General features: G+C 67.9%; 47 protein-coding genes (1 of these 47 cut by a window edge). 28 read left to right on the top strand and 19 right to left on the bottom strand.

The genetic code is table 11. The annotated features are described in order from the left end of the window. The 6 genes from E5206_RS15475 to E5206_RS15450 all read left to right on the top strand — a co-directional run. Positions 1-855 carry the end of a bifunctional [glutamine synthetase] adenylyltransferase/[glutamine synthetase]-adenylyl-L-tyrosine phosphorylase gene (locus E5206_RS15475; RefSeq protein WP_136323261.1) on the top strand. The gene continues 2,157 nt to the left of window position 1, outside the view, so the window shows 855 of its 3,012 coding nt (coding positions 2,158-3,012); the start codon falls outside the window, past its left edge; it ends in the stop codon at positions 853-855. Between the two features lie 199 nt (positions 856-1,054). Beyond that, positions 1,055-2,500, top strand: a complete 1,446-nt coding sequence (locus E5206_RS15470) for an amino acid ABC transporter substrate-binding protein/permease (protein ID WP_136324169.1) — start codon at positions 1,055-1,057, stop codon at positions 2,498-2,500. Next, entirely contained in the window at positions 2,497-3,246 is a 750-nt protein-coding gene (locus E5206_RS15465; RefSeq protein WP_136323260.1) for an amino acid ABC transporter ATP-binding protein, read from the top strand. Before E5206_RS15470 ends, E5206_RS15465 begins: the two co-directional genes overlap by 4 nt. 75 nt (positions 3,247-3,321) lie before the next feature. Beyond that, on the top strand, positions 3,322-3,738 hold the full coding sequence (locus E5206_RS15460; protein WP_136323259.1) for a VOC family protein: 417 nt from the start codon (positions 3,322-3,324) through the stop codon (positions 3,736-3,738). 89 nt (positions 3,739-3,827) lie between these two features. Continuing rightward, positions 3,828-4,343: a GNAT family N-acetyltransferase gene (locus E5206_RS15455; protein WP_136323258.1), complete on the top strand. Its 516-nt coding sequence runs from the start codon at positions 3,828-3,830 to the stop codon at positions 4,341-4,343. A gap of 88 nt (positions 4,344-4,431) precedes the next feature. After that, entirely contained in the window at positions 4,432-4,632 is a 201-nt protein-coding gene (locus tag E5206_RS15450; RefSeq protein WP_136323257.1) for an AsnC family protein, read from the top strand. 122 nt (positions 4,633-4,754) lie between these two features. On the opposite strand, the gene glnA is transcribed toward E5206_RS15450, so the two are convergent. Further along, entirely contained in the window at positions 4,755-6,179 is a 1,425-nt protein-coding gene (gene glnA / locus E5206_RS15445; RefSeq protein WP_136323256.1) for a type I glutamate--ammonia ligase, read from the bottom strand. Between the two features lie 283 nt (positions 6,180-6,462). On the opposite strand from glnA, the gene E5206_RS15440 reads away from it, so the two are divergent. Then, positions 6,463-6,900 (top strand): RDD family protein, encoded by a 438-nt coding sequence (locus tag E5206_RS15440; RefSeq protein WP_136323255.1) that lies wholly within the window; start codon positions 6,463-6,465, stop codon positions 6,898-6,900. 112 nt (positions 6,901-7,012) lie between these two features. Here E5206_RS15440 and E5206_RS15435 read toward each other — a convergent pair whose 3' ends face one another. From E5206_RS15435 to lipB, 3 genes are all read right to left on the bottom strand, one after another. After that, the gene (locus E5206_RS15435; RefSeq protein ID WP_136323254.1) at positions 7,013-7,762 is read right to left on the bottom strand and encodes a DUF4191 domain-containing protein; all 750 of its coding nucleotides are present in this window, start codon (positions 7,760-7,762) and stop codon (positions 7,013-7,015) included. 89 nt (positions 7,763-7,851) lie between these two features. Continuing rightward, positions 7,852-8,859, bottom strand: coding sequence for a lipoyl synthase (gene lipA, locus E5206_RS15430; protein ID WP_136323253.1), 1,008 nt, complete (start codon positions 8,857-8,859; stop codon positions 7,852-7,854). Further along, entirely contained in the window at positions 8,856-9,524 is a 669-nt protein-coding gene (gene lipB, locus E5206_RS15425; RefSeq protein ID WP_136323252.1) for a lipoyl(octanoyl) transferase LipB, read from the bottom strand. The genes lipA and lipB overlap by 4 nt, the downstream gene beginning before the upstream one ends. Before the next feature lie 128 nt (positions 9,525-9,652). Between lipB and E5206_RS15420 the strand changes: the two genes are divergently transcribed. Beyond that, entirely contained in the window at positions 9,653-11,401 is a 1,749-nt protein-coding gene (locus E5206_RS15420; RefSeq protein ID WP_136323251.1) for a serine/threonine-protein kinase, read from the top strand. Positions 11,402-11,415: 14 nt separating this feature from the next. On the opposite strand, the gene E5206_RS15415 is transcribed toward E5206_RS15420, so the two are convergent. Next, a complete protein-coding gene (locus E5206_RS15415) occupies positions 11,416-12,312 on the bottom strand; it encodes a TIGR01777 family oxidoreductase (protein ID WP_136323250.1) in 897 nt (298 codons plus the stop codon). A gap of 74 nt (positions 12,313-12,386) precedes the next feature. Here E5206_RS15415 and E5206_RS15410 point away from each other — a divergent pair, with 74 nt between their 5' ends. Continuing rightward, positions 12,387-15,944: a S41 family peptidase gene (locus tag E5206_RS15410; RefSeq protein ID WP_136323249.1), complete on the top strand. Its 3,558-nt coding sequence runs from the start codon at positions 12,387-12,389 to the stop codon at positions 15,942-15,944. Positions 15,945-16,042: 98 nt separating this feature from the next. Here E5206_RS15410 and E5206_RS15405 read toward each other — a convergent pair whose 3' ends face one another. The 5 genes from E5206_RS15405 to E5206_RS15385 form a co-directional block, all read right to left on the bottom strand. Next, positions 16,043-16,471 carry an OsmC family protein gene (locus E5206_RS15405; RefSeq protein WP_136323248.1) on the bottom strand — a complete coding sequence of 143 codons (429 nt, stop codon included), beginning with the start codon at positions 16,469-16,471 and terminating at the stop codon, positions 16,043-16,045. 197 nt (positions 16,472-16,668) lie between these two features. Next, entirely contained in the window at positions 16,669-17,019 is a 351-nt protein-coding gene (locus E5206_RS15400; protein ID WP_136323247.1) for a hypothetical protein, read from the bottom strand. Positions 17,020-17,118: 99 nt separating this feature from the next. Then, positions 17,119-18,873, bottom strand: coding sequence for a 2-oxoglutarate dehydrogenase, E2 component, dihydrolipoamide succinyltransferase (gene sucB / locus E5206_RS15395; RefSeq protein ID WP_136323246.1), 1,755 nt, complete (start codon positions 18,871-18,873; stop codon positions 17,119-17,121). Between the two features lie 126 nt (positions 18,874-18,999). Further along, positions 19,000-20,385, bottom strand: a complete 1,386-nt coding sequence (gene lpdA / locus E5206_RS15390; protein ID WP_136323245.1) for a dihydrolipoyl dehydrogenase — start codon at positions 20,383-20,385, stop codon at positions 19,000-19,002. 252 nt (positions 20,386-20,637) lie between these two features. Next, positions 20,638-22,164 (bottom strand): leucyl aminopeptidase, encoded by a 1,527-nt coding sequence (locus tag E5206_RS15385; RefSeq protein WP_136323244.1) that lies wholly within the window; start codon positions 22,162-22,164, stop codon positions 20,638-20,640. Between the two features lie 292 nt (positions 22,165-22,456). On the opposite strand from E5206_RS15385, the gene E5206_RS15380 reads away from it, so the two are divergent. The 4 genes from E5206_RS15380 to E5206_RS15365 all read left to right on the top strand — a co-directional run bounded on the left by E5206_RS15380 (position 22,457) and on the right by E5206_RS15365 (position 27,721). Further along, positions 22,457-23,392, top strand: a complete 936-nt coding sequence (locus E5206_RS15380; RefSeq protein ID WP_136323243.1) for a PAC2 family protein — start codon at positions 22,457-22,459, stop codon at positions 23,390-23,392. Between the two features lie 37 nt (positions 23,393-23,429). Further along, the gene (locus E5206_RS15375) at positions 23,430-24,761 is read left to right on the top strand and encodes an MFS transporter (protein ID WP_136323242.1); all 1,332 of its coding nucleotides are present in this window, start codon (positions 23,430-23,432) and stop codon (positions 24,759-24,761) included. A gap of 77 nt (positions 24,762-24,838) precedes the next feature. Beyond that, positions 24,839-26,083 carry a DUF4192 family protein gene (locus E5206_RS15370; RefSeq protein ID WP_136323241.1) on the top strand — a complete coding sequence of 415 codons (1,245 nt, stop codon included), beginning with the start codon at positions 24,839-24,841 and terminating at the stop codon, positions 26,081-26,083. 300 nt (positions 26,084-26,383) lie between these two features. Then, positions 26,384-27,721, top strand: coding sequence for an RNA polymerase sigma factor (locus tag E5206_RS15365; RefSeq protein ID WP_136323240.1), 1,338 nt, complete (start codon positions 26,384-26,386; stop codon positions 27,719-27,721). Between the two features lie 190 nt (positions 27,722-27,911). Here the strand turns inward: E5206_RS15365 and E5206_RS19660 are convergent, their stop codons facing one another. Then, the gene (locus tag E5206_RS19660) at positions 27,912-28,133 is read right to left on the bottom strand and encodes a hypothetical protein (RefSeq protein ID WP_136323239.1); all 222 of its coding nucleotides are present in this window, start codon (positions 28,131-28,133) and stop codon (positions 27,912-27,914) included. A gap of 238 nt (positions 28,134-28,371) precedes the next feature. On the opposite strand from E5206_RS19660, the gene E5206_RS15355 reads away from it, so the two are divergent. Beyond that, on the top strand, positions 28,372-30,480 hold the full coding sequence (locus tag E5206_RS15355; protein WP_136323238.1) for a DNA topoisomerase IV subunit B: 2,109 nt from the start codon (positions 28,372-28,374) through the stop codon (positions 30,478-30,480). A 26-nt stretch (positions 30,481-30,506) separates the two neighbouring features. Here E5206_RS15355 and E5206_RS15350 read toward each other — a convergent pair whose 3' ends face one another. Both E5206_RS15350 and E5206_RS15345 read right to left on the bottom strand, forming a co-directional pair. Next, positions 30,507-31,496, bottom strand: coding sequence for a M56 family metallopeptidase (locus E5206_RS15350; protein WP_136323237.1), 990 nt, complete (start codon positions 31,494-31,496; stop codon positions 30,507-30,509). 6 nt (positions 31,497-31,502) lie between these two features. After that, on the bottom strand, positions 31,503-31,889 hold the full coding sequence (locus E5206_RS15345; RefSeq protein WP_136323236.1) for a BlaI/MecI/CopY family transcriptional regulator: 387 nt from the start codon (positions 31,887-31,889) through the stop codon (positions 31,503-31,505). Positions 31,890-32,221: 332 nt separating this feature from the next. On the opposite strand from E5206_RS15345, the gene E5206_RS15340 reads away from it, so the two are divergent. The 3 genes from E5206_RS15340 to cydD are packed head-to-tail and all read left to right on the top strand — an operon-like array spanning position 32,222 to position 38,398. Continuing rightward, positions 32,222-33,817: a cytochrome ubiquinol oxidase subunit I gene (locus tag E5206_RS15340; protein WP_136323235.1), complete on the top strand. Its 1,596-nt coding sequence runs from the start codon at positions 32,222-32,224 to the stop codon at positions 33,815-33,817. A gap of 36 nt (positions 33,818-33,853) precedes the next feature. Further along, the gene (cydB, locus tag E5206_RS15335) at positions 33,854-34,903 is read left to right on the top strand and encodes a cytochrome d ubiquinol oxidase subunit II (protein ID WP_136323234.1); all 1,050 of its coding nucleotides are present in this window, start codon (positions 33,854-33,856) and stop codon (positions 34,901-34,903) included. 6 nt (positions 34,904-34,909) lie between these two features. Beyond that, positions 34,910-38,398, top strand: a complete 3,489-nt coding sequence (gene cydD, locus E5206_RS15330; RefSeq protein WP_136323233.1) for a thiol reductant ABC exporter subunit CydD — start codon at positions 34,910-34,912, stop codon at positions 38,396-38,398. A 100-nt stretch (positions 38,399-38,498) separates the two neighbouring features. Here cydD and E5206_RS15325 read toward each other — a convergent pair whose 3' ends face one another. Then, positions 38,499-39,017 carry a DinB family protein gene (locus E5206_RS15325; RefSeq protein WP_136323232.1) on the bottom strand — a complete coding sequence of 173 codons (519 nt, stop codon included), beginning with the start codon at positions 39,015-39,017 and terminating at the stop codon, positions 38,499-38,501. Positions 39,018-39,266: 249 nt separating this feature from the next. After that, a complete protein-coding gene (locus E5206_RS15320) occupies positions 39,267-41,786 on the bottom strand; it encodes a DNA topoisomerase IV subunit A (RefSeq protein ID WP_136323231.1) in 2,520 nt (839 codons plus the stop codon). Positions 41,787-41,853: 67 nt separating this feature from the next. Between E5206_RS15320 and E5206_RS15315 the strand changes: the two genes are divergently transcribed. The 4 genes from E5206_RS15315 (at position 41,854) to E5206_RS15300 (ending at position 47,322) form a co-directional block, all read left to right on the top strand. Beyond that, positions 41,854-44,559 (top strand): GNAT family N-acetyltransferase, encoded by a 2,706-nt coding sequence (locus E5206_RS15315; RefSeq protein ID WP_136323230.1) that lies wholly within the window; start codon positions 41,854-41,856, stop codon positions 44,557-44,559. A 65-nt stretch (positions 44,560-44,624) separates the two neighbouring features. Then, positions 44,625-45,368, top strand: a complete 744-nt coding sequence (locus E5206_RS15310) for a DUF5998 family protein (RefSeq protein WP_136323229.1) — start codon at positions 44,625-44,627, stop codon at positions 45,366-45,368. 15 nt (positions 45,369-45,383) lie between these two features. Continuing rightward, positions 45,384-46,610 (top strand): nucleotide pyrophosphatase/phosphodiesterase family protein, encoded by a 1,227-nt coding sequence (locus E5206_RS15305; protein WP_240689774.1) that lies wholly within the window; start codon positions 45,384-45,386, stop codon positions 46,608-46,610. Then, positions 46,603-47,322, top strand: a complete 720-nt coding sequence (locus E5206_RS15300; RefSeq protein ID WP_136323227.1) for a thymidine kinase — start codon at positions 46,603-46,605, stop codon at positions 47,320-47,322. The genes E5206_RS15305 and E5206_RS15300 overlap by 8 nt, the downstream gene beginning before the upstream one ends. 24 nt (positions 47,323-47,346) lie before the next feature. Here E5206_RS15300 and sepH read toward each other — a convergent pair whose 3' ends face one another. Beyond that, positions 47,347-48,726 carry a septation protein SepH gene (gene sepH, locus E5206_RS15295; protein ID WP_136323226.1) on the bottom strand — a complete coding sequence of 460 codons (1,380 nt, stop codon included), beginning with the start codon at positions 48,724-48,726 and terminating at the stop codon, positions 47,347-47,349. Between the two features lie 337 nt (positions 48,727-49,063). Between sepH and E5206_RS15290 the strand changes: the two genes are divergently transcribed. After that, positions 49,064-49,363 carry a DUF4193 domain-containing protein gene (locus E5206_RS15290; RefSeq protein WP_136323225.1) on the top strand — a complete coding sequence of 100 codons (300 nt, stop codon included), beginning with the start codon at positions 49,064-49,066 and terminating at the stop codon, positions 49,361-49,363. Between the two features lie 28 nt (positions 49,364-49,391). Here E5206_RS15290 and E5206_RS15285 read toward each other — a convergent pair whose 3' ends face one another. Next, entirely contained in the window at positions 49,392-49,877 is a 486-nt protein-coding gene (locus tag E5206_RS15285; protein ID WP_136323224.1) for a DUF3093 domain-containing protein, read from the bottom strand. 171 nt (positions 49,878-50,048) lie between these two features. On the opposite strand from E5206_RS15285, the gene dut reads away from it, so the two are divergent. The 4 genes from dut (at position 50,049) to E5206_RS15265 (ending at position 52,478) form a co-directional block, all read left to right on the top strand. Further along, on the top strand, positions 50,049-50,477 hold the full coding sequence (gene dut, locus E5206_RS15280; RefSeq protein ID WP_240690198.1) for a dUTP diphosphatase: 429 nt from the start codon (positions 50,049-50,051) through the stop codon (positions 50,475-50,477). A 123-nt stretch (positions 50,478-50,600) separates the two neighbouring features. Further along, positions 50,601-51,332, top strand: coding sequence for a DUF3710 domain-containing protein (locus E5206_RS15275; protein ID WP_136323222.1), 732 nt, complete (start codon positions 50,601-50,603; stop codon positions 51,330-51,332). After that, the gene (locus tag E5206_RS15270; protein ID WP_136323221.1) at positions 51,325-51,756 is read left to right on the top strand and encodes a hypothetical protein; all 432 of its coding nucleotides are present in this window, start codon (positions 51,325-51,327) and stop codon (positions 51,754-51,756) included. The genes E5206_RS15275 and E5206_RS15270 overlap by 8 nt, the downstream gene beginning before the upstream one ends. Beyond that, on the top strand, positions 51,753-52,478 hold the full coding sequence (locus E5206_RS15265) for a DUF3159 domain-containing protein (RefSeq protein ID WP_136323220.1): 726 nt from the start codon (positions 51,753-51,755) through the stop codon (positions 52,476-52,478). The genes E5206_RS15270 and E5206_RS15265 overlap by 4 nt, the downstream gene beginning before the upstream one ends. Positions 52,479-52,559: 81 nt before the next feature. Here the strand turns inward: E5206_RS15265 and E5206_RS15260 are convergent, their stop codons facing one another. Continuing rightward, positions 52,560-53,303, bottom strand: coding sequence for an NAD-binding protein (locus tag E5206_RS15260; RefSeq protein ID WP_136323219.1), 744 nt, complete (start codon positions 53,301-53,303; stop codon positions 52,560-52,562). Further along, positions 53,304-53,975: a TrkA family potassium uptake protein gene (locus E5206_RS15255; protein ID WP_136323218.1), complete on the bottom strand. Its 672-nt coding sequence runs from the start codon at positions 53,973-53,975 to the stop codon at positions 53,304-53,306. 164 nt (positions 53,976-54,139) lie between these two features. Here E5206_RS15255 and E5206_RS15250 point away from each other — a divergent pair, with 164 nt between their 5' ends. Continuing rightward, positions 54,140-56,116 (top strand): APC family permease, encoded by a 1,977-nt coding sequence (locus tag E5206_RS15250; protein ID WP_240689772.1) that lies wholly within the window; start codon positions 54,140-54,142, stop codon positions 56,114-56,116. After that, positions 56,113-57,510 (top strand): TRAM domain-containing protein, encoded by a 1,398-nt coding sequence (locus tag E5206_RS15245; protein ID WP_136323217.1) that lies wholly within the window; start codon positions 56,113-56,115, stop codon positions 57,508-57,510. Before E5206_RS15250 ends, E5206_RS15245 begins: the two co-directional genes overlap by 4 nt. Positions 57,511-57,671 lie beyond the last annotated feature (161 nt).

Genomic DNA, 57,671 nt, shown 5'->3' with positions numbered 1-57,671 from the left:
GCCATGGGACGGCAGGGCGGGCGGGAAATCGGCTACGGCTCCGACGCCGACGTCATCTACGTGCACCGCGGGCTGCCCGGAGTTCCCGAGGAGGAGGCACAGAACCAGGCTGCGCAGATCGTCGGACGGCTCTCAAGCCTGCTGACCCAGCCGCTCAAGCCGGCCATCCTGGCCGAACGTGTGCTGTCGGTGGATGCAGACCTGCGCCCCGAGGGTAAAAGCGGTCCCATGGTGCGCTCCCTGGAGTCCTACGCCGAATATTACCGCCGCTGGTCGCTCGTCTGGGAGGCGCAGGCGCTGCTGCGGGCACGGCCGATGGCCGGCGACGATGACCTGGCCGCCGATTTTCTCGCGCTGATCGACCCGATCCGCTACCCCGAGTCCCTCTCGGAGCAGGACGTGCGGGAGGTCCGGCGGGTCAAGGCCAGGGTCGAGGCGGAGCGGCTGCCCCGCGGCGCGGATCCTGCCCGGCACCTCAAACTGGGCCGCGGCGGCCTGAGCGACGTCGAATGGCTGGCGCAGCTGGTCCAGCTCCAGCACGCCGGCAGGCACCCGGAGCTGCGGACCACCTCCACCGTCGAGGCGCTGCAGGCCGCGGCCCGAATGGGGCTGCTGGAAGCAGGGGACGTGGCCGTCCTGCTCAAGGCCTGGCGGCTCGCGAGCCGGATCCGCTCGGCCAACGTTATCTGGACCGGACGGGCCTCGGATGTGTTGCCGTCCTCGCGCCGGGACCTGGAAGCGGTGGCCCGCTGGTGCGGCTACGGCCAGGGCAATGCCACCGCGCTGGAGGAGGACTACCTGCGGCTGAGCCGCCGCGCCCGGAGCGTGTTCGAGCGGGTCTTCTACGGACAGTAAGGCTGCCCCAGGACTGTTCCCCGTCCCGCCGGAGAATGCGGGTAATCTCTAGAGATACTTCGCCGGTCTCCTGAGTCCGGCTTCCGCCTCTTATCCGCCCACTAACAAGGGGTTGTTACTCTTGCCCAGAATCCAGCAGACCGGGGCCGCCAGGCCGCGGACCACCACGGTGTTCGGAGCATTGCTGGCGCTTGCCGCAATGTTCTTCGGAGCCGCCGGCGCCGCTGCGGCACCCGCCGCAGGACCCGACGCCGCACCACCCGCCTCCGCAGCCCAGGCCGGCGCAGCGCCGTCGAGCCTGTCCGGAAAGACCTTCGTCATCGGCACGGACACCACTTTCGCGCCGTTTGAATTCCGCGACGCCGGCGGTGAGCTGACCGGCATCGACATGGACATCATCCGTGAGATCGCCAAAAACCAGGGATTCGCCGTCGAAATCAAGTCCCTCGGCTTTAACGCGGCGCTGCAGGCGCTCTCCTCCAACCAGGTGGACGGCGTCATCGCCGGTATGTCCATCACGGAACCCCGGAAGCAGATCTACGATTTCTCCGATCCCTATTTCGAGTCGGGCGTGCAGATGGCCGTGGCCAAGTCCAACACGGACATCAAGGGCTATGGTGACCTTAAGGGCAAGACCGTCACGGCCAAGACCGGCAGCGAGGGCGAAACGTTTGCCAAGTCCATCGCAGCTCAGTACGGCTTCACGGTCAAGTCGCTTGACCAGTCCGCCACGATGTATGAGCTGGTCAAGTCCGGCAACGCCGTCGCCGTCTTCGATGACTACCCCGTACTGGCTTATGGCATCAGCCAGAACAACGGGCTGAAGGCCGTCTCCGAGAAAGAGAAAGGCGGCTCCTACGGTTTCGCCGTGAACAAGGGCCGGAACCCGGATCTGCTGAAGGCGTTCAACACCGGTCTCGCGGAGCTGAAGTCCAGCGGCAAGTACCAGGAAATCCTGGACAAGTACCTTAAGGACACCACGCAGGTTGCCCAGTCCAGCTTCTGGGACCTGCTGGTCAACAGCTTCCCGGCACTCATGAAGGGCCTGGGCAACACCGTCCTGGTGACCGTGATTTCCTTCGCCCTGGCCATGCTGATCGGACTCTTCATGGGGTTCCTGAAGATCTCCACCAGCGTCCTGCTGCGCGGCATCGCGACCACCTTCGTCAGCATCTTCCGCGGAACGCCGCTGCTGGTCTGGGCGTTCTTCTTCTACTTCGGCATCCCGCAGCTGACCGGACAGCCGATCGACATCTGGGTGGCGGGTGTGCTGACCCTGAGCCTCAACTCCGGTGCCTACATCACCGAGATCGTGCGCGGCTCCATCCAGTCCGTGGACCCGGGCCAGCTCGAGGCCAGCCGCAGCCTCGGCCTGGGCTACGCCAAGTCCATGCAAAAGGTCGTGGTCCCGCAGGCGTTCAAAATCATGACCCCCTCGCTGATCAACCAGATGATCATCATGCTCAAGGACAGCTCGCTGTTGCTGACCATCGGCTTCGCCGAGCTGCTCTACCAGGGCCAGCAGATCTACGCAGGAAATTTCCGGATCACCGAAACCCTGCTGATCGTTGCCGTCCTGTACTTCGTGGTAATCATGCTCCTGACCAAGCTGGCCAACGTCGCGGATAAGAGGTTCAACAAATGAGCACGGCAGTCACTGCACCCAGCAAGATCACCGTCAAGGCCCTGAAAAAGTCCTTCGGGTCCAACGAAGTACTCAAAGGCATCAACGCAGAAGTGGCCGAAGGCGAGGTCGTCTGCGTGATCGGGCCCTCGGGCTCCGGCAAGTCGACCTTCCTGCGCTGCCTGAACAAGCTTGAGGACATCACCGAGGGGCACGTCACGGTGGACGGCTTCGACGTGACCGATCCTAAGGTGGACATCAACGAGGTCCGTCGGCACATCGGCATGGTGTTCCAGCACTTCAACCTTTTCCCGCACATGAGTGTGATCGAAAACATCATGCTCGCACCGGTCGAGTCCAGGAAGCAGGGCAGGGCGGAGGCCCGGGCCACGGCACTGAAGCTGCTGGACCGCGTGGGGCTGGCCGAGAAGGCAGATGCCCGCCCTGCATCGCTCTCCGGCGGCCAGAAGCAGCGCGTCGCGATCGCCCGGGCCCTGGCGATGAACCCGGACATCATGCTCTTCGACGAGGCCACCTCGGCCTTGGACCCGGAAATGGTGGGCGAAGTGCTGCAGGTCATCAAGGACCTGGCCGGCGAAGGAATGACGATGGTGCTGGTCACCCATGAGATGGGCTTCGCCCGGGAAGTCGCGGACCGGGTGCTGTTCATGGCGGACGGCGTCATCTGCGAGGAGGGCCGTCCGGAGGAAATCTTCGGCAGCCCCCGGCAGCAGCGGACCCAGGACTTCCTGTCCAAAGTTCTCTGAGGAATCTCTCTCATGGCTCCTGGCGGGGGCGTTCGGGGGCTGACACGCCACGGCCACGGTGCTATTTTTGAGCCCATGGCCAAGCAACTGTTCCTCAACCTCCCCGTCAAGGACCTCAACAAGACCGTCGAATTCTTCGCCGCCCTGGGTTTTTCCTTCAACCCCGACTACACCGATGAAAACGCCACCTGCATGATCGTCAACGACGACGCCTACGTGATGCTGCTGGTGGAGGGCTACTTCAAGACCTTCACCTCCAAGGCCATTGCGGATGCCACCGGCAGCACCGAGGCCATCATGGCCTTCTCAGTGGACAGCCGGGACGCCGTCGATGAGACCATCCGGACGGCCCTCACTTCCGGCGGCACTCCGTCCCAGGAGGCCCAGGATTACGGCTTTATGTACAGCCACAGTTTCCAGGACCCGGACGGACACCTCTGGGAGGTCATGTGGATGGACCCGGCAGGCCTCCCGGCAGACGCGGCGCTCTGACCACGACGGCGGCGGCCACCACCCCGGGCGTAAACGGCGGCGGCCTACCCGGGCGTGGCCGTCGGCCGCGCCCCCGGTAGGCTCGATGCATGTCTGGAAATGTGTGGCTGATCCCGCTGAAGAACCTGGACGACGACGCCCGGGCCATCAAACTGGGGGAGATCGCAGGGCTTGAGGTAACCGAACAGCAGCGCCAGTTCGTCGGCGATCCGCTGCGCATGATGCTCGTGGCCCTCGAAGAGGAATCCCGCCACCCGTTCGTGGTGGACTCCAACGGGTCCGCCGTCGGGGTCCTCACGCTGCAGTCCGGCGCCGCCACCCTTGCCGGCTGGGCGGATGACGATTCGGCCTGGCTGCTCCGCGGCTTCCTCATCGACCGGCGGCAGCAGGGCAAGGGACTGGGCACCCTCGCCGCCGTGGCGGCCCTCAGGGAAGCCGCCCGGCTGACGGCGGCGCTGGGCGGGGGACAGGCCGGCGTCGTACTCTCCGTGAACGAGCTCAACCAGGCCGGGCGGGCGGCTTACCGGAAGGCCGGTTTTGACGACCGGTGGCAATACCGGGGCGGCGACGCCGGCCCGCAACGGACGATGCACCGGGCTTTCTGAGCCGGGTTTTCCCGTTCAGGGTCAGTCTGTCGACTTTCGTTGATTGGTGATCCCCGTGTCAACTAGGGTTGACGCAAGGAGGATCATCATGAAGACACTTATCGGCTCAATGGACGGCAAGGGTCCGGCGGAGGCACTCCTTGCGGTGGCGGAACTCCACAAGGAGCTGGCGCGCACGGAAACCGAAGTGGTACTCCGCGCCCGCCAGTCCGGGCTTTCGTGGGAGGCCATCGCGGTATGCCTTGGCGTGAGCAAGCAGGCCGTGCATAAGAAGTACGGGAAGCGCTAGGAGCCGCACGCCGCCAAAGACTGAAGACAACAAAAAAGTCCGCCCGGGCTGCCATTGCTGGCGGCCCGGGCGGACTCTTTGCGGGCTGGAACGCTTAAAGCGCCGTCAGCCCGCTGAAACGGCTACACGCCGTAGTACAGCTCGAACTCGTACGGGTTCGGGCGCAGCGAGAGCGGACGGATCTCGTTCTCGTACTTGTACTCGATCCAGGTGTCGATCAGGTCCTGGGTGAAGACGCCGCCGGCCTGGAGGAACTCGTTGTCCTCGGCGAGTGCATCGAGGGCTTCCTCAAGCGTTCCGGGAGCCTTGGGGATGTCCTTGGCTTCCTCGGCGGGCAGCTCGTAGAGGTCCTTGTCGATCGGAGCCGGCGGTTCGATCCGGTTGCGGATGCCGTCGATGCCGGCCATCAGCTGGGCTGCGAATGCCAGGTACGGGTTGGAGGACGGGTCCGGAGCGCGGAACTCGATGCGCTTGGCCTTCGGGTTGGAGCCCGTGATCGGAATACGGATACCGGCGGAGCGGTTGCCCTGCGAGTAAACCATGTTGACCGGAGCTTCGAAGCCCTTGACCAGTCGGCGGTAGGAGTTGACTGTCGGGTTGGTGAACGCCAGGACGGCCGAGGAGTGCTTCAGCAGGCCGCCGATGTACCAGCGGGCCATGTCGGACAGGCCGGCGTAGCCCTTCTCGTCGTAGAACAGCGGATCGCCGTTGGTCCACAGCGACTGGTGGCAGTGCATGCCCGAACCGTTGTCACCGAAGACCGGCTTCGGCATGAAGGTCACCGACTTGCCCCAGGCATCAGCGGTGTTCTTGATGATGTACTTGAACTTCTGCAGGTCATCCGCAGCTGCGGTCAGCGTGGTGAACTTGTAGTTGATCTCAGCCTGGCCGGCGGAGCCGACCTCGTGGTGGCTGCGCTCGACCTCGAGGCCGGCTTCATCCAGGGCGAGGCACATGGCGTCGCGGAGGTCGGCCTGCTTGTCGGTCGGGGAGACCGGGAAGTAGCCGCCCTTGATCGGGGTCTTGTAGCCGAGGTTTCCGCCCTCTTCCTGGCGGCCGGTGTTCCAGTGGGCTTCCTCGGAGTCAATCTTGTAGAAGCTGCCCTGCGGTGAGGACTCGTACTGGACGTTGTCGAAGACGAAGAACTCGGCCTCGGGAGCGAAGAATGCGGTGTCGGCGATGCCGGTCGATGCCAGGTAGGCCTCTGCCTTTTCGGCTACTCCGCGGGGATCGCGGTGGTACGGGTCACCGGTGCGGGGGTTCACGATCGAGAAGTTCAGCGCGAGGGTCTTCTCCATGCGGAAGGTGTCGAGGAACGCCGTCGTAACGTCCGGGATGAGCTGCATGTCAGACTCGGCGATGCCCTGGAAACCGCGGATTGACGAGCCATCGAACAGCTGGCCGTTGACGAAGAAATCGGCGTCGACACTCTTGGCGGGCACATTGAAGTGCTGCTGAACGCCCGGCAGGTCGGTGAAGCGGATATCGACGAATTTAACGTCTTCGTCTTTGATGAACTTGAGGACTTCGTCCGCAGTCTTGAACATCTATGCTCCTAACGCATATGAAAGATCTGGCCGTCAGGCCCAGTGGTCCAGCGCAGTCCGACAGCGGGGAAACGTTTATGTCTGCCCCGCTCCGGCCGCTAGCAACTGCTACCACCTTAGGGAAATGGGATTTCCCTACCGTGTCCGCTTTGTTTCCGGCATGTTACAGAATGCCCGGACAGATAATACCGTAGCCGCTGTCCGCGCAGTGGCCTATCCGGTTCCACAGTGTGGCCGGGGGTCGTCCACAGTGTGAACGTCCGGGAGCCGATAGGCTTGGGGGGTGGTTGATCGCAAAGACATTGGCTCCTGGCTCAGCGGGCCGGACACATCCGGCATTTCCAAGTATCCGGGGGAGCGCCTTGGGCTGCCGGAATCCGGACCTGGCTCCATCGCCCGGGCCGGGCGGCGGATCCTGGCCATCTGCATCGACTGGGGGATTGCCCTGCTGATCAGCAATTTCGCCTTCGCCGGAAATTCGTGGGCGACCCTCGCGGTGTTCGCCGTCGAGCAGGCGCTCCTGATCGGGACCCTGGGCTACAGCATCGGCCACCGCGTCCTGGGGATCCACGTGGTCAGGCCGGGCGGCGGACCGGTAGGCCCGCTGGCGGCGCTGGTCCGCAGCCTGCTGCTGTGCCTCGTCATTCCCGCCGTCATCTTTGACCCGGACCACCGCGGCCTGCACGACAAGGCCATGGACACGGTGCTGGTCCGGATGTAGCCACGCCCCGGTAATCCCGACGTCCGGAGCGGGCGTGCTGTCCGACGAAAACGCCCCGGCTGCCGGCGTGATGGCCGGGAACCGGGGCGTTTGTGCTGGGCTGGCGTCGGGCCTAGCGTCCGCGGGTGGGACGGGCCTTGTAGGGATCGATGCCCTTGGGGATGGGCAGCCGTGTTCCGAGCGAAGAAATGCGCTTGGACACGGCGCTGACCTCGAGCTTGGTCAGTTCGTTGTCCAGCTTGTTCATCTTCCTGGCGAGCTCGCTGATGGGGACCTGGCCTTCGCCGCGGCCGCTTTCAATCACGTGGATGGTGACGTTGGGAAGGATACGCGCGAGGCGCTTTCGTTCGGCGTCGACCAGCGGCTTGACCCGGGTGCTGGGGCCTTCACTGACAAGCACGACGCCAGGACGGCCGATGGCGCGGAAAACGGCGTCCTGGGTGCGCGGGTTCACGGAAACGGGCTGGTCTTCGGTGATCCAGCCCTTCTTGAGCGTGCCCAGGGCGGCGCCTGAAGCGCCGGGCTGGTTTTCAATCTGGGCGAAGGCCGCACGCTCCGCCCGGCGGGAAAGGATCAGGGTCGCCGCCAGGAGGCCCAGCGCGATACCGATGATCAGGCCGGTGACCCAGTTCTCCAGCAGGAACCCGACCACAAAGCTGACGGCCACGACACCGAGGAAGGCCAGCAGCATAAGCCACGGCACCATGGGGTCGTGCCGGCGGGTCATCTGGAAGACCTCGATGATCTGCTTCAGCCGGCTCGGCTTCTTGACCTTCGCTTCCTTGGGCTTGCGGGAAAAAAGGCCGCGCTTCGAAGCATCAGAAGCCGGAGTGGAGTTGCTGGAATCAGGGGAATTCGCCATAGTGCCTTAATTCTACGTGATCGACGACAAAGGGCCGGACCCGGATTCCTCCGGTGCCGGCCCTCTGCCTCAACCGTTGACGAGTGGTGTCAGGCGTGCGCCGCGATCAGGGAGCTGGCTTCCTGGCGGGTGCTGCCGGAGGACTCGATGTGGGCGAGGTGGGCGGGGATTTCCCGGCCCTTCTTGCGCATCGCGGTGGCCCAGAGCCGGCCGGCGCGGTACGAGGAACGCACCAGCGGGCCGGACATAACGCCGAGGAAGCCGATCTCGTCGGCTTCCTGCTGCAGGTCCACGAACTCCTGCGGCTTGACCCAACGGTCCACCGGCAGGTGCCGCTCGGACGGGCGCAGGTACTGGGTGATCGTGATCAGGTCGCAGCCGGCGTCGTGCAGGTCCTGCAGGGCCGCCGAGATCTCCTCGCGGGTTTCGCCCATGCCCAGGATCAGGTTGGACTTGGTCACCATGCCCAGGGCCCGGCCCTGGGTGATGACGTCCAGGGAACGGTCGTAGCGGAACGCCGGGCGGATGCGCTTGAAGATCCGCGGCACGGTCTCCACGTTGTGGGCGAACACCTCCGGCGCCGAGTCGCAGATCGCCTGAATGTGTTCGGGCTTGCCGGAGAAGTCCGGAATCAGGAGTTCCACGCCGGTGCCCGGGTTCAGTTCGTGGATCTTGCGGACCGTCTCGGCGTACAGCCAGACGCCCTCGTCGGCGAGGTCATCGCGCGCCACGCCCGTGACGGTGGCGTAGCGCAGCGCCATGGCCTGGACCGAGCGGGCCACCTTGGTGGGCTCGAACACGTCCACCGGGGAGGGCTTGCCGGTATCGATCTGGCAGAAGTCGCAGCGCCGGGTGCACTCGGAGCCGCCGATCAGGAACGTCGCCTCCTTGTCTTCCCAGCATTCGAAGATGTTGGGGCAGCCGGCCTCCTCACACACCGTGTGCAGGCCTTCCTTCTTCACCAGGTTCTTGAGCTGGACGAACTCGGGGCCCATCTGGACCTTGGCCTTGATCCACTCCGGCTTCCGCTCCACGGGTACAGCCGAGTTACGCTGTTCAACGCGCAGCAGCTTCCGGCCTTCTGGTGCCAATGTCACAGTAGAGCTCCTTCGTAGCTCGCAACCAAGGCTTCTTCATGGTTGCGCAGTTCTTCGGTAATCCGCGACACGAGGTCGGCCGGGACAACGTCCCGGCCGACCTCGTGGGCGATGGTCGTGACTCCGGCGTCGGTGATGCCGCAGGCAATGATCTGGGCATAGGGGGCGAGATCGTTATTGCAGTTGATGGCAAAGCCGTGCATCGTGACGCCTTCGTGGACGCGGATGCCGATGGCCGCGATCTTGCGCGCCGGCCCCTTGTCATCTTCGTCGATCCAGACCCCGGCGCGTCCCTTGATGCGCACGCCACCGATCCCGTAATCGGCGAGGACGGCGATGATGACGGCCTCGAGGCGTTCCACGTAGTCGCGGATCCCGGCCGGATTCTTCAGCTTGATGATGGGGTAGCCCACCAGTTGTCCGGGTCCGTGCCAGGTGAGTTTGCCGCCGCGGTCCACGGCGACGACGGGGGTTCCATCAAATGGCCGTTCGTGGTCTTCGGTGCGTTTACCGGCCGTATAGACGGCGGAATGTTCCAGCAACAGTACGGTGCTGGGCGCAGTTCCGGCGAGGACTTTCTCGTGAAGTTCGCGCTGGATTTCCCAGCCGCGCGTGTATTCAACGAATTCCGGGGCAAGACCCAGCTGTGAGAACTCAAGAGTCATGGCATCAATCTTAGTCCCCGCCCGGCACCGTTCCCGCCGTTGTGCCTAAGGTCTCACCCCCGGTGGTGGTGGCGGACGCCCTGTGGATAACTTCTGCGGGAATGTGCAGGATCGGCTATTCCTTGGACATGGAAGATTCCGAGCAGGCATTCCGTGCAGCGCCCGAGGTTCCCGGCTACGACCTCGGGCGCCTGCTGGGGCGCGGTGGCAACGCCGTCGTCTGGCTGGTGACCGAACAATCCAGCGGCCGCGAGTTCGCCCTGAAGTGCTTTACGCCGGGCGACGATGCTTCGCCGGCGGGCCCGGGCCTGGAAGAAGGGATCCGGCGGGAAGTCCGGATTCTCTCGGCCCTGGACCACGAGCACCTGGTCAAGGCGCACGCTGTCGTGCGGCTGCGTCCGGTTGGCGCCGACGCCCGTGACGGGCTCGGGCTGGTGCTGGACTACGCGGCCGGGGGATCGCTGGGGGAACTCCTGGCGGGCCGCTCCAGGCTCGGTGCGGGAGAGACGGTGACCGTGCTGACTCCCGTCGCCCAGGCGCTGGCCTATCTCCACGGCCACGGGTTCACCCACGGCGATGTCTCACCGGGGAATGTGCTGTTCACCGCCCATGGCAAACCGCTGCTGGCCGATCTGGGCGTGGCACGGATGGTGGCCGACGCCGGTGGAGTGGCCGAGGCCGGCACCGAAGGCTTCCACGACCCCGCGCCGGTGGACGCCGTCCGCGCCGGACTGCAGCCGGAGCGTGACATCTACTCGCTGGCGGCCCTGGGCTGGTACTGCCTCACCGGCCAGGCCCCCGGGCACGGCTCCGATCGGCCGCCGCTGCCCCTTCTTGTGCCGGGAGTGCCCGACGCGCTGGTCGCGGCACTGGAAGCCGGACTGAATGAGGACCGGAGGCAGCGTCCCGGGGCTGCGGAGTTCGCGGCGGCGATCTACCGGAGCGCCGTGGCGGCGCCGGTGGACCTGTCCGTCTCCGTCCATCCCACGGTCATCCCGCAACTGCTGACCCGCCGGGCGCTGCCCGGCAGCCCCGGGGAGCGCAGGGCCGAGGCGCTGCGCGGCTGGCTGCAAAGAATCGGGGTCCGCCGGCCCCCGGCGCCCGCGGTGCCCGCCGCGCCCGTGCCGCGCCGTGGGCCCGCAGCGGGGCGCACCGGTGTGCGCCCGGCGGCAAGGCACTCCGGCGGAAGCACCGGCGGCCCGTATCGCCGGGTCCCCGCGCGCCGTCGCCGCCTGCGGGCGGTGTCCGTAGGCCTGGCCCTGTTACTGGCGGCCGGTGGGGCCGTTACGGGGGCCTGGTTGTTCGCCGGAGGGCGCGTCCCGCTGTCGTTTCCGGACGTCGGGCCGGCCGCCTCGGCAGGAGGTGCCACCGAAGGACGCACGACGGCGGAGAACCTGACGGCGGACCGTCCGCCGTCAGAAGGTGCGCCGGACCGGGAGGCGGCCGCGGTACGTCCCGACCTGCGTGCCTTGCTTGATTCTTCTGATCCGGTGGAGGCAGTCCGCGGTCTCGCCCGGCTCCGCGCCCTCGCGTTCGGCTCCGGGGACTTCGGGCTGCTCGAGCAGGTCAACGTCCCGGGCTCTTCCGCCGCGGCGGCAGACGGTGTGATCCGTTCCAGGCTGTCGGAATCCGGGCATGTCCTGGCTGACTTCTCGACCGCCCTGACGCGGCTGGAGGCCTCCCCGGAGAGCACCCCGGCCCGGGCGGTCGTGGCCATCAGCGCAGTCTCCTCCGCCTACCAGGAACGTGACGCCGCCGGGGCGGTGGTGGCCGAGGCGGCAGCCGGCAGCGAACAGCGGATGCGGCTGGTGCTGGTGCCCGTAGAGGGCCTCTGGCGGATCCAGGACATCCTTCCCGGGGCAGCCGGGGGCGGCTAAGCCCCAGGCCGTGCTCAGGAGTCCCGTGCAGCCACCCACGCCGCCGCCTGCTCGAGGGACGGGTGCTGCCATTGAAAGCCTGCTGCGCTCAGTGCTGCAGGATCCATCCGCTGGCTCGCGAGCAACAGTTCCTGGGCGAGTTTGCCCATCACCAGTCGGAGTATCGGGGCGGGGACCCGCAGCAGCGCCGGACGGTGGAGGGCCCGTGCCAGCTGCGAGATCAGCGAGTTCACATCCGCGCTTTCCGGGGCGCACACGTTCACCGCCCCGGACAGCGGGGCCGTGAGCAGGAAGGCGAAAGCCCCCGCAACATCGGGCAGCGTGATCCACGGCCAGAACTGCCGCCCGTTGCCGAACGGGCCCCCGACGCCCAGGCGCAGCAGCGGCATGAGCCGCCCCAACGCGCCGCCCGACCGGCTCAGGACGACCCCGGTGCGGGGCGTGACGACGCGGACACCGGCAGGTGCCCCCTGCGCCGCCGCCTCCCAGTCGACGCAGATCCTGGCGAGGACGCTTGTCCCGGCAGGCGCATCTTCCCGCAACACCACGGGTCCGGCATCCCCGTAGTACCCCGACGCCGACTGGCTCAGGAAGACCGCCGGCGGGGAATCCAACCGGTCCATCGCGGCCGTCAGGGTCCGCGTCGGCCCAAGCCGGGAGGAGCGCAGCTCATCGATCCGGGCGCGCGTCCAGGGCCGGTCGCCGATCCCCGCCCCGGAAAGGTTGATGACCGCGTCCGCGCCCTTGAGCGCATCGTCATCGATGCGGCCCGCGGCCGGGTCCCAGCGGAACTCGGACGGCGTTGCGGGGGGACGCCTGACCAGCGTGGCGATGTCGTGACCGCCGCCGCGCAGGGTCCGGCAAAGGGCTGTACCGATCAGACCGGAGGCGCCGGCCACAATGATTCGCATGATCCATCTCACCATGCCCGGCACGGCGTGGAAACCTCCCGGGCGGCAGGGCCGGTCTTGACTATGATCGACTGATGACCTCTTCGAGTTACTTCCGCTTCCCGCATCTGCACGGCGATCTGGTCACCTTCGTGGCCGAGGACGATGTCTGGATTGCCCCCCTGGCCGGAGGACGGGCCTGGCGCATCTCCTCGCTGCAGCTGCCCGCCCGCAACCCACGCTTCACACCGGACGGAAAGCGCCTCGTATGGACAGTGGTGCAGGGAACGGCGCCGGAAGTGGTCACCGCAGATGTCGACGGCGGCGGGTACCGCCAGCTCAGCTACTTCGGCCACAGTTCCACCCGGGTCAGGGGCTTCACCCCCGGCGGCGACGTCGTGGTCACCAGCGCGTTCCGCCAGTCCGACAGCCGCCACACACATGCCTACAGCCTGCCCGTCACCGGCGGCTGGGCGCAGGCACTCCCGTTCGGCCCGGTCGAATCCGTGGCCTTCGGCCCGGTTGTCGGCGACGAACGCCCCGTGGTCCTCGCCAGCGTGCTCGCCCGCGAGCCCGCCTGGTGGAAGCGCTACCGCGGCGGCGGCGGCGGCAAGTTGTGGATCGACGGCGACGGCAACGGTGAATTTGAACGGCTGGCCCCCGAACTCGACGGCAACCTCGCGGATCCCATGTGGGTTGAAGGCCGGATCGCGTTCCTGTCCGACCACGAGGGCTACGGCAACCTGTACTCGGTGCTGCCCAATGGCACCGGCCTGCGACGCCACACGGATCACGAGGATTTCTACGTGCGGCACGCCGCCACCGACGGCAAGCGCATCGTCTTCGAATCGGCCGGGGAACTCTGGATCCTGCCGGACCTCGGCTCTGACGCCGTCAAAATCGAAATCTCGCTCGGATCCGCCTCCCAGTCCCGCCGCCCAGCCCCGCTGAAGCCCTCCCGGCACCTCGGCGACGTCGTCCCGGGCCGTGCCGGCGGCTCCAGCGCCGTCGAAGCCCATGGCACCCTGCACTGGCTGCGGCACAAGGACGGCCCGTCCCGCGTCCTCGAAGCCACGCCCGGAGTCCGCGCCCGGCTGCCGCGGCCGTTCGGCAACGGCCGGATCGCCTACGTTGCCGACCACGACGGCGTCGAAGCCCTCTACCTCAAGGCCATCGCCGGGCCGCCGGGCGGGCACACTGCTGCCCCGGCAGCGTCCCCGGCCCCGTCCGGACAGCCGAAGCCGCGGGAGGATTCCGAGGCCGGAATACCCCTGCCCAAGCCCGTCCCGGCCGCGGCCCTGGCCGGCCCGGCCGCTCCCGTGACGGCCGCCGCCGAAGCCGTGGGCCCGGACCACGACGATGCCGACGACAACACTCCGGCAGCCGGCGCCACTCCCGCGCAGGAGACGCAGGAGTGCATCAGGATCGCCTTCCCGAAGCAGACCCGGGCCAGTGCCATCGAGGCGAGCCCGGACGGCCGCTGGCTCGCCGTGGGGACCTCCTTCGGCGACATCTACCTCGCCGACACCCGGACCGGCACCCTGTCGCTGCTGAGCAGCATCGGAGAGGGCACGATCGAGGGCTTCAGCTGGTCCCCGGATTCGGCCTGGCTGGGCTGGTCCGAGCCGGTCACCTCCTTCGGTTCCCGCAGCCGGCTCCGGATCGCCAAGGTCGACGGCGCCGGGACGGCCGCTGCCGGCAAGGACAGCACCGGCAAGGACGGCCGGGACGGAGACCGGAAGCGTACGATCATCGACGTCACAGACGGCCGGTTCCGGGACGAATCGCCGTCGTTCACTCCCGACGGCAAGTACCTCGCCTTCCTGTCCAACCGCAGCTTTGACCCGGTTTACGACGGCCACTCCTTCGACCTGTCCTTCCCGAGCCCGATCAAGCCCTATCTGGTCGCCCTCGCCGCCGACACCCCGTCCCCGTTCGGCCCGACGGTCGCCCTGCCGGAAGGCGCCGACGAGGCCGAGGCAGGTGCCGACGCCGCCGAAGGATCCGCGCAGGGCCACGTTCCCGCTGTCCGCGTCGATGCGGAGGGCCTGGCCCACCGCGTCATCAGTGTTCCCGTCCGGCAGGGCAATTACTCGGATCTGTCCGCCGCCCCCGGAGCGTTGCTCTGGCTGGACAGCGAACTCGCCGGCGTGACCGGTGAGGGCCGCGCCAGCCAGGACGAGAAGAACGCCGCACCCAGCCTGGTCCGGTTCGACCTTGCCAAACGCCGCACGAGCACGGTAGTGGAGGCGTTGGAGCGCTACCGCCTCTCCGGCGACGGCGGGACGGTTGTGTTCGTCCAGGACAAGCAGATCCGCGTCTCGCCCGCTGCCGCCAAAGCGGACGAGGAGTCGGGCCAGTTGGTCACCGTGGACCTGAACCGGATCCGGGTCCAGCTGGATCCCCCCAGTGTGTGGGGCCAGGCATTCGACGAGGCCTGGCGGTTGCAGCGCGACTTCTTTTGGACTGAAGACATGGCCGGCCAGGATTGGGACTCGGTCCACGCCCGCTACCGGCCGATCGTGGACCGGCTCGGTTCGCACGACGACCTCGTGGACCTGCTCTGGGAACTCCACGGCGAACTCGGCACTTCCCACGCCTACGTCCGCCCGGCAGCGGTCGCCGAGAACGGCAGCAACGGGCAGGGACGCCTCGGTGCGGACCTTGCGTTCACGGGCGAGGGCTGGGAAATCACCCGGATCCTGGCGGGGGAGTCCTCGGACCCTCTTGCGACCTCCCCGCTGACGCGCCCGGGCGCGGACGCCAAGCCCGGCGACGTGCTGCTCGCGATCGACGGCGTGGAACTCAGCGAATCCCGGACCCCGGCAATGGAACTCGTCGGCGCGGCCGGACGCGCCGTCGAACTGACCCTCCGCAACGGTCCCGGACACGGGGACCAGGCCGGCAAGCAGCGCCGCGTGGCCGTGATTCCGGTCCGGGACGAGGAGCGGCTGCGGTACCAGGAGTGGGTTGCAGGCAACCGCCGCACCGTGAGGGAAGCCTCGCAGGGTACCTTCGGCTACCTCCACATTCCCGACATGATGGCCAACGGCTGGGCACAACTGCACCGCGATCTCGATACCGAGACGGCACTGGATGGACTGATCGTCGATGTCCGCCGCAACCGCGGAGGCCACACGTCCCAGCTCGTGGCGGAACTCATCGGACGCAAGGTCACCGGCTGGAGCATGCCGCGCGGCGAGAAGCCCCGGACCTACCCGCACCACGCACCGCGCGGCCCCGTCATCATCCTCACCGACGAGTTCGCCGGGTCCGACGGGGACATCATCACGCAGGTCTCCAAGCTGCGCGGAATCGGCCCGGTCATCGGCACCCGGACCTGGGGCGGCGTCGTCGGTATCGACAACCGCTTCGCCCTGGCCGACGGCACCGGCGTGACGCAGCCCCGCTACGCGACCTGGTTCTCCGGCGGCGTGGGCTGGGGTGTCGAGAACTTCGGCGTCGTTCCGGATATCGAGGTGACGTTCCCGCCGCACGCCTACGCCGCCGGCACGGACCCGCAGCTCGAATACGGCATCGGCGCGCTCAAGGAAATGATTCAGGAACTGCCCACGGACCGCCCGCCGCTGCGCGAGGGCTACCGCCGGCTGCGGCCGGCCCCGCTGCCGGCCCGCCGGCCCGGCAACGAGTAGATGAGGGCAGGCGGCGCCCGCCGGGCGCACCCCGCCTGACGCGAAGGCCCCCGTTCCCTGGCAGGGAACGGGGGCCTTCGCCTTTGGCGCGTCAGATGCTAGGAGGCCAGTGTGGCGTCCAGTGTGATCTTGATGCCGGTCAGCGCGGCCGAGACAGGGCAGCCGACCTTGGCTTCCCCGGCGATACGCTGGAATTCGTCTTCGGTGATCCCCGGGACCCGCGCGCTGACCGTCAGGTGGCTGTCCGTGATGCCGGTGCCGGGCACGAAGGTGACGTCGGCCTTGGTGTTGATTTCCTCGGGCGTGTGGCCGGCCTGGGCGAGGGCGAGGCTGAAAGCCATCGAGAAACAGGCCGAGTGCGCGGCGGCGATGAGCTCTTCCGGGCTGGTCTTGCCCTCGGAAGCTTCCGCGCGTGCCTTCCAGGTGACATCGAAGTTACCCAGTCCGGAGCTGTCCAGCGTTGTGTTGCCTGCGCCCGTCATCAGGTCGCCGTTCCAGACAGTGTGTGCGGTGCGTGTTGCTGCCATGTCCACTCCTCATATTCGTAGAAATCCCACAGATCCGGCGGTCCGCCGGATCATGCCGTGTCCCATCCTAGGGATTCGGCGCGGCCGGCGCACCGGTATCCGCTCTCAGATGATTGTGCCGCCTGCCCTGGCGCCACGACGACGACGGCGGCGCACCCCGCGGGGGATGCGCCGCCGTCGTTGACAATCCGGTGGGCCTACTGCCAGAGGGTGGCGACGCCGATGTTGATCAGCGCCATCCCGCCGACGGCGTGTGCCAGGCCCGTGGGGACGCCCGCACCGGAAGTGGCCTTGCGATACCCGATGATTGCGGCGACCAGCACCACGATGGCGATCAGGAGTTTGACCGCGATCTTGCCGTTGTTCAGCGGATCATGGGTGGCGCCAGCGATCCCGACCAGGGCCAGTCCTGTGACCAACTGGGCGATCGCTCCGTACAGCTGCACCGGCAGGATGGTGGGCTTCTTGAAGGTGGCGAACCAGCCACCGACGATCGCGGCGGCACCCAGGATGTGCAGGAAGACCAGAATGTATTTGAGAATGTCCATGGCTCCAGCTTAGCGACAAACTGTCGGTAAACGCCGCAGGGCACCCTCCCTTGCGGGAAGGTGCCCTGTGCTCACCTGATTTCAGGCGGGCTGGAGCTCCTAGAGGCCCAGGTCGGCTTCGAACGCGCCCTCTTCGAGGCGTGCCCGCAGCGTCAGCAGGAAGCGTCCCGCGTCGGCGCCGTCAACCAGTCGGTGATCGTACGTCAGGGAGAGGTACATCATCGAGCGGATGGCCAGCGAGTCATCGCCGTTCTCATCGGTGACCACGACGGGCCGCTTGACGATCGCACCGGTGCCCAGGATGGCCACGTTCGGCTGGTTGATGACCGGGGTGTCGAAGAGCGCCCCGACACTGCCGATGTTGGTGATGGAGAAAGTGCCGCCGGACAGCTCGTCCGGGCCGATCTTGCCCTGGCGGGTGCGCGAGGCAACATCGGCGATCTTCCCGGCCATGCCGGCCAAGTTCAGGTCGCCGGCGTTGGAGATGACGGGAACCAGGAGGCCCTTTTCCGTGTCCACCGCAATCGCCAGGTGCTCGGCGTTGTGGTAGGTGATCTCCTGGGCTTCCTCGTTGTACTCGGCGTTCAGCTTCGGGTGCTGCTTCAGGGCCTCGGCCACAGCCTTGGCGATGAACGGCAGGAACGTCAGCTTCACGCCGTTGGTGGCGAGGAAGTTATCCTTGGCGGCGGTACGCAACTTGGCGATGCGCGTCATGTCGACCTCATGCACCTGGGTCAACTGGGCGGAAACGTCCAGCGACTCACGCATGCGGCGGGCGATGACCTGGCGGATGCGCGGCGCCTTCTGCACGGTACCGCGCAGCGAAGAAGCTGCAGCCGGGACGGGCGCGGCGGCGCGGGCAGCCGGTGCAGCGGCGGCGGGAGCCGGTGCGGCCTTGGCCTCGGCTGCGGCGAGCACATCCTGCTTGCGGATGCGGCCGCCGACGCCGGTGCCGGTCAGCGAGGCGATGTCCACGCCCTGCTGGTTGGCCAGCTTGCGGACCAGGGGAGTGACGTAGCCCGATTCTGCCGGGGCGGCAGCAGCCTGCGGTGCGGCCGGAGCGGCCTGCTGCACAGGAGCAGCGGGGGCAGCCGGTGCGGCAGCTGCTGCGGGGGCTTCCTGCTTCGGTGCCTCGACGGGGGCCGGTGCCTCGACCGGGGCCGCGGCGGGTGCTGCGGGGGCTTCCTGCTTCGGGGCCTCGACCGGTGCCTCGACCGGGGCCGGGGCAGCGGCACCGGAACCGATGACGGCCAGGACGGCGCCGACCTCGGCGGTTTCATCCTCGTTGACGCGGATTTCCTGCAGGGTGCCGGCGAACGGGGACGGGATCTCGGTGTCAACCTTGTCGGTGGAAACCTCCAGGAGCGGCTCGTCAACCTCGACGGTGTCGCCGATGCTCTTCAGCCAACGCGTGACGGTGCCTTCGGTGACGCTCTCACCCAGCGCGGGGAGGGTGACCTCGTGGCCTTCGCCGGCCGGGGCAGCAACCGGGGCGGGGGCCGGTGCTGCGGCGGGGGCCGGGGCGGGGGCCGGTGCTGCGGCGGGGGCCGGTGCTGCGGCGGGGGCTTCGGCAGCTGCCGGTGCTGCTGCGGCCGGTGCTGCGGCGGGGGAAGCTGCACCCGAGCCGATGCGGACCAGCGGGGCGCCGACTTCAGCGGTCTCGTCTTCGGCGACGAGGATTTCCTCGATCACGCCGGCGATCGGAGAGGGGATCTCGGTGTCTACTTTGTCGGTGGAAACTTCGAGCAGCGGCTCGTCCACCTCTACCCGGTCACCTACCTGCTTGAGCCAGCGGGTGACGGTTCCTTCGGTGACACTCTCACCGAGGGCGGGCAAGTTAACGGATTCAGACATATCGTCCCCGTTCTCCTTATTGATCTTAGTGCGGATGATTGCTGCCTTGTTCGAGCTTAGTGCACCCTGCATTTCATGCCGGGTGCACTAAGCCCTGTTGTCTTACTGTGATGAGGGCGGGGCTGATCAGCCGTGGAGCGGCTTGCCTGCCAGTGCCAGATGCGCCTCGCCCAGGGATTCGTTCTGGGTCGGGTGGGCGTGGACCAGTGCGGCAACGTCCTCGGGGTAGGCTTCCCAGTTCACGATCAGCTGTGCTTCACCGATCTGCTCACCCATGCGGGAGCCGATCATGTGGACGCCGACTACGGGGCCGTTCTTCTGGCGGACCAGCTTGACGATACCGCTGGTGCCCAGGATGGAGCTCTTGCCGTTTCCGGCCAGGTTGTATTCCTGGGTCTCGACCTGGTCGTCACCGAACTTGGCCTTGGCGGCCGGCTCCGTGTAGCCCACTGTGGCGATTTCAGGCTCGCAGTAGGTGACCTTGGGGATGTTGACGTCTTCGACGACGACGGGCTTCAGGCCGGCGATTTCCTCGGCGACGAAGATGCCCTGCTGGTAGCCGCGGTGGGCCAGCTGGACGCCCGGGACGATGTCGCCGACGGCGTAGACGTTGCCGACGCCGGTGTGCAGGCGCTCGTTGGTGATGACGAAGCCGCGGTCAATGGTCAACCCGGCTTCTTCGTAGCCAAGGTTGGCCGTGACGGGGCCGCGGCCAACGGCCACGAGCAGCAGGTCGGCCTCGAAGGTCTTGCCGTCTACGAGGGTGACCTTCACTCCGTTATCGTTCTGCTCGACACCCTGGAAGAAGATGCCGGTGGAGAACTTGATGCCGCGCTTCTTAAAGGCACGCTCGAGGTTCTTCACGATCGACGGATCCTCGTTCGGGACCAGTGAGGGCAGGCCTTCGATGATGGTGACGTCGACGCCGAAGGACTTCCAGACGGAAGCGAACTCGACGCCGATCACGCCGCCGCCCAGGACGATCGCACTCTTGGGGATGTAGTCCATGGTCAGGGCTTCGTCGGAGGTGATGACCTTGCCGCCGATTTCCAGGCCGGGCAGCGAGCGGGAGTAGGACCCCGTGGCGAGGACGATGTTCTTGCCCTTGTACGCGGTGCCGTTGACTACGATGGTGTCGGCGCCCTGGAGCTTGCCTTCGCCCTCGATGACGGTGATGCCCTTTTTGCTCTTGATCAGACCCTGGAGGCCCTTGAACTTGCCGGCAATGATGCCGTCCTTGTAGGCGTTGACAGCGTTGATGTCGATGCTGTCGAGGGTCACGTTGACGCCGTACTTAGCCGAGTCGCGGGCGTGGTCCGCCAGCTCTGCGGAGTGCAGCAGGGCCTTGGTGGGGATACAGCCGTTGTGCAGGCAGGTGCCCCCGAGCTTTGCCTTTTCGATGAGGCCGACGGTAAGGCCGAGCTGTACGGCACGCAGGGCAGTTGCGTAGCCGCCGCTGCCGCCGCCGAGTACCAGGATGTCGAATTCTTGCGCAGTTGCCTGATCGGCCACTAAAACGCTCCCTCGCGTGAACGATGACACGAGAGTACGCATCATCTGGTCTTGGAGCTTACCTGCCGGATCATACCGGCGGCGTGCTCCCTTTCATTTGTGACTACTTCATTGTCGGATTACCGAGGTTCACCTTAGCGAACCAGTTATCCATGCTCCACCCTGCCGTGGCGTTTGTGGAGCGCTTGTGTCCAGAGTCACGCGGCTATGTGGCCAGGGCGTCAGCCCCCCGGCCACATGGCCGCGTGACTGCTAGACGGCGTTGGCGAGGATGTCCTCCACATACGCGACCAGGGTGCGCACGGTGCAGCCCGTCCCCTGCTTATGGGTGTAGCCGTAGGGGCTTCCGTTGTTGAACGAGGGGCCGGCAATGTCGATGTGGGCCCACGGGATCTGCCCGCCGTCCTTGCCCTTGCCCACGAATTCGCGCAGGAACACGGCCGCGGTCATCATGCCGCCGTGGCGTTCACCGATGTTGGCGATGTCGGCGACCTGGGAGTCGAGGCTGGCCCGCAGCTCCTCCGGCAGCGGCATCGGCCAGACCAGCTCGCCGGCGCGGTCGGCGGCGGCCTTGATCGGGCCGGTGACGGAGTCCGATCCCATGACGCCGGCGGTGCGGTCGCCCAGCGCGACCAGCTGCGCGCCGGTCAGGGTGGCGACGTCGATGATCGCGTCCGGGAATTCCTGGCTCGCGGCCACGATGCCGTCGGCCATGACCAGGCGGCCCTCGGCGTCGGTGTTCAAAACCTCCACGGTCTTGCCGCCGAACATGGTCAGGACGTCGGCCGGACGCTGGGCGGCGCCGGAGGGCATGTTTTCGGCAATGCAGAGCCAGGCCGTCGCCTTGACCGGAAGGCGGAGGCCGGCGAGGGCCAGCACAGTGTTAAGGACGACGGCGGCGCCGGCCATGTCGCTCTTCATGTCACCCATGCCCAGGGCCGGCTTGATGGAGATGCCGCCGGTGTCAAAGGTGATGCCCTTCCCGACGAGGGCGATAGTGGCGGTGGCCTTGGCCGGGGCGTATTCGACCTTCACGAGGCGCGGCTGGCGGGTGGATCCCTTGCCGACGCCGAGGATGCCGCCGAAGCCCTCTTTCTCCAGTCGCTTTTCGTCCCAGACGGTGACCTTGACGGGCAGGCCCTTGGAGAGCTCCTTGGCGGCGTCGGCGAAGGACTCGGGGTAGAGATGGCTCGGTGGCTGGTTCACGAGGGTGCGGGTCGCGTTCACGGCCTTGCCGATCAGGGCCGCACGGTCCAGAACCGGCGCCAGGGCCAGGTCCTTCGCGAAGTCGGTGCGGATCACGACGTTCTTCACCGGATCCTTGAGCCCGTCCTGGGAGGACCGGAACTCCGTGTAGGAGTAGGCGCCCATTGCGGCGCCCTCGGCGACGGCCGCGACATCGGCCAGCGTCGCCGTCGGAAATGCCAGGGTGACGGTACTGACGCCGGCCAGTTGGCGGACGGCTGAGCCGGCGGCGCGGCGCAGCGCTTCCTCGGAGAGCGGCTGCTTCGCGGACAGTTTGCCGACGCCGGCGAGCAGCAGGATGGTGGCCCCTGCCTCCGGCAGGCCCGGCAGGCGGTGCGCCTGGTCGGCTGCTCCGGTGATGCCAAGAACACCCAGTGATTCCGACAATGCCTCAGCCGCCGCAGCCGTCAGCGGGTTATCGAGCAGCACGGGACCGTCTGTACCCTGCCCCACGCCGATCACGAGGGCATCGCTGGGGGATTTCTTCAGATCCCCTGCGATTGCACTAAGTTTCACTTCAGTATTCTTGACCACGAGGACAGTCCTCAATTCTCTGTGATTTTTCGGCAGGAACTGCATGTTTGGCGCCCTGCCAGGGAACCTGGGCCGCTGCCGGTTTGAGACGCAAGCCAGGTGTCTTCAAGCCGTCATATGGCCAGTTCCGATCGTAGTCTCTCCGCGGCACGGGTGTTCAATTGAATGAGAGCTGGAGCACACCCCGATCAGGAATGCGCCCGCACTCCGGTGTGTTGTACCTGATATCGGCGCCGCCGCCCCGCAGGGCCCATCCGGCCGCTCCCACTGACTACGACGAAAGGAACATGCCGTGATTGAACGGATTTCCGGCTCATTGCTGGACCCCGGATCGCTTTACCTGCGTGATGACGCGCTGTTCCACAGCCCGGAGCTGCGGGGACTGAACCTGATCATGGGGTTCACCGGATTCGCCGATGCCGGCCATGTCGTCCGGCAGATCACCGCCGAAATGCTGGACACCCTCGATGCGGAGATGATTGCCGAATTCGATGCCGACCAGCTCATCGACTACCGGACCCGGCGTCCGCAGGTGAGCTTCGTCGAAGACCATCTGCAGGACTACCAGGCCCCGAGCCTGGCGCTTTACCGGCTCATCGACGGGCTGGGCAGCCCGTTCCTGCTGCTCGCCGGATTCGAGCCGGACCTGCAATGGGAGCGGTTCGCCCGCGCCGTCGTCGGGATCGTCCGGGAACTGGACGTCAATCTCGTCACCTGGATCCATTCCATCCCCATGCCGGTTCCGCACACCCGCCCGGTCGGCGTCACGGTCCACGGCAACCGGCCGGAGCTGATCGAGGGAATCTCGGCCTGGAAGCCCACCGTTGAGGTGCCCGCCGCCGTCGGCCACCTCCTGGAGCTGCGGCTGACGGAAGCAGGCCGCAATATTGCCGGCTACGTGATCCATGTGCCGCACTACCTCGCCGAGGCCGAGTACCCGACGGCAGCCGTCGCCGGACTCGAATATCTCGGCGCGGCCACCTCGCTTATGCTCCCCACCGACCGCCTCCGCGAGGCGGGCCGGGAAGTGGGCCGCCAGATCGCCGAGCAGATTGAGGCCTCCGAAGAGGTCCAGCAGGTCGTGTCGCGGCTGGAGGCCAGGTATGACGAGAAGGCCGAGGGCACCGTGCGGCGGTCCCTGCTGGCCGACGAGAACGATGAGCTGCCCAATGCCGATGCCCTCGGAGCCGCGGTGGAGGCCTATCTGGCCCGCAAAGAACCCGGCTAATAAATAGTATTTTCCGGCCGGCGGGCATAATGGAGGAGTGACCTCACCCCGCGCCTGGCTGATCTGGATCATTGGGATTTTCGCGTACCTGGTCGCGGTCAGCCAGCGCACCTCTTTCGGCGTCGTCGGGCTGGAAGCCACCGAACGGTTCCACGCCAGCGCCGCCGAAATCTCCTTCTTCACGGTGCTGCAGCTGCTTGTCTATGCGGCGCTGCAGATACCGGTCGGGGTGCTGGTGGACCGCTTCGGCTCCCGCGCGATGATTGCGGGAGGTGCCCTGCTGATGGCACTCGGGCAGCTCCAGCTTGCCTTCGCGGAGAGCATCCCGGGCGGCGTGCTGGGCCGGGTGCTGGTGGGGGCCGGCGATGCCATGACGTTCATCTCCGTGATCCGGCTGATTCCGCTGTGGTTCGCCCCGGCCCGGGTGCCGCTGCTTACCCAGCTGACCGGCATGTCAGGCCAGCTCGGGCAGCTCTTCAGCGTGGTGCCGTTCGCGATGATCCTGCACTCCGCCGGCTGGACCCCCGCCTTCCTGACGCTGGCGGCGATGTCCGCCCTCGCCGTCGTGCTGGTGCTTGTCCTGCTGCAGGACCTGCCGCCCGGACATCCCGCCCCGGAACCGTCGGCCGGGCTGCGCGCCACCGGTGTCCTGCTCTCGCATGCCTGGCGTCAGCCCGGAACGCAGCTGGGGATGTGGAGCCATTTCACCGTCCAGTTCAGCGGCACCGTCTTCGCAATGACCTGGGGCTATCCGTTCCTGATTTCCGGGCAGGGGCTGGATACCGGCACCGTCTCGGCCCTGATGACACTGTATGTGGCCGCCGGCATCGCCGCCGGGCCGCTGATGGGCAGCTTTGTCGGCCGGCACCCCTTGCGCCGGTCCACCATGGTGCTGCTGATCGCCGCCGCCACCGCCGCCGCCTGGGCCGCGGTGCTGCTCATCCCGGGGAAGTCCCCTTTGTGGCTGCTGGCCGGCCTCGTGGTGGTGTTGGCCATCGGCGGCCCCGGTTCCATGATCGGCTTCGACTTCGCCAGGACCTTCAACCCGGCCCACCGGATCGGGACGGCCACCGGGATCGTGAACGTGGGCGGCTTCATGGCCGCGCTCGTGGCGATCTTCCTGATCGGCTTCGTGCTCGACGTCCTGCACGCCTCGGGATTCTCCCCGGGCGGGCTATATGCCCTTGACCCGTTCCGGATCGCTCTGAGCGTCCAGCTCCTGTTGCTGGCGGGAGGTGCCGGCGCCATCATTGCCGTCCGCCGGAAAGTGCGCCGGCAGATGGCCGCGAAGGGTGTCCTGGTGCCGCCGCTGCTCGCCACGCTCGCCCGGCAGCGCCGGCTCAACTCGGAGCGCCGGCGGAACCGCTGACCGGCGTCCTGATGCTGTTTTCCACATAGCGCTACCCGCGGCTGCCTCCCGGACCTTGCTGCGGCCAAGCTGGCTTTATGACAGCTCCCGAACACCTGAAAATCACCGGCCCCGAAGACATCCTCGGCTTCATCCCGCACTCGCTGGGCTACTGGCCGTCGAAAAGCCTCGTGGCCATGACCATGCAGGGCAAACGGCTCGGCGCCACCCTGCGCGTTGACCTGCCGGCCGCCGGCGGTGTCACGGACATTGCAGGCTTTGCCGGCACCGTGGCGTCCTACCTGCAAGCCGACGAGGAGGCGGACGGCACCCTGCTGGCCTTCTTCACCGACACGGACGGCGACGGCGGCGTTCCCGTGGCGGATCTCTTGGCTGTGCTTGAGCTTGCCCTCGTGGAATCAGGCATGGCGGTGAGGGATGCCTGGATCATCGGGGCGCAGTTCTGGCGGAACGCCTACTGCACCGATCCCTCGTGCTGCGCCCCGCCCGGGCGCCCCGTGGACGAGATCAGGAACAGCCGGCTTAACGCCGAGATGGTCTTCCGGGGCAGCATCGTGGGCGCGGCACCCGGCGCCCGCGAGACCGACTGCTCCCCGCCGTGTGCGGACCCGGCCGCGTTTGAGGCCGAACAGCGCTGGTCGCAGGAATTCGCCGGACGCCGGAAGGACCGGGCACAGTTCCGGCAGGTGCTGGAGGTATGGACGCGGGTCCTGGGCGGCATTCCCGGCCAGGGGCATGCCCTGGAGCTTGACCCGGGGCTCGCCTCCTACCTGAGCGCCAGCCTCGGCGTTCAGGCCTGGCGGGACGCCGTGCTGGTAATGGCGGCCGCCGGAGGGGCGGCGGCTGAACGCGGTGCGGCGGAATTCGGCCTGTTCGACAGGGCCGCCGGACCGCCCGATGCCCCGATCCTGCCCGCGCCGCTGCCGCCGATGGAGGGATTCCCTCCCCTCGGGCCTCCCCGCGATGCGGCCGGCACCGCCTGCGGCCTTCGCGGGGCTCCCGGCTACGGCGACGTCCTGCTCGGCCTGGCGCCGCCGGTTCCCGATTGGGCGCTGATGGGGCGGCTGGAGCGCGTCCTTGTGCTGCTGGGCAGGGATTGCGGTGGGGAGGCCCGGGCCGCCTGCCTCACGGCGCGCGGCTGGATCGAATGGTGTCGGGGCAGGGGCTCGTTCGCCGATGCCCTGTTCCAGCAGGCAGCCGTGACATGCCCCGGCTACCGGCTGGCCGAACTGCTGGCCGAACTTGGCCGGCGGGGGACCATCTGTGGCTGGGCCGGCCGGCGGGAGGCCGCGTGGCAGAAGTTCGAGCCGGGTGCCGCCTGACCGGGTGTGCCGGAAAATGCTGCACCGGGAAAAATACGGTCCCGGAAAAACGAGGACCGCGCCGGCCGGACGGCACGGCTCCGGAAAATCGTGAGACAATGGTTGCCGAGACCCGGTTGGGTCCGTGTATCAAGTGCGTGTAACGAACCTTGGAAACAGGGAACATTACGGCCGTCCCGGCAGTTCTACTTAGTGGCTCTGCTGTCCGTGCCTGCACCTGATGTGAAACACGGACTTGACAGGGTCATAGTGGTGTTGCCCGTATGGTGATTCCACAGACCGCCGCTAGAAAGGTTTTCTGTGACCCCGTCTTCCGCGAAGAAGGAACCCGCCGACCAGGCCGTATTATCCCCTGAGGAGAAGAAGGCGGCGACGAACGCCAAGCGCGCCGCCACGCGTGCAGCCAACAAGGCTGTCAAAGACGCAGCCTCCGCCGAAGGTGGCGACTCCGCTTCGGCGGCCGCCAAGCCTGAGCCCAAGAAGCGCGGGCCCAAGCCCGGCGCCAAAGCGGCGGCAGAAGCCGCCAGCAAATCCGCCCGTGGCGGCTCGGACGAGGACTCCGACGAGGTCGAAGAGGACCTCGACGATCTGACGCCCGACGCTGCCGAACTCGGAGAAGACGGCGAAGAGATTGCCGGCAAGGCCGCGGCCACCACCGGCTCCGGCTTTGTCTACTCCGATGCCGACGACGACGATGCCCCGGTGCAGCAGGTCATGTCCGCCGGCGCCACTGCCGACCCCGTTAAGGACTACCTGAAGCAGATCGGCAAGGTCGCCCTGCTGAACGCTGAACAGGAAGTGGATCTGGCCCTGCGCATCGAGGCCGGCCTGTTTGCCGAGGAAAAGATCAACGCCGACGACGGCACCATGGATCCGAAGCTCAAGCGTGAGCTCGAATTCGTCATCCACGACGGCAAGCGCGCCAAGAACCACCTGCTGGAGGCCAACCTCCGCCTCGTCGTGTCGCTGGCCAAGCGCTACACCGGCCGCGGCATGCTGTTCCTGGACCTGATCCAGGAGGGCAACCTGGGCCTGATCCGTGCAGTCGAGAAGTTCGACTACACGAAGGGCTTCAAGTTCTCCACCTACGCCACCTGGTGGATCCGCCAGGCGATCACCCGCGCCATGGCCGACCAGGCGCGCACCATCCGTATCCCGGTACACATGGTGGAAGTCATCAACAAGCTGGCCCGCGTGCAGCGCCAGATGCTTCAGGACCTCGGACGCGAACCAACCCCGGAGGAGCTGGCCCTCGAGCTGGACATGACTCCGGAGAAGGTCGTGGAGGTCCAGAAGTACGGGCGCGAGCCCATCTCCCTGCACACACCCCTCGGCGAGGACGGCGACTCCGAATTCGGTGACCTCATCGAGGACTCCGAGGCTGTCGTCCCGGCGGATGCCGTGAGCTTCACCCTGCTGCAGGAACAGCTGCACTCGGTGCTGGACACGCTCTCCGAACGTGAAGCCGGTGTGGTCGCGATGCGCTTTGGGCTGACCGACGGACAGCCGAAGACACTGGACGAAATCGGCAAGGTCTACGGCGTCACGCGTGAGCGGATCCGCCAGATCGAATCCAAGACGATGTCCAAGCTGCGGCACCCGTCGCGGTCACAGGTGCTGCGCGACTACCTGGACTAAGAGCCCGGAACACAGCAACGCGGGGTCACATCGCGCCCATGATCTTCGGATGATTGGGCCCGGTGTGACCCCGCGTTGCTGTTTGCGGGCAGCAAAAAACCCGGGCCCTCCTCATCGGAGGAGCCCGGGTTCTTAGTCCTTCAGCTCGCTGACAGACTGTCCATGAGCCGCTGAACGGAAAGCAACTGGACTAGTCGACCGGAACCGGTGCCTTCTCCTGAAGGCGGGCCGTCTCGTCGTGCCAGTCTGAGCTGAGCGGCCTGAGTGTCGGTTCTACGGCCCGTGCGTGGTGGCCACAGAAAAGAAGCTCACCCCCGGAGGCACCGAGAACAACCCGGACATATGCCTGTGCTCCGCAACGATCGCACCGGTCAACGGTGGTGAGTGTGCGGTCCGCAACTGCTGTTGTCATTTTCGGCCTCCTTGTAGATCGATATACCCATATAACCAGCATTCGCCGCGAAACCATCGCCTGGATGGCCCACTTTCGCTGTACGCGTATCACGTCTCGGTAACGTCACCGTGGGTGGCAGGCCTCCGGGGAGTGGCGGTGCGGTGGAGGCCGGCCATCGGACTACCCTAGGAAGAGCGTCAAAATTCCCCGGACTGTCCGATTGCGGCTGTCCCGTTCCTGAAGGAGTTCACGATCCGTGGCACCAAGTTCTGATTACACCGCCCGGCATCTCTCCGTGTTGGAAGGCCTTGAAGCCGTCCGCAAGCGCCCGGGCATGTACATCGGCTCCACGGACTCCCGCGGCCTCATGCACTGCCTCTGGGAAATCATTGACAACTCCGTGGATGAGGCCCTCGCCGGCTTCGGCCACGACATCAAGATCATCCTGCACGCGGACAACTCGGTGGAGATCCACGACGACGGCCGCGGCGTCCCGGTGGACATCGAGCCCAAGACCGGGCTGAGCGGCGTCGAGGTGGTCTTCACCAAGCTCCATGCCGGCGGCAAGTTCGGCGGCGGCTCCTACACGGCCTCGGGCGGCCTGCACGGCGTCGGCGCCTCCGTTGTGAATGCCCTCTCGGCCCGGCTGGACGTCGAGGTGGACCGCGGCGGAAAGACCTACAAGATGTCCTTCCGGCGGGGCGAACCCGGGCGTTTCAAGGACACCGGGGCCAAGCCGGACCCGGCCTCCGTGTTCGAGCCCTTCGTCGACGGCTCGGTGCTGGACGTGATCGGCAAGGCCAAGCGCGGCGTCACGGGCACCCGGATCCGCTACTGGGCCGACCGCCAGATTTTCACCCCCGACGCCAGGTTCTCCTACGACGAGCTCGCCTCCCGGGCCCGCCAGACTTCCTTCCTGGTGCCCGGGCTGAAGCTCACGGTCCGGGACGACCGCAAGGTTGCCGGCACGCCGGGCGAGTCCGGGCCGCATGAGGAAATCTTCCACCACGACGGCGGCATCTCCGAGTTCGTTGACTTCCTCGCCGCCGATCCGGCCGTTACGGACATCTGGCGCCTGCACGGCGCCGGGAAGTTCAAGGAGACCGTGCCGGTCATTGACGAAAGGGGCCACAGCCAGCTCGCCGAGGTCGAGCGGGACTGCGAGGTCGACGTCGCCCTGCGCTGGGGAATCGGCTACGACAGCACCGTGCGCAGCTTTGTCAACATCATTTCCACCCCCAAGGGCGGAACGCACCAGTCTGGCTTCGAGCAGGCGCTGCTCAAGACGTTCCGCAAAGCCGTGGAGACCAACGCCCGCAAGCTCAAGGCCGGCAACGACAAGATTGAAAAGGACGACATCTTCGCCGGGCTCACGGCGGTGCTGACCGTCCGGCTGGCCGAGCCGCAGTTCGAGGGCCAGACCAAGGAAATCCTGGGCACCTCGGCCGTCCGCGCCATCGTGGCCAAGGTCGTCGAGCACGAGATCAACGCCAAGCTGACCTCGGCGCACCGCAACGACAAGGCCCAGTCCGCGCTGCTGCTGGAAAAGATCGTCAGCGAGATGAAGTCCCGCATCTCGGCCCGCGTCCACAAGGAAACCCAGCGCCGCAAGAACGCGCTGGAGACCTCCTCGATGCCCACCAAACTGGCCGACTGCCGCACGGACGACGTCGCGCGCTCCGAGCTGTTCATCGTGGAAGGCGACTCGGCGCTCGGCACGGCCAAGCTGGCACGGTCCTCGGACTTCCAGGCGTTGCTGCCGATCCGCGGCAAGATCCTGAACGTCCAGAAGGCCTCGGTGGGGGACATGCTCTCCAACGCCGAATGCGCCGCCTTGATCCAGGTGGTGGGCGCCGGCTCGGGCCGGAGCTTCGACATCAGCGCGGCCCGCTACGGCAAGGTGATCCTGATGACGGACGCCGACGTCGACGGCGCCCATATCCGGACACTGCTCCTGACGCTGTTCTTCCGCTACATGCGACCTATGATCGACCACGGTCGCGTCTACGCCGCCGTCCCCCCGCTGCACCGGGTGGAGGTCATCAATGCGGGCCAGAAGGCCAACGAGATGATCTACACCTACTCCGAGGCGGAACTGCACGGGCTGCTGGCCAGGCTCGCCCAGGAAGGCAAGCGGTACAAGGAACCCATCCAGCGGTACAAGGGCCTGGGCGAGATGGACGCGGGGCAGCTGGCGGAGACCACGATGGACCCGCGGCACCGCACCCTGCGCAAGGTCGGGATCGAGAATGCCAAGCAGGCCGAGGATACCTTTGACCTGCTGATGGGCTCCGACGTCGCACCGCGCAAGGACTTCATCATTGCCGGCGCCGCGAGCCTGGACCGGGAGCGGATCGACGCCTGACCCGTGCCGGGGTTCCAGGCGGTTTATCAGCCGAGCAGGCCGGGAACGATCAGCAGCGCCGTCGGCACCGCGAGCAGCAGGAGGCAGGCGGCAAGAACCAGCCCGCGGAGCGGTTCCGGAAGCGGCGGCCGGGGCGAGAGCAACCGGCTGACGCGGGAGGCGGTGGTACGGGCCGAGCCGGCACCGCCGGTGGCGCCGGGCTGGCCGGAATCAAAGTCCGCCAGCTCAGGCTGGCTGAACGCCAGCCGGCCGGCAGGGGTGCCGTGGGCGCCGCTGGCCACGATGGCGATGGCCTTGATCAGGGTGGCCCTGCTTTCGGTCCTCAGCGCGACATCGTCGGCGAGCATCTCGATCAGCGAACTGACGGATTCCTGCGCCAGCCGGGTGGTCGGGAGCCACGGCAGCGCCTGGCGCCAGGCGGCGAAGGCCCACAACAGCAGATGATGGCGCTGGCCCAGGTGGGCGTTTTCGTGGATCAGCACGGCCCGGAGTTCGCCGGGTTCGAGGGCGGCCATGAGCCCGTCGGAGAGCACGGTCACCGAGCGTGCGCCGCCCGGCAGGCAGTAGGCGACGGGGGAGTCCAGGTTGATCACCATGGTTCCCGGCCCGTCAGCGGACGGTGAGGCGAGCAGGTCCAGCAGTTCGCGGTGCCGCCGCCGTTGCCGCTGGATCTTGTAGTACGTCAGCAGCAGGGTGAAGACGAGATGGGCGGTCAGGAGCCCGGCGGCGGAGAGCGCGAAGATGTGCCAGAAGCCCAGCTCCGTGGTGGGCGCATTGTGGAAGACCATTCCGGCCAGGGCCGTCAGCCCGGCCAACAGGCTGTCCCCGACCGGTTCCAGCCCGTAGACAAGCATGGCGCCGATCATGGACAGGCCGCCGGCAAGGGCGATGGCCTGCCAGAGCAGCATCGCCGTGAACGGGGAGCGTGCGGGCCATTGGGCACGTGAAAGGAGGATAGGCACCGGCCACGCCAGTACTATCGCGAGGACCGCCAGAAGATATGAGGTCCAGAACATCGGGCGCTAGCTGCGGCCCAGCAGTTTGCGCAAAGTCTCCGCTTCAGTGTCCGTGACGGAACCAATGAACCGCGCCAGCACAGCCTCGCGGTCAGGGGCGGATCCCAGCACCTCGTGCATGAGCTCCGCGGTGTGGTCGGCCCGGCTGGACACCGCCTGATAGCGGTGCGGGCGGGTGCCGCGTTCGCGTTCGACCAGGCCCTTCCGCTCCAGGCGGGAGAGCACGGTGAGTACAGTGGTGACGGCCAGGTCCTTGCCCTCGTGTCCGGAACTGCCGTCCTCGGACCGGGTGCTCTGCGCGAGCAGGTCCCGCAACGCGTTGGCCGTTGCAGCCTCTTGGCCTGCCCAGAGCAGATCCATCACTGCCCGTTCCAGTTCACCGAGACTTGCCATTCCGTACGTCCTTCTTTGCCGGCCGCTCCCGGTGGCGCTTCTGCCGTGCCGGGGGCGGCATCTGATTGCTTCGGTCTTAAATTTACCGCGTTTTGCGCATTCTTTCTACATGAGGTAGAACATGGCCGCTTCGGCGCGTCGTGGCAGGGCCCGGCCACCTCCCGGCCGCTGCGGCGGTGCTGCGTGGCGCCGCTGTGGCTGCGCCATTGCGAGGCGTGTCGCGCCGTGGGAGTCTGGGTGCAGGGATGCGCCGATATGTTCTACACTCTGTAGAAGACTTTGTTCTACGCAACGTAGAAGTTACTCATGCCTAGCCAAAAGTAGGGACTGCCTTGGACGCCTTGGAAATCGCACGCTGGCAATTCGGTATCACCACCGTCTACCACTTCATGATGGTTCCGTTGACGATCGGCCTTGGCCTCGTCGTGGCCCTGATCCAGACGCTCTGGTACCGCACCGGCAAACCGGAGTACCTCCGGATGACCAAGTTCTGGGGCAAGCTCTTCCTGATCAACTTCATCATGGGCGTGGCCACCGGGATCGTGCAGGAATTCCAGTTCGGCATGGCCTGGAGCGAGTACAGCCGCTTTGTCGGGGACGTCTTCGGGGCGCCGCTGGCCATGGAGGCCCTGCTGGCGTTCTTCGTGGAATCCACCTTCCTGGGCCTCTGGATCTTCGGCTGGAAGCAGCTCAAGCGCGGCGTCCACCTCGCCTGCCTCTGGATCGCCGTGATCGGTTCCGTCTTCTCCGCCTACTTCATCATCGTGGCGAACAGCTGGATGCAGCACCCCGTCGGCGTCGAAATGATCAACGGGCGGCCCGTCATGACCGACGCGTGGGCCGTCTTCACCAACAACACCGCTCTCGTCGCAGTCCCGCACACCCTCTTTGGCGCTCTCGCCGTCGCCGGCGCCTTCCTGCTCGGCATCGCCTGGTACCACCTGTGGCGCCGCCGCCACGACGGCATTGACACCGTCGACGCCGACGGCAAGGTGATCCCCGGCGAGTCCGCGATCCCGGGACGCGACCGCGCCGATCACGCTGTCTGGATCCGCTCGCTGCGGATCGGCGCCGTCGTCGCCATGATCTCCTTCGCCGGCACCGCGCTCACCGGTGACCTCCAGGGCAAGCTCATGTTCGAACAGCAGCCGATGAAGATGGCCGCCGCAGAGGCTGCCTGCCACGACGGCACCGGCTTCTCCGTACTCAGCCTCGGCAACGTTGGATCCAAGAACTGCGACGACGTCGTGGCCGTGATCGAGATCCCCGGCATCCTTTCCTTCCTGGCCAAGGGCGACTTCAGCACCGAGGTCAAGGGCGTGAACAGCCTCCTGGGCCAGTACAAGGCCGATTACGGCACCCACCTGCCGGACAACCCGATCTACGGCGACCGGGCCGGGCAGGAGATCCAGTACGTGCCCGTCATGGAAGTCACCTACTGGGGATTCCGGATGATGATCGGCTTCGGCGGAATCGCGGCCTTCGCGGCGCTCGTGGCGCTCTGGGCCACCCGCAAGGGAACCGTTCCCGCCTCCCGGGGGCTCATGCGGGTGGCGGTCTTCGGCATTCTGGCACCGTTCGGGGCCAACGCCGCGGGCTGGATCTTCACCGAGATGGGCCGCCAGCCCTTCGTCGTTGCTCCGAACCCTGATGCCAGCGGCATCGACCAGGTCTTTATGTTCACCGCTGCGGCCGTCTCACCCGGGGTCTCCGCGGGCGAGCTGATCACCTCCCTCGTGGTGCTGACCGCCGTCTATGCGGTGCTGCTGGTGGTCGAGGTCAAGCTCCTGGTCCAGTACATCCGCGGCGGCGTGGTCTCGGCCATGCCTGAGCTCACGCACGCGGCCGGCAAGGACGTCCCGCCCGGGGACGGAACGCCGGGCGCCGGCGGGCCCGGGGCCGACGACGTCCTGGCATTCGCCTACTAGGCATTCGAAAACTACGAAGCGCAGAGGATTCTCAGCATGGAACTGCTACCCACCATCTGGTTCATTGCCATCGCGGTGCTGTGGACGGGCTATCTCTTTCTCGAGGGCTTTGACCTTGGCGTCGGCATGCTGATGAAGGGATTCGCCCGGAACAACACCGAACGCCGCGTCCTGCTCAATACCGTCGGGCCGGTCTGGGACGGCAATGAGGTATGGCTGCTGACCGCGGGTGGCGCAACCTTCGCGGCCTTCCCGCTCTGGTATGCATCCCTGTTCTCCGCGCTCTACCTGCCGCTGCTGCTGGTGCTCGTGGCGCTCATCTTCCGCGCGGTGGCCTTCGAATACCGCGGGAAGGTGGACACCCCGCAGTGGCGCGCCCGCTGGGACTGGGCCATCTCGGCCGGTTCCCTCGTGGCGGCCTTCGGCGTCGGCGCCGCACTGGCGCTCACCACCACGGGCCTGCCGCTGAACGCCAACGGCGACCGCGAGGGCGGCCCGTTCGCCTGGTTCAACGCCTACGCCGTGCTCGGCGGCCTCGCCGTCGTCTGCTTCTCCCTCCTGCACGGGCTCGCCTTCCTGGCCTTGAAGACCGACGGCGACGTCCGCCACCGGGCGCGCCGGTGGTTCGTCCGGCTGCTGCCGGTGCTCCTGCTGCCGATTGCCGGCTGGGCGGTGAGCCTGCAACTGCTCAGTGGTAAGGCCTGGACCATCGCCGCTGTCGTCGCCGCCGTCGTCGCGGCGGCCGTCGCGTGGAACTTCGCCCGCACCGGGGCCGAGGGGCGTGCCTTCCTGGCCCTCGGCGTCTTCCTGCTCCTCGGCAGCGCCTCGATCTTCGGCGCAGCCTTCCCCGTGGTGCTGCCGTCCACCCTGAACCCGGCGTTCAACCTGACAATCTCCAACGCCTCTTCCTCGGACTACACGCTGGGCCTGATGACCGTTGTCGCCTGCATCGGGCTGCCGCTGGTGCTGGCCTACCAGGCCTGGACCTACTGGGTGTTCCGGCGCCGGGTGAGCGCGGCCCATATCCCCGAGGCCCACAGCTTCCTTCCCGCGATCGCCGCCAAAGCGCTGGCACCCAAGGACTGACACCAGATGAGACCGCAGTTCCCGGCCGGCCCCGCAACACGTTCCGCCCTCTACCTGCTGGGCCTGCTGTCCGCCCTGAAGGCCCTGTCGCTCGTGCTGATGGGACAGGCGGTCGCCTCGATGCTCGCCGGACTGATGACCCACAGCGCCGGCTGGGGCGAACAACTCAGCTGGGGCCTCGCCGGGGTCATCCTGCGGTCCCTGACCGTCTGGGCCCAGACCGTCGCGTCACGCCGTGCCGCACTCGGCGTCAAGGAGGAGCTGCGCTCCCGGCTGCTCGGGCGCGCACTCCGCAACGGGACCCGAACCGCAGGCCCTTCCGACGGCGGACTGGCCGTCCTGGCCACTCGGGGACTGGACGCCCTCGACAGCTACTACACCCAGTTCCTGCCCGCCCTGGTGAACTGCGCGGCCATCCCGTTGCTGCTCGGGGCACGGATCGTGTTCGCGGACTGGATCAGCGCCGTCGTGATCGTGTTGACCGTGCCGCTCGTGCCGCTGTTCATGGTCCTGATCGGGCGCTATACCGACGAACGGGTCAAGGAGGCGCAGTCTGCGCTGTCCCGGCTGTCCGGCCACATGCTCGAACTCGCCAAGGGCCTCCCCGTCCTGGTGGGCCTGGGCCGGGCCACCGCGCAGCGGAAGGCCCTCGAGGACATCTCCGAGGAGTACCGCTTCCGGACCATGGGGACCCTGCGCACCGCGTTCCTCTCCGCCCTGGCCCTTGAACTCATCGCCACCATCTCGGTTGCCGTGGTTGCCGTCTTCATCGGCGTCCGGCTGGTCAACGGGGACATGGCCCTCGAGGCCGGGCTTCTGGCGCTGATCCTGGCCCCCGACTGCTACCTTCCGCTCCGGGAACTCGGCACCGCCCACCACGCGAGCGACGACGGCCGCGCGGCGCTCGCCGAAACCACCAACGTCCTCGAAGCACCCGAAGCCGTGCCGCTGGTCCCCGCCGACCCGCAGCGCACCGCGCCTGGCCAAGCAGCCAAGCCTCCCGCCGTCACGGTGCGAGGGCTGACGGTCCGCTACGGCGGCAGGAGGGACGCCGCCGTCGGGCCGCTGAGCTTCACGGCGGCGGCCGGCCGGATCACAGCCCTCGACGGAGCCAGCGGAGCCGGCAAGAGCACCGTGTTCGGTGTGCTGGCCGGCACCATCGGGGCCGGCGGCGGCACCGCCGTCAGCGGCCGGCTCGAAGGATTCACGACGGCGGACCTCGCCTGGGTGCCGCAGCATCCCGTCATGGTGGCCCCGACCGTCCTGGCCGAGATCCGGCTGTATCTGGGCGATGCGGCTTCAGGAACCGGCGGGGCTGACGCCGGGTTTGATGCTGCGGCACGCCGCTGTTTGGCGGCCTGCGCCGCAGAGCACCTCGCCGCGAAACACCCGGCCGAACTCAGCCCGGGGGAGCTGCGCCGCGTGGCGCTGGCCCGCGGCCTGGCCCGGATCGAGGCCGGAGCCACCGTCCTGCTGCTGGATGAACCCACCGCCCACCTGGACCGGGAATCTGCCACCGTGGTCAGCCGGGCCATCGCCGGTTTGCGCGGCAAGGTCACGGTGCTGCTCGTGGCCCACGACCGGCAGACCCGGGAACTGGCGGACGGACTGGTGTCCGTGGCGCCGGGATCCGCCGTCCCCGCGCCGGATGCGGTGCCGCTGCGCGCAGGGGAACCAGTGTCTGCGGCGGCCCCGGAGGCAGAGGGAGGCCGGCCCGCCGGCAGCCCCGCCGCGGGGCTCCCGGAAACGGCTGTCCCGGGCCCGAGCGCAGGCAATGACGCAACAAACGACAGCACACCGGCACGGCTGCGCCGGCTGCTCGCCCCCGTGGCGGCAAAGTTCGCCGCCGCCGGCGTCGTGGGGACCCTGGCTGCCCTGTTCGCCGTCGCGCTGGCGGGGCTCTCCGGCTGGCTCATCATCCGCGCCAGCGAACAGCCGCCCATCCTGTACCTGCTTGCCGCTATCGTGGGCGTGCGGTTCTTCGGCGTCGGGCGTGCTGCCCTGCGCTACGCCGAGCGGCTGCTGCTTCATGATGCGGTCTTCTCCGCGCTGACCCGGCTCCGCGGCCGGCTCTGGGAGTCCTTGAGCCGCCGCGCCCTGTCCCTTCGCAGGCTCCTGCAGGGCGGCAACGTCCTGGGCACCGTGGTGGACGACGTCGACACGGTCCGGGAGTTGCTGCCCCGGGTGGTCCTTCCGCCGCTGACCGGCCTGGCCGTCGCGGCCGCGGCGGTCCTTGGCATCGGCGTGCTGCTGCCGGCGGCGCTGCCGGCCCTGGTGGCCGCCGCCCTGCTGAGCCTCGTGGCAGCCCCGGCCCTGGCACTCGCGGCGGACCGGATGTCGGCCCGGACCGAACAGCGTCTGCGCTCCGGGGTCCTCCGGGATGTCGCCGCAGCGCTCGACGCCCGGGCGGAGCTCCACGCCAACGGCGTCACCGCCCCGGTACTTGAAGCCATCGGCCTGGCCGACCGCGCCGCAACCGCGGCCTCGCAGCGTTCCGCCTGGGCGGAAGGCCTCGGCCAGGGCATCACGGTGCTGGCCTGCGGGACGGCAGCCCTCGCCAGCGCCGTGCTCGCCGCGCCGCTGGTCCTCGCCGGCGCCGTGGAACCCGCCACGGTGGCCGTCGTTGTGCTGCTGCAGCTTGCGCTCGTGGAACCCTACGCGGCGATCACGACGGCGGTCCGCCAGTACCCGGCACTCCGCGCGGTGCTGCGCCGGATCGGCGCCGCCGGGGTCCTCGACGAGTCAGACGACACCGACGCCGGGGTTACCGGCGGCCTCGTCCCGGTGGCCGCACGGCCCGGCGGCAAACCCGGGATCGAACTCTTGGACCTGGCGGCAGCGTGGCCAGGCGGGCCGCCGGTCTTCACCGGGCTCACCGCCGCCGCGGAACCGGGGCGCTGGCTCTCCGTCACCGGTGCCTCGGGCTCCGGAAAATCCACCCTGCTCGCCGTCGTCCTGGGCTTCCTCCCGGCAGCAAGCGGCCGCATCCTGCTCAGCGGAAGGGCCGCGTGGTGCCCGCAGGAGGCACACCTCTTCGACTCCACCATCCGCGGCAACCTCATGCTGGGCCTGCCCGGCCCGGAGTCCGCCGGCCCTGGTGGCGTGGCAGGGGCTGCGCGGGCGTCTTCGGAGGCCCGGATGCGGGAGGCCCTGGCCGCCGTCGGCCTCGGCCCGCTGATCGAAGGGCTGGAAGGCGGGCTGGACACGCGGATCGGACCCGGCGGCGCCTTCCTCAGCGGCGGCGAACGCCAGCGCCTGGCCGTCGCCCGCACCCTCATGACGGGGGCGGATGTGATCCTGCTCGATGAGCCCACGGCGCACCTGGATGCGGAGTCCGGCCGGGCGATGCTGGCCGAATTGCGGTACGGGCTGCGGGGGAGGACCGTCGTCCTCGTGACGCACAACCCGGAGGACATCGGCCCCGACGACAGCCGCCTCGACCTTGACCATGCCCCGGCAGCTGCCCCCGTTCCGGTGCCGTCCGGGGGCAGTTAGGCCACGGACACGCCGTCGGACCGCCGCCACGCTGCCGGAACCGGGCGCAAAGTTGCCCCGGACGGTGCGGCCGGCGGTCCGTGCGCTACCGGTTCACGCGCTACCCGTCCACATCGTGGAGGTGATGGACGACGTCGTGCAGGAAGTACTGCGCGAAGGTCAGGACGGTGAACACCGAACCGTTGCTGCGGGTCCCCTTGCGGCCCCACTGCTCCACCGGAATGCTGGCGAAGGAGGCGGCAATCCGTTCGCCTGCAGCGGTGAGTTCCGCGCTGACTCCGGCCGGATCGGCATGGGCGTAATCCTTCTCCACGGCCGCCCGGTCCTGGTCCCAGTCTTCGAACCGGGCGTCGTCCCCGCTGACCATCAGGCCCAGGCGGTCGTCGAACAAGGTGAAGACGTCCCGGACGTGGCAGGCGTACTCGAGGGCCGACCAGGTGGGGTCGTCGGGGCGTTCCGCCACATCGGGGCGCCGCAGCGCCGCACGCCAGCGTGGCAACACGGCGGCGACCATTCCCGGAGCCGTGGCCGGGGTGGCTGAACAGGCGTCAAAACCGCATTCGGGGCAGGGCCGCGACAGCACCCAGGTCCAGTCCTTTTGATCCGGAATGATAGGCATGGGAGCAGTCTAAGCGCATTTATCCCGGAGCCGCCGAGGGGGCGGATGCGCTCCACGGCCCACGCGGGCGGTGCGTGGGCTGCGGCTGGTGGCCCCGCCTCCGGCCTGGCTCGGGCCATGTGCCACGGATGGCCGGAATGGCGTGCCCTATTGCGGCCCTTTGTGGCGAATAGGTGAGCCGTGCCGCATGGACCCCGCGCCTGGCCCCGTAGGCGGGCCCATAGCCAGGCCTCCCTGGCCCGCGGGAGCCTAAGCTTCCGTCGCAGGTTCTTCGGCCCAGGCCATGCTCGGTCCGACCGCGTCGACAGCCTGGGAAAGCGGGATCCCGGAACCGTCGCGGCGGCCATGCTCGCCGGGCAGGGACCGGGCCACCCCGGCCAGGGAGGACGCCTTCGCCGGGCCGTGCCCGGCCCAGGCCAGCAGCAGGGTGTCCTCACCCTTGAGAAAGCGGTGCGCCCGGACGCCGGCCGTGGCACGGCCCTTGGCCGGGTACTCCGACAGCGCGGTGACCTTGGCGGTCCCCGGAGCGGTGCCCGGGAGGGCGCCCTCGGTCCCGGCTATCGTGACGACGACGGCGGCGCTGTCGGCGGCACCGGCGGCGCCAAAGGACAGCACGCTGTCGCCGGCAGCCAGTTTGATCCCGGCCATTCCGCCCGCGGTCCGGCCCTGCGGCCGCACGGCGGAGGCGCCGAAGCGCAGAAGTTGCGCCTGCGCCGTGATGAAGACGAGGTCGACGTCGTCGGACCCGGCGGGTGCAACACCGATCACGGTGTCCTTGTCCTTGAGTGCGATGACTTCCCAGTCCTCCCGGTTCAGCGGGTAGTCGGGCTGCACACGCTTGACGACGCCCTGGGCCGTGCCGATCGCCAGGACCTCATCCAGCGGCGCGAAGGCCACGAGCGATTCGCCCTTGAGCAGGGTGATGAAATCCTTGGCCGGCACGCCGCCGGCCATGTTCGGGGTACCCGACGTCGGCGGCAGCACCGGCATGTCCATCACCTGCAGGCGCAGCATCCGGCCCTGGGAGGTGACGGCGGCAATCTCGCCGCGCGCGGAGGTTTTGACCACCGAACGGAAGACATCGTGCCGGGTCCGGGGGCCAGTCTCGGCGAGACCGTCCTGGTTGGCGGTGCGGGCGATCTGGCCGGACGCCGTGAGGATGGCCCAGCAGGGATCATCGGCGATTTCCAGCGCGAGGGGTGCGGCCTTGCCCTTGGCTCCGGACGCTGCGGCCAGGGCGGCGGCGGCGGTGGGGGAGACCGCCTCGGATTCCAGCAGCACGGTGCGGCGGGGGGTGCCGTACTTCTCGGCAACTTCGGCCAGCTCAGAGGACACCAGCCCGCGCAGCAGTGCCTCCGAGCCGAGGATGGCCTCAAGCTCGGCGATTTCCCGGCGCAACTCCTCCTGCTCCTTCTCGAGCTCGATCCGGGAGTACTTGGTCAGCTGCCGCAGCCGGAGTTCCAGGATGTAGTTGGCCTGGATCTCGCTGAGGTCGTAGATGGACATCAGCCGGGCCCTGGCCGCGGCCACCTCATCCGAGGACCGGATGATCTGGATGACCTCGTCGATGTCCACAATCGCGATGAGGAGTCCCTCGACCAGGTGCAGGCGGTCCTTCTTCCTGCCCAGCCGGTACGCGGTGCGCCGCCGCACCACCGTGATGCGGTGGTCCACGTACACGGAGAGCAGCTGCAGCAGGCCCAGGGTCTGCGGCTGGCCGTCCACCAGGGTGACGTTGTTGATGCCGAAGGAATCCTCCATCGGGGTGAAGCGGTAGAGCTGCTGGAGCACGGCGGTGGGGTTGAAGCCGTTCTTCAGTTCGATCACTAGGCGAAGGCCATGGTTGCGGTCGGTCAGGTCAACGATGTCGCTGATGCCGGTGAGCTTTTTGCCGTTGACGGCGTCCTTGATCTTCTCGATCACCTTTTCCGGCCCCACCATGTACGGCAGTTCCGTGACCACCAGTCCGGTGCGGCGTGCCGAGAGCTGCTCGATCTCCACCTTGGCCCGGGTCTTGAACGAGCCGCGGCCGGTGGCGTAGGCGTCGCGGATGCCGTCCAGGCCCACGATCCGGCCGCCGGTGGGAAGGTCGGGGCCCGGGACGAACCTCATGATGTCCTCGAGCGTGGCATCCGGGTGCCCGATCAGGTGCCGGGCGGCGGCGATCACTTCCACGAGGTTGTGCGGGGCCATGTTGGTGGCCATGCCGACGGCGATCCCGGTGGCGCCGTTGACCAAAAGGTTCGGGAACGCGGCCGGCAGCACGTCCGGCTGGGTCAGCTGGTTGTCATAGTTGGGGACGAAGTCCACGACGTCCTCGTCGAGGTGGTCCGTCAGGGTCAGGGCAGCCGCCGCCAGGCGGGCCTCGGTGTACCGCGGGGCCGCCGGGCCGTCGTCGAGCGAGCCGAAGTTGCCGTGCCCGTCGATCAGCGGCAGCCGCAGCGAAAAGTCCTGCGCCATCCGCACCATGGCGTCGTAGATGGCGGTGTCGCCGTGCGGGTGCAGCTTGCCCATCACCTCACCCACCACGCGGGCGCTCTTGACGTGGCCGCGGTCCGGGCGCAGGCCCATCTCGCTCATCATGTACAGGATGCGCCGCTGCACGGGCTTCAGGCCGTCCCGGGCATCCGGCAGGGCCCTCGAGTAGATCACCGAATAGGCGTACTCCAGGAACGAGCCCTCCATTTCGGAAGTGACGTCGATATCGACGATGTTCTCGGTGAAATCCTGGCTGGCATCCCCGGGGGGCGTGGTTTGGCGGCGGGCCATGAGGCTGGAAGGTCCTTCTGAGGGGTGTTTAACGGGTACTGCGTAAGTTTATGACTAGGCTAAGCCTATGGTGGACCAGCCCGAGCATGGCGTGTATCCGGAACATTGGGAAGCCGATGTTGTCCTGCGGGACGGCGGGACGGCGCATCTGCGCCCCATCCACCCCTCCGATGCGGACGCCGTCCAGGCGTTCCACGTGGGCCAATCGCAGAAGTCCACCTACATGCGGTTCTTCGCGTTCAAGTCCAGGCTGTCCCCGAAGGAACTCAAGCGCTTCACCGAAGTGGACTACCGGGACCGCGTGGCACTGGTGATCACGATCGGCGGGGAGATCATGGGAATCGGCCGCTATGACCGGCTGGACGACCCCGGGGAAGCCGAAGTCGCCTTCAACATCGCGGACGCCCAGCAGGGCCGCGGCATCGGGTCCATCCTGCTTGAACACCTTGCCGCCGCCGCCCGCGAAAACGGCATCCGCAAGTTCAGCGCGGAGGTCCTCCCGGAGAACCGCAAGATGCTCATGGTCTTCTCCGACGCCGGCTATGACGTCAAACGCCACTTCGACGACGGCGTCGTCAGCCTCGAATTCAACATCGACCCCACCGACAGGTCCCGTGCCGTGATGGAGTCCCGCGAACACCGCGCGGAAGCGCGCAGCATCCAGGAACTGCTCGCCCCATCCTCGGTGGCCGTGATCGGGGCGAGCCGCAAGCGGGGGACGGTGGGCTACCAGCTCCTCGAACACATCATCGAGGGCGGGTTCACCGGCCCGGTCTACGCGATCAATCCGGAGGCCCTGGAGCTTGCCGGCATGATCTCCTTCGCGCGGCTCGCCGAGGTCCCGGGACCCGTCAAGCTCGCGATCATCGCCGTACCCTACGACGAGGTCCCCAAGGTGGTGGAGGAATGCGGAGCCGCCGGAGTCAAGGGGATCGTGGTGGCGACCGCCGGGTATGCCGACGACGGCGACCGCGGACTCGCCCGGCAGCGTGAGCTCGTGCGGCAGGCCCGGGCCAACGGCATGCGCGTGATCGGCCCGGCCTCGCTGGGCATCATGAACACCAACCCGGCCGTTTCCCTCAACGCCTCCATGGCGCCGGCGCTGGGCCGCCGCGGGGGACTGGGACTCTTCAGCCAGTCAGCCGCGATCGGCGTGTCCCTCTACGCTGCCTCGAGCCGCCGCCGCGTCGGCCTCTCCACCTTCCTCTCGGCCGGCAACCGCGCCGATGTCTCCGGCAACGACATGATGCAGTTCTGGGAGGACGACGCCGACACGACCGCCGTCGGCCTCTACCTCGAATCGATCGGCAACCCGCGTAAGTTCTCCCGGCTGGCGCGGCGCCTGGCCCGGACGAAGCCCGTGATCGTCGCCAAATCCGATGCCATGGGCCTGGGGCTGCCGCCCGGCCACGCCGTCCGCACCACCCAGGCCCCGCCGGAAGCCCTCGACGCCATGATGCGCCAGGCCGGCGTGATCCGGGTGGAGACCATCGAACAGCTTATGGACGTCGCCCAGATCGTGTCGGGCCAGCCGCTGCCCAAGGGCCCCGGCCTCGCCGTCTTCAGCAACTCCCGCGCGCTGGGCAAGGTTGTCGCGGACAGCGCGGCCACGCAGGGCCTGGGCGTGGAGCGCATCGTCGCCGACGTCGACCTGGACGCCGGGCCCTCCGTGGTGCTGCCGGCGCTGCGGCGGAGCCTGCAGGAAACCCTGACCATCGACGCCGTCCACGCCGTGGTGGTGGCGCTGATCCCCGCGCATGGCCTCACCGTGGAGAAGGTCGCGGGCGTGCTCGCCGAATGTTCCGCGGCGGCCGGGAAACCCGTGGTTGCGGCGTTCAGCGGCATCCTGGACCCTTCCGTCTATGTCGAGGGCATGGTCGGGCCGGAAACGGCACAGCCGGCAGTCCACCCCGCCATCGTGCCGTGCTACTCGAACCCGGGCGCGGCCGTGGCGGCGCTCGCCGCCGTCGTGCGCTACGCTCAGTGGCTGCACCGCGACCAGGGCCTCTTCGTGGAGCCCGAGGGCTGCGATCCGGACGGCACCCGCACCGATCTCGAGCACCTGCTCCAGAACGTCCCCGGCGAACAACTGGTCCGCCTGGACCCGGTGACGGCCGGGAAGCTGCTGGGTCACTACGGCATCCGGGTGGTGCCCTCCGAGGGCTTCGAGACCGCCGAGCAGGCCGTGGCCGCCGCCGACCGGCTCGGCTGGCCCGTGGCGCTGAAAACCACGGACCCCGCGCTGCGGCACCGGCTCGACCTGGGCGGCGTGCGCCTCGACATCCAGGACGCCGATTCGCTCCGGCGCAACGTGCTGGAAATGCGGAAATCGCTGGAACGTTACGGCTCGCCGTCCCTGGAAGTGCAGTCGATGGTGCCGGTAGGGCAGGCCTGCACCTTCCGCGCCATCGAAGACCCGCTGCTGGGTCCCGTGGTTTCCTTCGGCCTCGCCGGGGATGCGGTCAACCTGCTCGACGACTGGGCCCACCGGGTGCCGCCGCTGTCCGGCTCCGACCTCCATGCTTTCATCCGCGGGCCCCGTGCATCGCGGAAACTCTTCGGCTACCAGGGGCTCCCGGCCGTGGATGTCGCGGCCCTTGAGGACATTGCCGCGCGGCTGTCGCGGCTCAAGGACAACCATCCGGAGGTTGCCCTGGTGGAGTTCAATCCTGTGCTGGCCGGGCCGGAGGGCGCTTCGATCCTGGCTGCCGACGTCCGGATCGCCAATGCCGCCCAGCGCACCGACAGTGCGCGGCGGGCCATGCGCAGCTAGCGGAGCCTGCCCGCGGCGGCAGGGGCAGTTAGCATGTCCCCAGCCGATCTGTGAAAATGGAAACCATGAGCTTCCAGCCTCCAACACCCAAGCCGGCGGCGCCCGCCCCGGGACGCCAGGCCGCGCACCGTCACGGACTCCATGACCACAGCGCGCAGGGCCAAGGCCTGGAAGAGGCCCTCCAGCAGGCCGGTTTCTACCCCCGGCTGGTGGCCGACGTCGTCGCCGACGCCCTGGACGGCCGTGACTGCGTGGCGCACCTGGTCCATCTGGAGACGCACTTCGACCGGGCCGAGGTCCGGCGGCATATCACCGTGCTCGTCCTGACGGAGGACATGCTGGTGATCACCCATGTCGACGACCAGCAGCTTGATGAAGCCGGCGAACAGACCGTGGCGCAGGTCTCCACGGAATCAGTCCCGGTGACCCAGATCCGCTCCGTGGTGCTCAGCTACGTCTATGCCCAGCCCCAGGACTACAAGCCCTCGGACCCCGTCCGCGAGCTGACCCTGTCCATCGCCTGGTCCGGCGGGCAGCGCCTCGACATGGGGCCGGCCAGCTGCGGGGATCCGCAGTGCGAGGCAGACCACGGCTACAGCGGCACCATCGCGCAGGAAGACATCGTGCTGCGGATCAGCGCCGAAGCCGACGGGCTGCAGGCCGTCCAGGCTGCCAAGCTTTTCGCCCGGGCCCTCCGCGCGGTGAACACCGGTTCCGCCGCCCCCGCCCCGCATACCGGCCCCGGCCTTCCGGCGCGCCCGCGGATGGGCGTGTTCGGAAACCGCCTCAGCCGCGGCCACCAGCGCTAGATGGCCCCGGTCCGCGTGCCTGAGCCGCTGTCTGTTCCCGCCGCTGTGGCCCCCGCCCCTGCGGCCTTCGCGCTGCCCGCGGCCCCGGCCTTCGGCCAGCGCTCCATCGCCGAGGTGCTCACGAGCGCCGCGGCCAGCCTGGGGATCCCCGGTTTTGAGAACCGGCTGGATTTGCCCGCCGCCAAGCGGGTCTGCGTTGTCCTGGCCGACGGACTGGGCCGGAACATGCTGAAGCAGAAGTCGGCGCACACCCCGTTCCTGCGCTCCGTCATGCAGTCGGACCAGGGCAAGGTGCCGGTGTGGCTGGACTCAGCCTTCCCCTCCACCACCGCCGCTTCGCTGGCCAGTTTCGGCACCGGACTCGCCGCCGGCCAGCACGGCATGGTCGGCTACGACGTGCTGGATCCGGACCAGGACCGGGTCGTGAACATGCTCGGCAACTGGGACCCCGGCGTGGACCCGCGCCAGTGGCAGCCGTTCCCGACCGTGTTCGAGCGGGCGGCCGGGCACGTGGATGTCACCACGGTCAGCCTGCCCCAGTTCAGCAACTCCGCCATGACCCAGGCCGCGCTCCGGGGCGGCCGCTTCGTCACCGGCACGACCTCGCATGCCCGGACGGCCGCGGCCGCCGGGGCCATGGCCGGCGCAGGCAGGTCCCTGATGTACTTCTACGTCAACGAACTGGACAAGGCCGGGCACCGCCACGGCTGCCAGTCGCCCCAGTGGGAGCACCAGCTCGAGGAACTGGATGCCACCGTGCGCCGGCTCAGCGCGACCCTGCCGCCCGGCACCACGGTGTTGCTCACGGCGGACCACGGCATGCTGGATGTGCCGGAATCGCAGCGGATCGACTATTCGGCCGACCCTGCCCTGACAGCCGGGGTCCGGCATACAGCGGGGGAGCCCCGGATGGTCCACCTCTATCTCGAGCCGGGCCTGGGCGAGGCCGGACGCCTGCGGCTGCTCGACGCCTGGCGTGCCCGCTTCGGCGACCGGATCTGGGCGTTCACCCGTGAGGAGGCCATCGCCGGCGGCCTGTTCGGGGAGGTCCGTGCCGAGGTTGCCCCGCGGATCGGCGACGTTATGATCGCCGCCCGGGATGCCCTGGCACTCTACGACACCCGGCGGGTGCGCCCCACGGCAATGGAGGTGGTGGGCCAGCACGGATCGCTGACGAAGGCGGAGCGCGAAGTCCCTTTGCTGTGCTTCCAGGCCGACGGCAAGAAGGCTCCGCGTGGCTGAACTCGTCTTCTTTTCCGGCACCATGGACTGCGGAAAATCCACCCTGGCGCTGCAGATGGACTACAACCACCGCGCCCGCGGGCGCGGCGGCGTGCGGTTCAGCCGAAATGACCGTGCCGGCGGAACCCGCATCTCCAGCCGGCTCGGGCTCGAAACGGATTGTGTCGAGGTGCTGGACAGCACGGATTTCTGGGACGAAGTAGTACGACGGCGCACCACCGGTCTGCGCGTGGACTACCTGATCTGCGACGAAGCCCAGTTCTACTCGCCGGAGCAGGTCGAACAGCTTGCGCGGGTGGTTGACGAGATCGGCGTCGACGTCTTTGCCTTCGGCATCAGTGCCGACTTCCGCACCCGGCTCTTTCCCGGCTCACAGCGGCTCATCGAGCTCGCGGACCGCGTCCAGGTTCTGCAGGTCGAGGCGCTCTGCTGGTGCGGCCGCCGCGCCACGCACAACGCGCGCACCCTCGACGGGGTCATGGTGATGGAGGGCGAGCAGGTTGTGGTCGGCGACGTCGACATGGCTGCCGAAGTGTTCGATACGGATCCGGGGCACACGCCCGTCGTCGGCTACGAGACGCTTTGCCGGCGGCACTTCATGCGCCGGGTCACCGCCCACGGGGCCAGCATGATGTCCGTTGAGGAGCAGTTGCTGCCCTTCGAAGTGGATGCCGGCCTGTGGCGCGGGGCAACGGACCTGCGGCAGTCCTGACCCCCGCGGGTCCGCCTGTGCAGCTCAGTCGTTGCGGGTTCCGAAGACTATTTCATCCCAGCTGGGCACACTCGAGCGCTTCGGCTTGCCCGGCTGGCGTTCCGGCTGCTCGGCCTCGCGGTCGGGGGTCGCGGCCGCAGGTGCTTCGCGCTGCTGGCGCCGGGAGGTTCCGCCGCCGATCAGCTCGTCGAGGCCCTTGCTGGGGGTGTGCGGCTGGCCGGGCGGGCGCAGCGGCGACGCGGCGATGGTGATTTCCCGGGTTTCGGTGCTGACGCCGTCGTGCAGCTTCAGCGCATCGTCGCCCTGCTCCGGGTGGCGGGGAGCCAGGGTGAGGCGGGAGAGCATGGAAGGCCTGCCGTCGCGCCGTCGTGCCAGGAAATCCTGGTCCGGCGCCGGAGCGGCGTCCGCGGGCGACACATCGGCGGTGTCCGTGTCCGGTGCATCGGCCTGGCCGGCAGCCGGATCGGTTTCCGGTTCCGGGCCGACGTCAGAGGGCCGCGGGTGGGCCGCGGGAATTCCGTTGGTCATGAGCTGGACGAGGGCGTCATCGGCGTCCTCGTCCGCACCGGGCCGCAGCCCGCGGCGGGAGCGCAGCATGTCGAGCAGCCCGTTGGCGTCCTTTTCCTGCTGGACGTTCTCCTGGTAGCTCCTGTCCTGCAGCAACTGCTGGATGACGCTGAGCTGGGCGGTTGCGGTCCTGGCCGCGGCGTCGGCGTCGGTTTCGAAATCAAAGGGCCGGTCCGAGACAGCCGAGAGCCGGCGCGCCGGAACGGGACCGTCCAGCGGCTCGAGTTCGCTCAGCTGCTGCGCCCAGCGGTTGGCGTTCTGCAGCGATTTCCGTGCGGGATTGAACGTCCACATGGCCGGAGGTTCTTCGCCGATGACGGGATACCCGCCGGGCCTCGCCTCGAAACGGGCCACGACAGTCCAGCTGCCGTCCGGGCGGCGCCAGGAATCCCATTCCACGCTCGACGGCTCGACGCCGTGGGCGGACAGCCGGTGCGCCACCATCTCCCCGAGGGAGGCCGGGTTTTCGCCGAAAACCGAACGGTAGACATCCTGGCCGGGGGCGGGGGCGGCCACCTCCACCTTGCGGGCCTGCAGGGCGACGTGCTCGCGCTCGGCAAGCACGGGGCCCTCGTAGCGCTGGACCTTCGCCAGCGGGATGCCGGAGAGTTCGGCGACTTCGGCAGCCGTTGATCCGCTGCGGATCCGCGCCTGGATGTCACGCGGTGACATGGCAATAGGCGTGGCGGCTCCGCCGGAAGCGGCCTTCGCCGGCGTCCTGCTGACTGCCACCCGAAGTGCTTCATCGATTGACAGCCGGAACATCTCGCCGCCGGCGCCGCTCAACAGGAGATGCTCCCCGTCGTCGTGGACGCCTACAAGCCGTAGATCCTGCATACAAATCCTCCACCCTGGCATTACTAACAAGCGAAACTCTGCCACCCGTGGGCCGTATTTTCCGTTAGGAGGGAGGGCGCGCCGTGATTTTCCGCGATTTTCCGCGACTTTCCGCCAGTTTAGGGCCTCCGGGAAGGCAGGGGGGCGGGAAGGGATCGCAGGGCTCTGGCTTTCGGCGGCAGCTTAAGCAAAAATGACCCGACATCGGGCACAAAATCCGCGTCTCCGGTGTTGTCATCGGTGAACCGGCCGGGAACGGGTCCAGGGCTACCAGCCCGGCAGGACCGCCCGGAACCGGCGAACCAATCGAACGAATGCGGAGTGTGAGCAACAAACAATGGCGACAGATTACGATGCGCCGCGCAAGACCGAAGAGGACCTCAGCGAGGACTCCATTGAGGCGTTGAAGGCGCGGCGTACGGAGAAGCCTTCCGCGGTGGTGGACGAAGACGAATCCGACCTCGCCGAAGGCTACGAACTCCCCGGCGCGGACTTGTCCGGGGAGGAACTGCTGGTTCGGGTGCTGCCCGCCCAGGCAGACGAATTCACCTGTGCCTCCTGCTTCCTCGTCCGCCACCGTTCGCAGATCGCCCGCGAAAAGGACGGCCGCCTTTACTGCAAGGAATGCGAGGGTTAGCCGTACAGGCCCGTTCCAGCAGGCAGCTTCAGGCTTCCAGAGCGGCAATCAGCTGTTCGGGGTGCCGGGTGGAGGCCAGCCAGTACGGGGTGCGGTCGGACGGGTCGGTGATTTCAATGTGGACCACCGGGTCCACCCAGCCGCGGATGCACAGAAACGCCAGGCCGTTGAGCCGGGTGCCTCGTTCGGCCGTCGCTTCGGCGCGGCGGAACGCCGTCACGGTGCCGACGAAGCTGCGGTCGATGGTGGCCCGGCCCACCCTCAACGTTGACGCGGTCACTGTGATGGTCGGCGTCGAGAGGATCAGCAGCACGGAGATGATGGCGAACATCACCACCGCTGCGGTGATGCCTGCCGCGATGCTGATCGGCGCCAACATCAGGATTCCGGCGCTGGAGAATCCCGCCGAGACGAGCCAGATCCAGAAGTTCGGCCAGAGCTTCTCGGTGTAGAGAATGGTGGCGTCACCGGGTGCGCTCTTGGGGGCAGGCGCAGCTGCGCTGGATTCGGGCATAGGCCCAGCTTTCCACTTTTTGCGAGCTATTTCATCTTGGGCGCCGCTGCCGGCATCCCGGGCACCCGGGCAAGGACCCCGCGGCTAGGTCCAGCTTTGCTGCTGGCGTTAGAGTGAGGGACTGTGACTGAAGAAAACACCGCCACGCCCACTCTTACGGTTCAGCTGAAGATGCTCGACGACGGGCTGGAACCGCCGTCGTACGCCCACCCGGGCGACGCCGGGGCGGACCTGCGCACCCGCGAGGACGTCGTACTGGAACCGGGGGAGCGCCGCCTCGTGCCCACCGGCGTGTCCATCGCCCTGCCGGACGGCTTCGTCGCCCTGATCCACCCGCGCTCCGGCCTCGCCGTGAAACATGGTTTGACGGTGGTGAACGCTCCCGGCACGGTGGACGCCGGCTACCGGGGAGAAATCGCCGTGACACTGCTCAATACCGACCGCCACGAGGCGATCGAGCTCAAGCGCGGCGATAGAATTGCACAAATGGTCATTCAGCGCGTGGAGCACGCCCGGTTCGTGCCGGTGGAGGAACTGGACGGCTCGGTCCGCGGCGTCGGGGGCTTCGGGTCCACCGGCGGCTTCGGCCCGCAGGGCTGAACTCGGCCCCAGTCGGGCCCACAGTTTTACGCAGGGATTTCAAGCAGGCGCCTGCCCCGGGAACGGGAGCCGTCACGCCGGCGCCGAGCGGCGGCAACGAATCACAACTAAGGAGACAACCCCATGGTTTTTGGGCGTGGCAGGAAAGCCAAGCAGGAACAGCAGACGGAGCCGGAAGACCGGGATCCCGTCGCTGAAGGCCCGGCCGTGTCTGCCCCCGGCGATCTGCGGGCCGCCGCGGGTCCCTTCGACGTCTCTGAGGTCGAGAACCAGGACGGCTATGTGGATCTCGGCGCCCTCCTGATCGCGCCGCGCGAAGGCCTGCAGCTCCGGCTCGAGGTCGAGGAGGCCACGCAGCGCGTCGTTGCCGTCACGCTGGACATGGACGGCTCAAGCCTCCAGCTGCAGGCGTTTGCCGCCCCGCGCTCCGAAGGCCTCTGGGACGAAATCCGCGAGCAGATCGGCCAGTCCGTCGGCAGCCAGGGCGGCCAGGTCGAGGAGATCCAGGGTCCGTTCGGCACCGAGCTCGTCGCCAAGCTTCCCGCCGGTGGCGCGGACGGCAGCAGCGGCTACCGGGTGGCGCGGTTTATCGGCGTCGACGGTCCGCGCTGGTTCCTGCGCGGCGTCCTGGGAGGCGACGCCGCCCTGGACCGCGACATCGCGGCCGCGCTCGAAGACATGTTCCGGCAGGTTGTGGTGGTCCGGGGAGAGAACCCGATGCCGCCGCGCGAGCTGCTGCAGCTGCGCCTGCCCAGGGATTCCAACGCACCCGCACCCCTGGCCTCCCCGGACCTCGGGCAGGCCCCCGACCTCGGGCAACCCGAACCTGGACCGGAGATAACCCAGATTGGCTGATGCCCCCCTTAAGGATCCTGCTGCCTCGGTCTCCGTCAGGGGACTGCCGGACCGTGGGCGGGTGCTGTGCCACGGCTTCATCGAATCGGTCACCTATGCGCCGGCGAGCCAGGTGGCGCACTTTGTCGCCATCGTCGTCGACCATGACGCCCCTCCGGCCAGGAACCGTGCCACGGCCAGCCAGGCCGGATCCGGCGCCACGCCGGCCGGTGTGCCTGACGGCAGGGTCCAGTCCGGGGTGCAGCGCCAGCGGGCCACCGGTCCCAAGGACCGGCTGCGCGTGGTCTGGCTGGGACGGCGTCGGATCCCCGGAATCGACGCCGGCACCGAACTCCGGCTGCAGGGCATGGTCACGATCCGTGACGGGCTGCCCACCATGTTCAATCCCCGCTACGAAATACTCTCCCGCCAGGAGGAGCAATGACCGTGCCCGAACGTCCCGAGCCTGGCTCCGCGGAGAATGACCCGGCGCAGCCCACGGTGGCCCAGCTCGCCGAGGGCTACGCGGCGAAGGCCGGACTGCACCGATCCAGCAACGGCAACATCGACGTCCTGAAGAGCGCCGGCGGCGTCCAGGGCATCGCCGAGAGCATCCTGCCGGGTCTTGTCTTCCTCATCGCCTTCACCATCACGCGCGAACTGCAACTGGCCCTGGTCGCAGCGCTGGGCACGGCCGCCGTCTTCACCGTCTCCCGGCTGATCCAGCGCAAGCCGCTGACTCAGGCGCTGGCCGGCATCGTCGGCGTCGGCCTGTCCGCCTGGCTGGCCAACAGCACGGGAAAGGCCGAGGACTTCTACGTCATCGGCTTCCTGACGAACATCGGCTACATCCTGGCGATGTCCCTCTCGATTGCCGTCCGCTGGCCCGTGGCGGGGCTGCTCTTCGGCCTGATCCGGAATGAGGGGCTGGAGTGGCGCAAGAACCCGGCCCGGATGAAGGCATACCGGATCGGGACCTGGGTGATCATCTCGGTGATGGTGCTGCGCCTGCTGGTGCAGGTTCCCCTGTACCTGTTGGGCGAGCCCGGACTCGCCGGCCTGGCCACGACCCGGCTCCTGATGGGGGCGCCGCTGTACATCCTCGGCGTGTGGGTCGCGTGGCTGCTCACCCGGCCGGCCCCGGAGCCCGTTGCCGAACCCAACTGACCCGCAGTAGTTGCCGTTATGAGCGCTCATAACGGCAACTACTGCGGGTCAGTTGGGGGCGCGGCCAGGCGGGACGGGTGTTCAGCCGTCGAAGCCGTCGTCCGCGGCAGGCTGGTTCTCGTGGCCGTGCTGGTCCGAGGTCACCGGGTGCCGCTCATCGGGCCCTGGTTCGGCTGAGAGAAGGGCCCGGAGACCGTCCTCGGCCGCGATCGTGGTCACGAAGAACAGTTCGTCCCCGCCGTCGATCACGTCATCACGGCTCGGCGTGATCGGGGCCTGGTCCCGCAGGATCGCAACCAGCGCGGCATCCTCGGGCCACTCGATGTCGCCCACCGTGAGCCCGATGACGTGCGAATCGTGCGGGACCGTGAACTCGACCAGCGAGGACACCCCGGTCTGCAGGGTCAGCAACCGGACCAGGTCGCCGATTTCCACCGCTTCCTCGACGAGGGCCGTCATCAGCTGGGGGGTGTTGACCGCGACGTCGACGCCCCAGGAATCGTCGAACATCCAGTCGTTCTTGGGGTTGTTGACCCGGCCGACCGTCCGTCCGACGCCGAACTCCGTCTTGGCCAGCAGGGAGACCACCAGATTGACCTTGTCATCGCCGGTGGCGGAAACCACGACGTCGGCGTCTTCGAGTTTGGCGTCCTTGAGCGTGCTCAGTTCGCAGGCATCACCGACCAACCAGTGGGCGCCGCGCAGGCCGCTGCGGCCGATGACCTCCGGCTTCAGGTCGATCAGCAAGATCTCGTGCTTGTGGGCCAGCAGTTCGCGGGCGATCGAGGAACCGACGCTTCCCGCCCCGACGATGACGACTTTCACTTAGGACTCCTTGGCGGGCGACTTGGCAAGAATATGGGCGACCTCGGAACTGCGGTCCAGGCTCAGCATGGCGTGCACGGTATCGCCGTCCTGGAAGGAGGTGCCGGCCACGGGCAGCATCCCCTCACCGAAGCGGGTCAGATAGGCGACGCGGATGCCCGCCGCCTTCTCGATCGACGTCACCGGGTGGCCGATCCAGTCGGGGTTGAGGTCGACTTCGGCGAGTACCAGCCGGCCCGAGGGGTCCCGGAAGTCGCCGGTAAGGTGCTGCTCCGGGAGGATTCGGCGGAGGACCTGGTCGGCGCTCCAGCGCACCGCCGCGACCGTGGGAATGCCGAGCCGCTGGTAAATCTCGGCGCGGCCCGGATCATAGATCCTGGCGACGACATGGGGGACGTGGAAGGTCTCGCGTGCCACGCGGGTGGCCAGGATGTTGGAATTGTCTCCGCTGGAGACTGCGGCGAAGGCATAGGCCTCCTCGACGCCGGCTTGCTTGAGCGTCTCCCGGTCAAAGCCGACGCCGGTGACCTTGCGTCCGGAGAAACCCGTGCGGAGCCGCCGGAAAGCACGGTCGTCCTGGTCGATGATGGCCACCGAATGGCCCGCATCCTCCAGCGTGTGCGCCAGGGTTGCCCCCACCCGGCCACAACCCATGATCACGAAGTGCGCCACACGTTCCTCCTGTGTACTCTGCCTGCTGCCGCGTCTGCTGCTGCGTAAAACTCTACCGGCCACGCGGGGCCGTCAGGCCAGCATCCCGGGCCGCCGGGCCGTAACGGCGGGCGGTGCGGCTTCGCCGTCATGACATCGCGTCCGAATCAGACTAGCTTTGTCTGGTGCTGACAATTTTCAATGCCGTGAAGCGGGTGCTGGTAGGCAAGCCCTTCCGGAACGACAGTATGGCTCACACCCTGCTCCCGAAGCGGATCGCGCTTCCCATTTTCGCCTCCGATGCGCTGTCTTCGGTGGCCTACGCACCGGACGAAATCCTGCTGACGCTGGCCCTTGCCGGCGTCAGCGCCGTGTCATTCTCGCCCTGGGTCGGGCTTGCGGTCATGGTGGTGCTGCTGACCGTTGTCGCCTCCTACCGCCAGAACGTCCACGCCTACCCCTCAGGTGGCGGCGACTACGAGATTGCCAACGTGAACCTGGGCAAGTACGCGGGCCTGACCGTCGCCTCGGCACTGCTGGTGGACTATGTCCTCACGGTCGCGGTCTCGATGTCCTCCGCCGCGGCCTACCTGACCACCGCGGTCCCGTCGCTGCATGGCCAACAGGCCGTCATCGCGACCGTCGGCGTTGTGATCCTGGCCCTGGTGAACCTGCGCGGCATCAGGGAGGCCGGCAGCGTCTTCGCCGTGCCGACCTACATCTTTATGGCCTCCATCCTCGGCATGACCGCCGTCGGCATCTTCCAGGCCCTCACCGGCCAGCTCGGCCAGGCGCCGTCGTCGGAGTTCGCGATCGTCCCCGCCGCCGGATTCGACCAGGGAATGGTCGGCCTGGCCGGGGCTTTCCTGCTGCTCCGGGCCTTCTCCTCCGGCGCCGCGGCGCTGACCGGCGTCGAGGCCATCAGCAACGGCGTGCCGAACTTCCAGAAGCCCAAGAGCAAGAACGCGGCGACCACACTGCTGCTGCTGGGCGTCATCGCCGCCTCCATGCTGGCCGGCATCATCTATCTGGCCAACGCCACGAAAGTGCATATCGTGCTGGATCCGGCCAAGGAGTTCCTGCTCAACGGCAAGCCCCTCGACGAAGGCTACATCCAGAACCCGGCGATCAGCCAGATTGCGCAGACCATCTTCGGCGAGGGATCCCTCCCCTTCTACATCGTCGTCGCCGCCACCGGCGTGATCCTGGTCTTTGCCTCCAATACAGCCTTCAACGGTTTCCCCGTCCTCGGCTCGATCCTGGCCCAGGACGGCTACCTGCCGCGCCAGTTGCGCACCCGCGGGGACCGGCTGGCGTTCAGCAACGGCGTCCTGGCACTGGCCGCCGGGGCCCTCGTCCTGATCATCGCCTTCAACGCCGACGTCACAAAGCTCATCCAGCTCTACATCGTGGGCGTCTTCATCTCGTTCACGATGAGCCAGCTCGGCATGATCCGTCACTGGGGCCGGGAGCTGAAGCTCGCGAAGGACCCGGCCGTGAAACTGCGGATGCTCAAGTCGCGCACCATTAACACCATCGGCTTCGGCATGACGGCGCTGGTCCTGGTGATCGTTCTGATCACCAAGTTCGAGCAGGGCGCCTGGATCGCGCTGCTGGCAATGTTCATCCTGTTCCTCATCATGTGGAGCATCCGGGCGCACTATGACAACGTGGCCAAGGAACTCGCCGTGGACGAGGATTCCTCGCCCCGGGCCCTGCCCACCCGGGTGCATGCCGTGCTGCTGGTCTCCCACATCCGCAAGCCCGTGCTCCGCGCGCTGGCCTATGCCCGGGCGTCACGGCCTTCCCGGCTGGATGCCATCACGGTGGATATCAGCCCTGAGGAAACCGCGCAGACGGTGGCGGACTGGGAGAAGCTGGATATCCCCGTACCGCTGACCGTGCTCGCCAGCCCGTTCCGCGAAACGGTCACGCCCATCATGGAATACATCACGAACATGCGGCGCGACTCGCCGCGGGACCTGATCGTCGTGTACATCCCGGAGTACGTGGTCGGCAAATGGTGGGAGCAGCTGGTGCACAACCAGACCGCACTGCGGATCAAGACCCGGCTGCACTTCGAGCCGGGGGTCATGGTCGCGAGCGTGCCGTGGCAGCTGAAATCGTCCGAAGAAGCAAAGAGACTGCAGGATATCCAATGAGCCCCGACACCCAGGCGCACGCCCACACGGACCTCGTAGTCGACGTCGGGCCGGTCGCCCACGGCGGGCACTGCGTGGCCCGCCATGAGGGACGGGTGGTGTTTGTCCGCCACGGCATCCCGGGAGAGAAGGTGCGGGTCCGGCTGACGGAAGACGGCCCCGCCGCCAAATTCTGGCGCGCTGATGTGGTGGAAGTCCTGGAGGCATCCCCTGACCGGGTGGACCACTTCTGGGACCTCGCCGATTCCGCGCGCTCCTGGTCCCACCGGCACCCGCCCGTCGGCGGCGCGGAACTGGGCCATATCTCGCTGGAACGCCAGCGCAGCCTCAAGGCCGAGGTGCTGGCAGAACAGCTCCGGCGCCTCGCCGGCGTCGTGCTCTCCACCCCGGTGGAAAGCACTGTGGAGGACACGGTGGAAAGCACCGTGGACGGCACTGTTGAAGCGGTGGGGGAGTCCGCGGCTTCCGCAGCGCCGGGCGGCCTGGGCTGGCGCACCCGCGCCGGCTTCGCCGTGACGCCCGGAGGCAGGCTCGGCATGCACGCCCACCGCTCCGATACGGTCCTTCCGGTCCACGGGATGCCGCTGGCCGTGGACGCCATCAACAGTCTCCGGCTCTGGGAGATCGATCTGCAGGGCATTGAACGCGTGGAGGTCGCGGCCCCGGCCAACGGCTCGCGACCGCTCGTGCTCCTGGTCCCTGCCCCGGGAACCCGGGCCAAGCGCCTCGGCGCCATCCTTTCCCAGTTGCCGGAGGACGTCTCGGTGGCCAGCTTCGATCCCGTCAAGGGCGAGGCACTGCAGTTGCGCGGCCGCACCTATGTGCAGGAAACCGCGGCCGGCCACGAGTACCGCGTCACCGGCGACGGTTTCTGGCAGATCCACCGGAACGGGCCGGAGACCCTGGTGGCGGCCGTCACCGGCTACCTGCACGACGGCGGCTTCCTGGAACCGGGCGCCGTCGTGGCGGACCTCTACGCCGGGGCGGGGCTCTTCACGGCACCGCTGGCCGACGCCGTGGGCGTGACCGGGTCCGTGCTGTCAGTGGAAGGATCGCCCGGCACGAGCCGCGATGCGCGCAAGAACCTGCACGGCGCATCGCAGGTCGAGATCGTCCAGGGCCGGGTGGAACGGGTGCTCCGCGAGAAGCCCCGGAACTTCGACGCCATCCTCCTGGACCCGCCCCGGGCCGGAGCCGGCAAAGCCGTCGTGAACCAGCTGATCGCGGCCGGGCCGCGTGCCGTCGCCTATGTTTCCTGCGATCCCGCATCCTTCGCCCGTGACCTGGGCTACTTCCAGCAGGGCGGCTGGGGTCTCGAGGGGCTGCGGGCCTTCGACCTGTATCCGCACACCCACCACATGGAGACTGTGGCGCTACTGACTCCCCGGGGCTGATGCCACTACGATGGGCCTGGTAGTCCGTCGTCGCGCGCTGTAGTCACGGCTGAGCAATCATGGCTGGGAAATCACGGCTGGCCTCATGCACCCTGTACTGATCCTTGTACTAGTTAGGCACACCTAACTAGCAAGGGGTCTGCGGCGCGGCAAAGATGAAA

The organism is Arthrobacter sp. PAMC25564, from assembly GCF_004798705.1.
In the GTDB taxonomy this organism is placed as follows: domain Bacteria; phylum Actinomycetota; class Actinomycetes; order Actinomycetales; family Micrococcaceae; genus Arthrobacter.
The sequence above is the reverse complement of the archived record's forward strand: the minus strand, read 5'-3'. Positions and strand labels throughout refer to the sequence as shown.

Excerpts from the sequence above, each read along its gene's own strand:
- cydD (WP_136323233.1), top strand. The coding sequence starts at position 34,910 with ATGAGACCGCAGTTCCCGGCCGGCCCCGCAACACGTTCCGCCCTCTAC.
- E5206_RS15345 (WP_136323236.1), bottom strand. The coding sequence starts at position 31,889 with ATGGCAAGTCTCGGTGAACTGGAACGGGCAGTGATGGATCTGCTCTGG.
- cydB (WP_136323234.1), top strand. The coding sequence starts at position 33,854 with ATGGAACTGCTACCCACCATCTGGTTCATTGCCATCGCGGTGCTGTGG.
- E5206_RS15315 (WP_136323230.1), top strand. The coding sequence starts at position 41,854 with ATGGTGGACCAGCCCGAGCATGGCGTGTATCCGGAACATTGGGAAGCC.
- E5206_RS15265 (WP_136323220.1), top strand. The coding sequence starts at position 51,753 with ATGACCGTGCCCGAACGTCCCGAGCCTGGCTCCGCGGAGAATGACCCG.
- E5206_RS15310 (WP_136323229.1), top strand. The coding sequence starts at position 44,625 with ATGAGCTTCCAGCCTCCAACACCCAAGCCGGCGGCGCCCGCCCCGGGA.
- E5206_RS15465 (WP_136323260.1), top strand. The coding sequence starts at position 2,497 with ATGAGCACGGCAGTCACTGCACCCAGCAAGATCACCGTCAAGGCCCTG.
- E5206_RS15290 (WP_136323225.1), top strand. The coding sequence starts at position 49,064 with ATGGCGACAGATTACGATGCGCCGCGCAAGACCGAAGAGGACCTCAGC.
- E5206_RS15245 (WP_136323217.1), top strand. The coding sequence starts at position 56,113 with ATGAGCCCCGACACCCAGGCGCACGCCCACACGGACCTCGTAGTCGAC.
- E5206_RS15405 (WP_136323248.1), bottom strand. The coding sequence starts at position 16,471 with ATGGCAGCAACACGCACCGCACACACTGTCTGGAACGGCGACCTGATG.
- E5206_RS15350 (WP_136323237.1), bottom strand. The coding sequence starts at position 31,496 with ATGTTCTGGACCTCATATCTTCTGGCGGTCCTCGCGATAGTACTGGCG.
- E5206_RS15320 (WP_136323231.1), bottom strand. The coding sequence starts at position 41,786 with ATGGCCCGCCGCCAAACCACGCCCCCCGGGGATGCCAGCCAGGATTTC.
- E5206_RS19660 (WP_136323239.1), bottom strand. The coding sequence starts at position 28,133 with ATGACAACAGCAGTTGCGGACCGCACACTCACCACCGTTGACCGGTGC.
- lipB (WP_136323252.1), bottom strand. The coding sequence starts at position 9,524 with ATGACTCTTGAGTTCTCACAGCTGGGTCTTGCCCCGGAATTCGTTGAA.
- E5206_RS15470 (WP_136324169.1), top strand. The coding sequence starts at position 1,055 with ATGTTCTTCGGAGCCGCCGGCGCCGCTGCGGCACCCGCCGCAGGACCC.
- E5206_RS15370 (WP_136323241.1), top strand. The coding sequence starts at position 24,839 with ATGACAGCTCCCGAACACCTGAAAATCACCGGCCCCGAAGACATCCTC.
- E5206_RS15455 (WP_136323258.1), top strand. The coding sequence starts at position 3,828 with ATGTCTGGAAATGTGTGGCTGATCCCGCTGAAGAACCTGGACGACGAC.
- E5206_RS15435 (WP_136323254.1), bottom strand. The coding sequence starts at position 7,762 with ATGGCGAATTCCCCTGATTCCAGCAACTCCACTCCGGCTTCTGATGCT.
- E5206_RS15400 (WP_136323247.1), bottom strand. The coding sequence starts at position 17,019 with ATGGACATTCTCAAATACATTCTGGTCTTCCTGCACATCCTGGGTGCC.
- E5206_RS15410 (WP_136323249.1), top strand. The coding sequence starts at position 12,387 with ATGACCTCTTCGAGTTACTTCCGCTTCCCGCATCTGCACGGCGATCTG.
- E5206_RS15285 (WP_136323224.1), bottom strand. The coding sequence starts at position 49,877 with ATGCCCGAATCCAGCGCAGCTGCGCCTGCCCCCAAGAGCGCACCCGGT.
- E5206_RS15325 (WP_136323232.1), bottom strand. The coding sequence starts at position 39,017 with ATGCCTATCATTCCGGATCAAAAGGACTGGACCTGGGTGCTGTCGCGG.
- sucB (WP_136323246.1), bottom strand. The coding sequence starts at position 18,873 with ATGTCTGAATCCGTTAACTTGCCCGCCCTCGGTGAGAGTGTCACCGAA.
- E5206_RS15275 (WP_136323222.1), top strand. The coding sequence starts at position 50,601 with ATGGTTTTTGGGCGTGGCAGGAAAGCCAAGCAGGAACAGCAGACGGAG.
- sepH (WP_136323226.1), bottom strand. The coding sequence starts at position 48,726 with ATGCAGGATCTACGGCTTGTAGGCGTCCACGACGACGGGGAGCATCTC.
- dut (WP_240690198.1), top strand. The coding sequence starts at position 50,049 with ATGCTCGACGACGGGCTGGAACCGCCGTCGTACGCCCACCCGGGCGAC.
- glnA (WP_136323256.1), bottom strand. The coding sequence starts at position 6,179 with ATGTTCAAGACTGCGGACGAAGTCCTCAAGTTCATCAAAGACGAAGAC.
- E5206_RS15460 (WP_136323259.1), top strand. The coding sequence starts at position 3,322 with ATGGCCAAGCAACTGTTCCTCAACCTCCCCGTCAAGGACCTCAACAAG.
- E5206_RS15450 (WP_136323257.1), top strand. The coding sequence starts at position 4,432 with ATGAAGACACTTATCGGCTCAATGGACGGCAAGGGTCCGGCGGAGGCA.
- E5206_RS15415 (WP_136323250.1), bottom strand. The coding sequence starts at position 12,312 with ATGCGAATCATTGTGGCCGGCGCCTCCGGTCTGATCGGTACAGCCCTT.
- E5206_RS15420 (WP_136323251.1), top strand. The coding sequence starts at position 9,653 with ATGGAAGATTCCGAGCAGGCATTCCGTGCAGCGCCCGAGGTTCCCGGC.